Annotated in this window: 52 protein-coding genes (1 of these 52 running past the window's edge); 18 read left to right on the plus strand and 34 right to left on the minus strand. The window is 63.5% G+C overall.

Annotated features, from left to right (window positions below):
- Window positions 1-146 precede the first annotated feature (146 nt).
- Both PG887_RS07485 and malZ read left to right on the plus strand, forming a co-directional pair.
- Entirely contained in the window at window positions 147-995 is an 849-nt protein-coding gene (locus PG887_RS07485) for an HDOD domain-containing protein (protein WP_270821417.1), read from the plus strand.
- A gap of 245 nt (window positions 996-1,240) precedes the next feature.
- Window positions 1,241-3,070 (plus strand): maltodextrin glucosidase, encoded by a 1,830-nt coding sequence (gene malZ / locus PG887_RS07490; protein ID WP_270821418.1) that lies wholly within the window; start codon window positions 1,241-1,243, stop codon window positions 3,068-3,070.
- 124 nt (window positions 3,071-3,194) lie between these two features.
- On the opposite strand, the gene PG887_RS07495 is transcribed toward malZ, so the two are convergent.
- The 8 genes from PG887_RS07495 to PG887_RS07530 form a co-directional block, all read right to left on the minus strand.
- A complete protein-coding gene (locus PG887_RS07495) occupies window positions 3,195-4,256 on the minus strand; it encodes a class I SAM-dependent methyltransferase (protein WP_270821419.1) in 1,062 nt (353 codons plus the stop codon).
- Window positions 4,257-4,412: 156 nt separating this feature from the next.
- Window positions 4,413-5,753 carry a DUF4910 domain-containing protein gene (locus tag PG887_RS07500; RefSeq protein WP_270821420.1) on the minus strand — a complete coding sequence of 447 codons (1,341 nt, stop codon included), beginning with the start codon at window positions 5,751-5,753 and terminating at the stop codon, window positions 4,413-4,415.
- Window positions 5,750-6,151 (minus strand): VOC family protein, encoded by a 402-nt coding sequence (locus tag PG887_RS07505; protein ID WP_104454964.1) that lies wholly within the window; start codon window positions 6,149-6,151, stop codon window positions 5,750-5,752. The genes PG887_RS07500 and PG887_RS07505 overlap by 4 nt, the downstream gene beginning before the upstream one ends.
- Complete coding sequence (locus PG887_RS07510) at window positions 6,141-6,905, minus strand: AAC(3) family N-acetyltransferase (protein ID WP_104454965.1); 765 nt, start codon at window positions 6,903-6,905, stop codon at window positions 6,141-6,143. The genes PG887_RS07505 and PG887_RS07510 overlap by 11 nt, the downstream gene beginning before the upstream one ends.
- Entirely contained in the window at window positions 6,902-7,126 is a 225-nt protein-coding gene (locus PG887_RS07515) for an acyl carrier protein (RefSeq protein WP_024945539.1), read from the minus strand. The genes PG887_RS07510 and PG887_RS07515 overlap by 4 nt, the downstream gene beginning before the upstream one ends.
- Window positions 7,119-8,801, minus strand: a complete 1,683-nt coding sequence (locus tag PG887_RS07520; RefSeq protein ID WP_104454966.1) for an HAD-IIIC family phosphatase — start codon at window positions 8,799-8,801, stop codon at window positions 7,119-7,121. Before PG887_RS07520 ends, PG887_RS07515 begins: the two co-directional genes overlap by 8 nt.
- Before the next feature lie 100 nt (window positions 8,802-8,901).
- Entirely contained in the window at window positions 8,902-9,435 is a 534-nt protein-coding gene (locus tag PG887_RS07525) for an ATP--cob(I)alamin adenosyltransferase (protein WP_042016441.1), read from the minus strand.
- A gap of 94 nt (window positions 9,436-9,529) precedes the next feature.
- A complete protein-coding gene (locus PG887_RS07530) occupies window positions 9,530-10,651 on the minus strand; it encodes a DUF5610 domain-containing protein (protein WP_270821434.1) in 1,122 nt (373 codons plus the stop codon).
- A gap of 169 nt (window positions 10,652-10,820) precedes the next feature.
- Here PG887_RS07530 and trmA point away from each other — a divergent pair, with 169 nt between their 5' ends.
- From trmA to PG887_RS07555, 4 genes are all read left to right on the plus strand, one after another.
- The gene (gene trmA / locus PG887_RS07535; RefSeq protein ID WP_042882517.1) at window positions 10,821-11,954 is read left to right on the plus strand and encodes a tRNA (uridine(54)-C5)-methyltransferase TrmA; all 1,134 of its coding nucleotides are present in this window, start codon (window positions 10,821-10,823) and stop codon (window positions 11,952-11,954) included.
- A gap of 264 nt (window positions 11,955-12,218) precedes the next feature.
- A complete protein-coding gene (gene rstA / locus PG887_RS07540; RefSeq protein WP_010676073.1) occupies window positions 12,219-12,926 on the plus strand; it encodes a two-component system response regulator RstA in 708 nt (235 codons plus the stop codon).
- Between the two features lie 231 nt (window positions 12,927-13,157).
- Window positions 13,158-14,483, plus strand: a complete 1,326-nt coding sequence (gene rstB, locus PG887_RS07550) for a two-component system sensor histidine kinase RstB (protein WP_270821421.1) — start codon at window positions 13,158-13,160, stop codon at window positions 14,481-14,483.
- Window positions 14,484-14,537: 54 nt separating this feature from the next.
- A complete protein-coding gene (locus PG887_RS07555) occupies window positions 14,538-14,720 on the plus strand; it encodes a hypothetical protein (protein WP_010676075.1) in 183 nt (60 codons plus the stop codon).
- Window positions 14,721-14,793: 73 nt separating this feature from the next.
- Here the strand turns inward: PG887_RS07555 and PG887_RS07560 are convergent, their stop codons facing one another.
- The 3 genes from PG887_RS07560 to rpmE all read right to left on the minus strand — a co-directional run bounded on the left by PG887_RS07560 (window position 14,794) and on the right by rpmE (window position 17,995).
- On the minus strand, window positions 14,794-16,050 hold the full coding sequence (locus PG887_RS07560) for a malic enzyme-like NAD(P)-binding protein (RefSeq protein ID WP_052815781.1): 1,257 nt from the start codon (window positions 16,048-16,050) through the stop codon (window positions 14,794-14,796).
- A 179-nt stretch (window positions 16,051-16,229) separates the two neighbouring features.
- Window positions 16,230-17,663, minus strand: a complete 1,434-nt coding sequence (locus PG887_RS07565; RefSeq protein WP_010676077.1) for a DUF2867 domain-containing protein — start codon at window positions 17,661-17,663, stop codon at window positions 16,230-16,232.
- A 116-nt stretch (window positions 17,664-17,779) separates the two neighbouring features.
- Window positions 17,780-17,995, minus strand: a complete 216-nt coding sequence (gene rpmE, locus PG887_RS07570; RefSeq protein ID WP_010676078.1) for a 50S ribosomal protein L31 — start codon at window positions 17,993-17,995, stop codon at window positions 17,780-17,782.
- A gap of 147 nt (window positions 17,996-18,142) precedes the next feature.
- Here rpmE and priA point away from each other — a divergent pair, with 147 nt between their 5' ends.
- Window positions 18,143-20,350, plus strand: a complete 2,208-nt coding sequence (priA, locus tag PG887_RS07575; RefSeq protein WP_270821422.1) for a primosomal protein N' — start codon at window positions 18,143-18,145, stop codon at window positions 20,348-20,350.
- Here the strand turns inward: priA and PG887_RS07580 are convergent.
- A complete protein-coding gene (locus PG887_RS07580) occupies window positions 20,347-20,886 on the minus strand; it encodes a TetR/AcrR family transcriptional regulator (protein ID WP_270821423.1) in 540 nt (179 codons plus the stop codon). The genes priA and PG887_RS07580 overlap by 4 nt on opposite strands.
- An 87-nt stretch (window positions 20,887-20,973) precedes the next feature.
- Here PG887_RS07580 and PG887_RS07585 point away from each other — a divergent pair, with 87 nt between their 5' ends.
- Window positions 20,974-21,432: an HPP family protein gene (locus tag PG887_RS07585; protein WP_420703384.1), complete on the plus strand. Its 459-nt coding sequence runs from the start codon at window positions 20,974-20,976 to the stop codon at window positions 21,430-21,432.
- A gap of 52 nt (window positions 21,433-21,484) precedes the next feature.
- Here PG887_RS07585 and ompA read toward each other — a convergent pair whose 3' ends face one another.
- The 6 genes from ompA to ilvG form a co-directional block, all read right to left on the minus strand.
- A complete protein-coding gene (gene ompA, locus PG887_RS07590) occupies window positions 21,485-22,615 on the minus strand; it encodes a porin OmpA (protein ID WP_029314878.1) in 1,131 nt (376 codons plus the stop codon).
- A 248-nt stretch (window positions 22,616-22,863) separates the two neighbouring features.
- On the minus strand, window positions 22,864-24,396 hold the full coding sequence (gene ilvA / locus PG887_RS07595) for a threonine ammonia-lyase, biosynthetic (RefSeq protein WP_010676083.1): 1,533 nt from the start codon (window positions 24,394-24,396) through the stop codon (window positions 22,864-22,866).
- 64 nt (window positions 24,397-24,460) lie between these two features.
- Window positions 24,461-26,302, minus strand: a complete 1,842-nt coding sequence (gene ilvD, locus PG887_RS07600; protein ID WP_160836760.1) for a dihydroxy-acid dehydratase — start codon at window positions 26,300-26,302, stop codon at window positions 24,461-24,463.
- Window positions 26,303-26,448: 146 nt separating this feature from the next.
- Complete coding sequence (locus PG887_RS07605; RefSeq protein WP_052815778.1) at window positions 26,449-27,393, minus strand: branched-chain amino acid transaminase; 945 nt, start codon at window positions 27,391-27,393, stop codon at window positions 26,449-26,451.
- A gap of 12 nt (window positions 27,394-27,405) precedes the next feature.
- A complete protein-coding gene (gene ilvM, locus PG887_RS07610; RefSeq protein WP_010676086.1) occupies window positions 27,406-27,663 on the minus strand; it encodes an acetolactate synthase 2 small subunit in 258 nt (85 codons plus the stop codon).
- Window positions 27,660-29,306, minus strand: coding sequence for an acetolactate synthase 2 catalytic subunit (gene ilvG / locus PG887_RS07615; RefSeq protein WP_039039681.1), 1,647 nt, complete (start codon window positions 29,304-29,306; stop codon window positions 27,660-27,662). The genes ilvM and ilvG overlap by 4 nt, the downstream gene beginning before the upstream one ends.
- Before the next feature lie 384 nt (window positions 29,307-29,690).
- Here ilvG and PG887_RS07620 point away from each other — a divergent pair, with 384 nt between their 5' ends.
- From PG887_RS07620 to PG887_RS07630, 3 genes are all read left to right on the plus strand, one after another.
- On the plus strand, window positions 29,691-31,208 hold the full coding sequence (locus PG887_RS07620; protein ID WP_270821424.1) for a YifB family Mg chelatase-like AAA ATPase: 1,518 nt from the start codon (window positions 29,691-29,693) through the stop codon (window positions 31,206-31,208).
- 132 nt (window positions 31,209-31,340) lie between these two features.
- Window positions 31,341-32,240, plus strand: coding sequence for an acyltransferase (locus PG887_RS07625; RefSeq protein WP_104454974.1), 900 nt, complete (start codon window positions 31,341-31,343; stop codon window positions 32,238-32,240).
- Between the two features lie 7 nt (window positions 32,241-32,247).
- The gene (locus PG887_RS07630; RefSeq protein ID WP_052815773.1) at window positions 32,248-33,195 is read left to right on the plus strand and encodes an acyltransferase; all 948 of its coding nucleotides are present in this window, start codon (window positions 32,248-32,250) and stop codon (window positions 33,193-33,195) included.
- On the opposite strand, the gene PG887_RS07635 is transcribed toward PG887_RS07630, so the two are convergent.
- The 3 genes from PG887_RS07635 to PG887_RS07645 are packed head-to-tail and all read right to left on the minus strand — an operon-like array spanning window position 33,138 to window position 34,583.
- The gene (locus PG887_RS07635) at window positions 33,138-33,614 is read right to left on the minus strand and encodes a DUF523 domain-containing protein (protein ID WP_104454975.1); all 477 of its coding nucleotides are present in this window, start codon (window positions 33,612-33,614) and stop codon (window positions 33,138-33,140) included. The two genes, PG887_RS07630 and PG887_RS07635, sit on opposite strands and share 58 nt — an antisense overlap.
- Window positions 33,611-33,916: a hypothetical protein gene (locus PG887_RS07640; protein WP_143236902.1), complete on the minus strand. Its 306-nt coding sequence runs from the start codon at window positions 33,914-33,916 to the stop codon at window positions 33,611-33,613. Before PG887_RS07640 ends, PG887_RS07635 begins: the two co-directional genes overlap by 4 nt.
- 16 nt (window positions 33,917-33,932) lie before the next feature.
- Window positions 33,933-34,583, minus strand: a complete 651-nt coding sequence (locus PG887_RS07645; protein WP_104454977.1) for an NUDIX hydrolase — start codon at window positions 34,581-34,583, stop codon at window positions 33,933-33,935.
- Between the two features lie 74 nt (window positions 34,584-34,657).
- On the opposite strand from PG887_RS07645, the gene PG887_RS07650 reads away from it, so the two are divergent.
- The 5 genes from PG887_RS07650 (at window position 34,658) to phnE (ending at window position 39,736) form a co-directional block, all read left to right on the plus strand.
- A complete protein-coding gene (locus tag PG887_RS07650) occupies window positions 34,658-35,293 on the plus strand; it encodes a nicotinamidase (RefSeq protein ID WP_043153394.1) in 636 nt (211 codons plus the stop codon).
- 1 nt (window position 35,294) lies between these two features.
- Complete coding sequence (pncB, locus tag PG887_RS07655) at window positions 35,295-36,473, plus strand: nicotinate phosphoribosyltransferase (RefSeq protein ID WP_104452104.1); 1,179 nt, start codon at window positions 35,295-35,297, stop codon at window positions 36,471-36,473.
- A gap of 124 nt (window positions 36,474-36,597) precedes the next feature.
- On the plus strand, window positions 36,598-37,443 hold the full coding sequence (locus PG887_RS07660) for a putative selenate ABC transporter substrate-binding protein (protein WP_043153390.1): 846 nt from the start codon (window positions 36,598-36,600) through the stop codon (window positions 37,441-37,443).
- On the plus strand, window positions 37,440-38,201 hold the full coding sequence (locus tag PG887_RS07665; RefSeq protein ID WP_043153387.1) for a phosphonate ABC transporter ATP-binding protein: 762 nt from the start codon (window positions 37,440-37,442) through the stop codon (window positions 38,199-38,201). Before PG887_RS07660 ends, PG887_RS07665 begins: the two co-directional genes overlap by 4 nt.
- Window positions 38,189-39,736: a phosphonate ABC transporter, permease protein PhnE gene (phnE, locus tag PG887_RS07670; protein WP_109112443.1), complete on the plus strand. Its 1,548-nt coding sequence runs from the start codon at window positions 38,189-38,191 to the stop codon at window positions 39,734-39,736. Before PG887_RS07665 ends, phnE begins: the two co-directional genes overlap by 13 nt.
- Before the next feature lie 80 nt (window positions 39,737-39,816).
- On the opposite strand, the gene PG887_RS07675 is transcribed toward phnE, so the two are convergent.
- The 9 genes from PG887_RS07675 to rph form a co-directional block, all read right to left on the minus strand.
- On the minus strand, window positions 39,817-40,425 hold the full coding sequence (locus PG887_RS07675; RefSeq protein ID WP_053287991.1) for a thiol:disulfide interchange protein DsbA/DsbL: 609 nt from the start codon (window positions 40,423-40,425) through the stop codon (window positions 39,817-39,819).
- A gap of 209 nt (window positions 40,426-40,634) precedes the next feature.
- Window positions 40,635-41,624 carry a serine/threonine protein kinase gene (locus PG887_RS07680; protein ID WP_039039688.1) on the minus strand — a complete coding sequence of 330 codons (990 nt, stop codon included), beginning with the start codon at window positions 41,622-41,624 and terminating at the stop codon, window positions 40,635-40,637.
- 74 nt (window positions 41,625-41,698) lie between these two features.
- Entirely contained in the window at window positions 41,699-43,147 is a 1,449-nt protein-coding gene (gene ccoG, locus PG887_RS07685; protein WP_010676097.1) for a cytochrome c oxidase accessory protein CcoG, read from the minus strand.
- Window positions 43,148-43,344: 197 nt separating this feature from the next.
- Window positions 43,345-43,608 (minus strand): YihD family protein, encoded by a 264-nt coding sequence (locus PG887_RS07690; RefSeq protein WP_010676098.1) that lies wholly within the window; start codon window positions 43,606-43,608, stop codon window positions 43,345-43,347.
- 30 nt (window positions 43,609-43,638) lie between these two features.
- Window positions 43,639-44,793, minus strand: coding sequence for a GGDEF domain-containing protein (locus PG887_RS07695; RefSeq protein ID WP_043153375.1), 1,155 nt, complete (start codon window positions 44,791-44,793; stop codon window positions 43,639-43,641).
- Window positions 44,794-44,946: 153 nt separating this feature from the next.
- Window positions 44,947-45,336 carry a Cu(I)-responsive transcriptional regulator gene (cueR, locus tag PG887_RS07700; protein WP_010676100.1) on the minus strand — a complete coding sequence of 130 codons (390 nt, stop codon included), beginning with the start codon at window positions 45,334-45,336 and terminating at the stop codon, window positions 44,947-44,949.
- Window positions 45,333-47,762 carry a heavy metal translocating P-type ATPase gene (locus PG887_RS07705; RefSeq protein WP_270821425.1) on the minus strand — a complete coding sequence of 810 codons (2,430 nt, stop codon included), beginning with the start codon at window positions 47,760-47,762 and terminating at the stop codon, window positions 45,333-45,335. Before PG887_RS07705 ends, cueR begins: the two co-directional genes overlap by 4 nt.
- 211 nt (window positions 47,763-47,973) lie before the next feature.
- Entirely contained in the window at window positions 47,974-48,627 is a 654-nt protein-coding gene (gene pyrE, locus PG887_RS07710; protein WP_010676102.1) for an orotate phosphoribosyltransferase, read from the minus strand.
- 340 nt (window positions 48,628-48,967) lie between these two features.
- Window positions 48,968-49,684 (minus strand): ribonuclease PH, encoded by a 717-nt coding sequence (rph, locus tag PG887_RS07715; RefSeq protein ID WP_270821426.1) that lies wholly within the window; start codon window positions 49,682-49,684, stop codon window positions 48,968-48,970.
- A gap of 146 nt (window positions 49,685-49,830) precedes the next feature.
- On the opposite strand from rph, the gene PG887_RS07720 reads away from it, so the two are divergent.
- Window positions 49,831-50,694, plus strand: coding sequence for a YicC/YloC family endoribonuclease (locus PG887_RS07720; RefSeq protein ID WP_160836786.1), 864 nt, complete (start codon window positions 49,831-49,833; stop codon window positions 50,692-50,694).
- Between the two features lie 183 nt (window positions 50,695-50,877).
- Here the strand turns inward: PG887_RS07720 and PG887_RS07725 are convergent, their stop codons facing one another.
- The 3 genes from PG887_RS07725 to waaF all read right to left on the minus strand — a co-directional run bounded on the left by PG887_RS07725 (window position 50,878) and on the right by waaF (window position 54,241).
- Window positions 50,878-51,756: a DMT family transporter gene (locus PG887_RS07725; RefSeq protein ID WP_049636086.1), complete on the minus strand. Its 879-nt coding sequence runs from the start codon at window positions 51,754-51,756 to the stop codon at window positions 50,878-50,880.
- A gap of 111 nt (window positions 51,757-51,867) precedes the next feature.
- Window positions 51,868-53,142, minus strand: a complete 1,275-nt coding sequence (gene waaA / locus PG887_RS07730; RefSeq protein WP_270821427.1) for a lipid IV(A) 3-deoxy-D-manno-octulosonic acid transferase — start codon at window positions 53,140-53,142, stop codon at window positions 51,868-51,870.
- Between the two features lies 1 nt (window position 53,143).
- Window positions 53,144-54,241: a lipopolysaccharide heptosyltransferase II gene (waaF, locus tag PG887_RS07735; protein ID WP_270821429.1), complete on the minus strand. Its 1,098-nt coding sequence runs from the start codon at window positions 54,239-54,241 to the stop codon at window positions 53,144-53,146.
- 339 nt (window positions 54,242-54,580) lie between these two features.
- Here waaF and PG887_RS07740 point away from each other — a divergent pair, with 339 nt between their 5' ends.
- Window positions 54,581-55,357: a glycosyltransferase family 2 protein gene (locus PG887_RS07740; protein WP_010676108.1), complete on the plus strand. Its 777-nt coding sequence runs from the start codon at window positions 54,581-54,583 to the stop codon at window positions 55,355-55,357.
- A gap of 339 nt (window positions 55,358-55,696) precedes the next feature.
- Here PG887_RS07740 and PG887_RS07745 read toward each other — a convergent pair whose 3' ends face one another.
- A protein-coding gene (locus PG887_RS07745) for a glycosyltransferase family 9 protein (RefSeq protein WP_010676109.1) crosses the window boundary here: on the minus strand, window positions 55,697-56,474 show its 3' portion. The gene runs 266 nt beyond the window's last position; 778 of the gene's 1,044 nt are visible here — the last part of the coding sequence; the start codon falls outside the window, past its right edge — the gene reads right to left on this strand; the stop codon is at window positions 55,697-55,699.

A 56,474-nucleotide genomic window follows, 5' to 3' on the forward strand; every position in this document is an offset into this window, starting at 1 on the left:
GGCGGGACACGGAATGGATCTTAAGCTGTTGAGAAGATGTGAGATTATATCTTCATCACTTTAAGAACACAGCCTAGGGCTCACAAAACCGCTCGCCAGCAGGAACAACTGGCCAGGCTGTGGCACAATATGAGGCATTGTTAGCAATGGAGGCTGCCTCAGCCATGTCGATGGATCGCCTGTTTGGCAAGATCAAGCAACTGCCCACAATTCCGAAACTGCTGCACGAGCTGATGCAGAGTTTCAACGACGAGAATGCCCGCATCGACGAGATCGCGGCCAAGATCGCCATGGACCAGGTGATTAGCGTCAAGGTACTGCGGATGGCCAACTCCGCTGCCCTGCGCCGTGGCAATGAAATCACCTCCATCGAACAGGCGGTGATCCGCCTCGGTTTCAACCGCCTGCGCTCCGTGGTAGTCGCCTCCGGCATCATCAGCAGCTTCAAGGCCCCTCCCGGCTTTGACAAGCTCCACTTCTGGACCCAGACCTTCCAGGTCGCCACCATTGCCCGCACCCTGGCACAGCAGACCACCTCGGTGGATCCCGAGACCGCCTTCACCTGCGCCCTCATTCACAACATCGGCGAGCTGCTGATCCAGAGCACCCTGCCGGAAGAGGCGGGGCTCATCAATCTGGCCATCGAGAAAGGCAGCAGACGGGTCGATGCCCAGCGGGAGATGCTGGGTTACGACTATGCCCAGCTCGGCGCAGAGCTGGCGCGGCGCTGGAACCTGTCGCCCGCCTTCGTGGATGCCATCGCCCAGCAGCTCGACCCCCTCTCCCACGATCCGGTCAGCAAGGAGGCCGTGCTCATCCGGCTCGCCGTCTTCGTCTCCTTCGCCTGGCAGGCCGGCGTACCGGCCCAGGCCATCATCGCCCGTTTCCCCAGAACCCTGGCTGACCAGCTGGGGCTGGATCCCGCCAGCCTGGCGGATCAGCTGGAGCAGCTGCACGAACAGGGCAACGCCCTGGCCGATTTGCTGACCCAGTAGATGTACAACGGCCGATCAGCAGGAGCCGGATCCCCGTCTCATTCTGGCGGAACAGCTCGAACACCTGCACGAGCAGGGCAACGCCCTTGCCGATTTGCTGACCCAATAGCGTCACGGCAGACCGCCCAGCCAAGCCGGAAGCACCGTCTCATTCTGGCCGGTCGTCACATACACACGCCCATGGACGGGATAAGATGGCCTGCGCCCATCCCCCACTCCTGAGCCTCTCTGACACAGTAGATACCATGACCCATCCCTTCCTGTTTCACCCCCAGGCGGCACCCTGGTTCAAAGAGAGTGCCGACACCCTGCAGCTCACCCTGTTCAGCGAGCTGGACGCCCCCATCCGCGAGGTGTGGCTGCGCCACGAGCCGGACAACGAGGAGTATCTGGTCGCCATGACGCCGGTCGCCACCCGGGACAGGCTTCAGGTCTGGCAGGTCGAACTGCCGCTGGCCAGGGGGCAGGAGATCCACCTCTACTGCTTCAAGTGCCTCACCGACGAGGAGCAGTGGTGGCTGCACGGGGCGGGCGTTAGCGCCGCCATGCCGCCGCGGGAGCAGCATTTCCGCTTCAACAGCCATCACCAGCCCCCGGCCTGGGTGCAGGATCAGGTGTTCTACCAGATCTTCCCCGACCGCTTCTGCAACGGCGACCCGTCGCTGAGCGTCAAGCATCACGAGTACGAGTACAGGGGCAAGGCGGTCATCAGCAAGGCCTGGGGCGAGCCGGTCAGCCGCCACGAAGAGGGGCACGGCGCCTGTGAATTCTACGGCGGGGATCTGGCGGGCATCGACGCCAAGCTGCACTACCTGCAATCCCTGGGGGTGACGGCGCTCTACCTCAACCCCATCTTCGATTCGCCGAGCAACCACAAGTACGACACTCAGGACTACTTCAAGGTGGATGCGCACCTCGGTACCAATGCCCAGTTTGCCGAGCTGACCCGCAACCTGCACCAGCGCGGCATGAGGATCATCCTGGATGCGGTGGTCAACCACACCTCCACCGAGCACCCCTGGTTCTGCCCGCCGCTGGGCGCCCAGAGCAACCCGGATTCCCCCTGGCGCAGCTTCTACACCTTCGATCAGGAAGGGGATTATGTTAGCTGGAAAGGGATCCGCAGCCTGCCCAAGCTGGATTTCTCAAGTGAACAGGTGCAGGACGCCGTTTATCGGGCAGACAACGCCATTCTGCGCTACTGGATGCGCACCCCCTACCAGATCGATGGCTGGCGCTTTGACGTCATCCACATGCTGGGGGAGCGGGGCACTGCCGAGGGCAATCGCGGCCATGTACGCGCCATTCGCGGCGCGGTGAAGCAGGAGAATCCGGACGCCTACGTGCTGGGCGAGCACTTCTTCGAGGCGAGCCAGTGGCTGCAAGGGGATCAAGAGGACGGCGCCATGAACTACTACGGCTTCGCCCACCCCATCCGCGCCTTCCTGGCGGGGCAGGACATCGCCTATCACCCCATCAAGATCAGCGCCACCGAGCTGGATCACTGGCTCAAGCTGGCGCGGGCCCATATTCCGTTCAAGAACCAGCTGGCCCAGTTCAACCTGCTGGACAGCCACGACACCGCCCGCTTCCTGCACCTGCTGGGAGAAGACAAGCAGCGGATGCGACTCGCCGCCACCCTGCTCATCACCTACATCGGCGTGCCCTCCATCTACTACGGCGACGAGGTGGGGCTCTCCGGCGGCAACGACCCGGACTGCCGCCGCTGCTTCCCCTGGGATACCACCGACTGGGATCACGTGCTGCACGACCACTATCGCCGCCTGATCCAGCTGCGCCGCCAGCGCCCGGCCCTGCGTCGGGGAGACATCCAGACCCTCTACGCCGGCCCTCACAGCTATGTGTTCGCCCGTACCCTGCAAAGCGATCAGGTGGTGGTCGCCTGCAACCGCCACCCCACGGAGCCGCGCACCATCAGCCTGCCCCTGTGGCAGACCGCCAGCCCCGCCAGCCGCTTCACCGACGCCTTCAACGGCGACAAGTTCGAGGTGGTGCTGGGGGAGGTGCAGCTCACCATCCCGGCCAACTCGGCCAGGGTACTGCTGTCGAGCTGACCTGAGAGAGGATCAAGTAGATGGCGGGCTCTGTCCCGCCATTACTCCCGGTCATTATCAATTTCCGACCAGTAAAATTATTTACTACACGTCATTCTGACGTTCCTCCTCCTTATGCCTTTAATCAGGCATCACTAAATACCTCGACATGTTCATAGGTGACACCATGAACTTTCATTGTTTCAAATATTTCCTTATAGAAACTTGAAGCAATTACCAGATTGCTGACATGCTGATTACGGATCTTCTCAAAATAACTCACTTTGAGATTCACACCAGGCAATATGCGATCGGCTTTATTCTTGTCACCATCAACGACAATGATATTCGTACTGTCCAAAATTTCTTTCTCAATCCCATTCAGAAGAATCACTGATGCAGAACCAGCCCCCCACCAGACAACGCTGTCTGCCTTTCTAAGAAAATCATTTACTCTGTCGCGAGATGCATCGCACCGCTGCTTGAATATTGAGAGATTATTGATATAAAAGGCTTTATCAAAGGCCACTTCAATTTCGTTGTAACGGGTATTTTCAGTCTTGACAAAAACGACCCTTAAACTGCCATTCTCAACACGGTGATATATTATTTTAAGTTTGTTGTCACGGGCCAAAACTTGCATGAAGTAGATATTATAGTAGAAGAGGTGCTGTACATGAAAACCACCAAAATCAGGAACTTCAATGACGATTCTTCCGGCATCATTCAACGTTTCCGTCATCAATTTAAAGATTGAGAAGGGGTCTTCAAAATGCTCAAATACATGCATAAGATAGTAACCATCTACCTTGTCCGGAACATGGCCAGCATTAAAATAACCCTTTATAACGTTAAGCCCCAAGCCCTTCGCAATATCGGCTTGGGGGCCGGGCTCAATTCCTGTTACATTGGAGAATCCGCTCTCGTTCAGTTTTTTCAGCAAATATCCTTCTGAACAGCCAATCTCCAGTATATTTTCATCTTTGCCAAAATGACTTGTTATGGTATCAATCATACCGTCATATTTAGAGGCGCCGATATTATTCAGCGGAGAAATATATAGATAGTTGTCATATATTTCCGTTAGTTCTTCCGATGATAATTTCTTGGATGCAAACCCCACCAGACAATCTTTGCAGGCACTGACCTGCAATTCCGACACCTTTACCGGAAAATCACCTGAGTATGCAGATAAAACGGCTGGCATCTTGCGTTCAAGGAAAACCAATGTGTTATCACTGTGACAATATGGACATCTCATGATCCTCTCCTAACGATGTGATCAGGATTGATGAAACAAAGTTGAACGATCGCAATATCTATGGATTCTCATCCATCACATCATGCAACGAAATACCTATTCTCAAAGACGACTACGCCTGCGCAGAACCCCTGCATCCATAAGCTTTCTAGCCAAGGGCTCGACTCGCCAAAACGGTACTTCGATGATCTCGGCAATCTCAAAAAGGCTCAGATGACCATCGCTGTAAGCCAGCAGGTTCATCATGTCCTTTACCTGTGCACCGGACTCACGTGTTGATAGATTCGGATAGAGGCCACGACGCCCCAATTGGGGCTCACCCAATACGGTAGCCTCACAGTATTCATCCAACTCCAGACACTCGATCGCCCGCCGCAACGCTAGGAAACTATCCGCCAGCCCCCGCGGCGTGACCAGAGTAAGATCGTCCAAAGAGGTGTGGTATTCGGAATAACAACCGTACTTGCTGCGCATCATGGTGGTGACTGGCAAGTCTATGCCAGGAGCACATAGCTGACGTTCGTTGGAACCCCGATCAAGATAGCTATACGCCATATAATCAGGTGCGATATGGCCCAACACATGGCGTCCTATGCGATCAGCTATAGAATTCCCCTGTCTGGATGGTAAGAATGAGTAACACCTTTCATCCCCCATACATGTCAGATTAAAACCAGCCAACGTATGAGACTTGAGGTGCTCCAGATGGCGAGAGAGATAAACGATAGCCCCGATTGTCTCAGGAACAAGCATCAATCGATAGCTGTAGCGTCGCTTAGGCAAGGAGGCCAGCCAGGCCATCAAAAACACTCCGACACCTGGGCCGGACAACTCGTTGTTGGCCATGGAGGGGTGGCAAACATAGCTGGATAACAAGATTTCCTGCTCACTCTCCCCCGGTAGCACCCACTCGGCATAAGTCAGTGAGCCCGGTTGCAAGCTGGTATCGATCACAACCTCATAATTTCCTTCGGGTAACGCTTCCCGCACATTGTGGGGTAAACAAAAGCCCCAACGGCGCTGATAATAAGACGTGACATAGGGGATGGCATCCGGTAACTCAGGCAAGGAGTGCAAGTGAGGTTGTAATTCTGCTAAAGGGAGAGTACAGCGTACCGGTTCTGAGTAACCCACCAAATGCAAGCTACTATCATTGAAATCAACCACCTTGTGCCCATCAGGTCCCAAGATGTAAGCCTCTCTGACATTCCACTCATCCGGCACTGTCCAATCAAAAAATGTGCTTCCGCTGGCAACTTCATGGATCTGCAATTCAGGTAAACAATGTTCGCGAAACAGGGCCAATGTTTTTCTTACACCATCGCCTGTCAAGCTGCGATTGAGCGGAAACAGCAAGGAAAGCAAACGATGCAGCTGTTCGCCAAGCTGATCCTGGTCAGCCCAGTCTGTAGGCAAATAACAACTGTCATGATTCGGCATCATTCAACCCCCTCAATTAGCTCAACAATATGTCCCAAGGGACTGAGAAAAAACTGGACATGAGAGCCCCCAAAAGCGATCGCTGGCTGGCTGGGCCCAAGGGGCAGGTGGCGCTGTGTGCGTAGCCGTTCGGCGCTCGCCTGCAGGTTGCTCACCCGATAGGCAAGGTGGTTGATGACGTTGCGCCGGGTCTTGAGCACCTGGGCGACCGGGCTCTCCTCGCTGGCCGGGGAGACCAGCTCGTAGCAGAGGCCATGGTCGTCATGTACGAACTGCACCCAGACCCGTTGCAGCGGATCTTCCACCGCAACCGAGAAGCGGCTCAACCCCAGCACGTCGCGGCAATAGGCCACACCGCTCGCCAGGTCCGGCACCACCAGTCCGATGTGATCAAACTGCATGGGGTTCTCCTCCCGCCCGGATCAGGGCGTATGGGGCTGCCGCCAGCAACTCGCTGGCAGCCAGGATGAAGTCGCGGCACGACACCGCCCAGACCGGCACCCGCTGGCACAGCGTCTGGCGCCAGGCACCCCGCTCCTGCAGCAGGGCCACCAGCCGGGAGAGGTCGATTTCGCTGGCCAGCGACAGGTCGCGCACATAGTAATCCGCCTGCCACTCCCGCACGCGGCTATCGACGCGCACCTGACCCGCAAACATCTTGTGATAGCGGTAGGAGACGACCAGCCGCTGCTCCACGTAGTGGGTGAAGGTGATGCGGTCGGGGTGGCAACCCAGCCCCAGCAGCCAGCCGTCCTGTTCCGCCAGCCAGCCGAACGGGCTCTCCTGACCGAAGCAGTCGTGACACTCCCGCGCCACCAGCGCAGGACCCTGCGGGCCGCTGATCGCCATACTGAAGACGGGATCACGCGTGCGGACCACCCCTTCTCGCTGGCGGAACAGCTCCGTCATCAAGCCCACCTTGCTCGGGGTCTGCACAGGGTCGAAGCACTCGTCCGCCATCGGGCTGTAGCTGAAGGTCGGCACCAGCAGGTGTCCGCCCAGCCACTGCTCCAGGCATGTCCAGAAGGCCGCGATGCCTGCGGCGTTGCCCATGCCGGCAAACTGGGCCACCACCATGGCATCCGAGTGCACCATCAGGGCGCCGCCTCTGGGGATCCCCAGCTCGGTCAGCGCCTGCTCGAGTGCCTGTTTCACACGGCAACCCCTTTGCGCAGCAGGGCTTGCTGGATGTCGGCCAGACTCTTCAACTCGGCCAGTTCGTGCGGCTCGAACCGCACGGCATAGTGCTGCTCGACCAGCAGCAGCAGGTTGAAGTGACCCAGAGAATCCCACTCGGGAAAGCTGCCGAGGGCAGACTGTGCATTGACACTGGCCTGGGGGAACTGCTGGTGTGCCAGCGCGATAAGGTCATTCATTGGCATAGAACTCCAAAAACGGGAGAGAAAGAGAACAGAGATCAAGCGTGAGGAACAGCTCGTCCGCCAGCGGCAGCAACCCCGCTGGAGTGGTTATCGGCCGGGTTGGCAGGCTCGCCAGAAAATCCCGCGCCGGCTGGTTGCGGGTGGTGGCAACCAGGCTGATGACCAGCTCGGTCACGCCTTGCGCCCGCAGATGGTTTGCCAGTTGCGCCAGCAGCCAGTATTCAAAGCCGCGACCCAGCACCCGGCAGCTGATGGCCAAGGTATCCAGCAGCGCCCTGCCCTCCTCGAGCGGGCGCACCACCAGCAGGGCCGTCATGCCGTGATCGGCGAATCGGTCTCGCAGACTGGCCAGCCAGACGTCGCCTCCCTCGCTGGCCAGCCGGGCCAGCTCCGCCGCCTGATAGCGGCGGCCGGAGAGGTTGAACTGATTGGTCTTCTGGCTGAGCTGTTCGGCTCGCAACTGGTTGCCCGGGGAGAGCATCTGCCAGTCGGCCTGCAGCGCCAATTGCCGCAGAAAGGCGTGCTCGTCGCCCAATTGCCGGCGCACAGCCTCGGCCTCGGCCTGGGCCTGATAGGAGTGCTGCCGCAGGCCGTCATCCCGGCTCTGGTGGCGACTGCACAGGGCCGGCAGCGTCAGCAGGGCATCCGGCCAGCTCCAGAGATCGGCCGGCGGGGTCATCACCATCACCTCGGGGCAGTTGGCTTGCACCTCGGCCCGCTCCAGCTCGCTGTCATCCCAGAAGACCAGGCTGTCCAGCCCGACATTGAGGCGCGTGGCCAGCCGCCGCAACCCCTGGGACTTTGGCTCCCAACCGATCTCGGCGGCGGCGATCTGCGCCCGTGTCAGCACCATGCCGGGATGCTCGTCAAACAGCCGCCACACATCGTCCGCCAGATTCTTGGAGCAGAGCGCCAGCACTATGCCCTGCCCGTGCCAGTGGCTGGCCGCCTGCTGGAAGGCTTGGTAGAGCCGGCCCATCCCGTCCTGCCCCAGCAGGACGCCGCCGACACCGTCTTCGCCGACCACGCCGCCCCACAGGGTATTGTCGCAGTCGAGCACCAGCACCTTGTGGGCGGGTTGCTGCAACCGCTGCAGCAAGGGAAGAATCCACTGCGCCAGGCTGGCCAGACCGGCCATGGAGAAGGGGCAGGACATCAGATAGAGGTTGCGCCGATCGAAGCAGTGCTGGCGGCCATGCTGTTGCAGCCAGAGCGGCAGGTGCAGGTCGTCCAAGCCGGGTTGCTGCAGGCGCAGGCGGGCCATCTGCTGCTCGAACGCACCGGCCAGCACAGCGAGCACTGCAGGGGCCGGGCCATAGACACAGAGCGGGGCATGGCTGCAGGCCCCCACCAGCAGGTGATCCTGCGGGCGGCGCTGCAGATGCTGCAACAGAGGCTGGCAGAGCGCGTCGACGAAGGCGGCAACCGCCAGTTGCTGCTTGTCCAGTGCCAGACGACCCCACTCCTGCAGGGTCCGGGCGGGCACCAGATCTTCCCACAACCAGATGATGATGTGGGTCCCGGCCGCGGCATCGGCACTCTGGTGCATCAGGGTCTGCAACCACTGGCCATGGGGGGTCACCTGCACTTCGCCGTATTCAGCCAGGGGTCGCCAGGCGATGTTGCCCGGCATCAAGAACGAACTGCCACTGAGATGAATCGATGTCATGGCTTCTCCCACTCCGCTGTCGGCACCATCCAAGTTTTAATAACTTTGCTTGATCGTCTTTGATCTTCTAGAAAAATAAAAGCCTTTTCAGTCATTTATATCAGTAGTTGATGCTGACATAGGGGACTTCGGTCACATCCCACGCCTGCTTGAGGTAGACGGTGAGCACGAAGAAGAAGTTGGCCAGCAGGTTGGCGAAGCGATAGAGGATAGGATCGAAGCGCACGCCGCTCTCTTCCAGGCGTACCAGCAGACGCACCACCTTCTTGCTGCCACAGCGGCACAGGTGCAGGGTGGGAATGGGCTGGGGCCCCTGGGGCAGCACGAAGCCGGTCACCCGGCCGCGACTCGCCTCGTTGTAGTGATCGTACCGTCCCTTCAGCCAGTCCAGATCCTCCTCGAAGATGCCGAGCCGTCCCCGCACCGAGCCGTTGAGGTTGTAGATGAGCCGCTGCAGGGTCGCCAGATCCGCCATCACGGGCCGGGTATCCTCATCCGGCATCAGATGAGAGAGCACGGCCCCCACCTGGCAGCAGAGCTCGTCGGTGGCGATCTCGTAGTCGCACTGGAACTGGGTTTCGAAGATGAAGGGGTAGCAGAGCTCGCGCTTGTCTCTTGGCTTCTTGGGGTTCATGGCATCGCCGGGCTGGGGAAAAGGGCAGTGTGCCAGCCCGGGGACGGGCTGGCAAACACCCCGCCCCCGCCAGCATCACGGGGGCGTCGCCAGACTAGCCGGTCGCCATCTGCTGGCCAAGCAGCCGCATGGCCTCCAGCATCCGCTGGTTGAAGCCCATGAAGCCTGCCCCCTGGGTCGCCCCGTCCTGACCCCGCGCCGCCAGCACGGTGGGCGTCAGCGCCTCCTGCTGGGAAGGGGGCAGCAGGGCGTCGGCCTGCTGCTGCAACCGGCTGAGCCTCGGCAGGTAGTCCGCCAGGGGCTTGAGGCTCTCCTGCAGGGAACTGGCCCCCTGGTAGGTCTGACTCAACTTGGCCGATTGCTTGAGCTTGAGGGAGTAGGAGACCAGCTGGCTGTCATCCAGTTGCAGCCCGTTCAGCCCGTCCGCCAGGGTCTTGCCGTCGCCCCCCTTGAAGAACTGCCCGGCCAGCTCGTCCAGCCCCTTGACCAGGGTGCCGATGGCATCCATCTCGGCACTGTCGAGATCCCCCTCCAGGGAGAAGTCGAAGCTCTGGCTCGACTTGAGGCTGAACTGGCTGCCGCCCCCATCGCTCTGGGACTTGAACTGCCAGCTGTCGCTGAAGCGCAACATCACCTTGTCCCCGTCCCGTGTCTCGATCTCGAGGAGGGCCTGCTGGCGGCTGGCCATCCTGGCATCCCCCAGATCCGTCGTCGACACCTTGCCGAAGAACTCCTTCTCGAACTCGTCGAGCCCCTTCTGGATCAGCTTGTAGCTCTGATCCATGCCGGTCTTGATATCTTTGTTGTCCGCCCAGTCACCGAGCTGCTTCCTGGCGTCACCGAAGCCCTTGTCCACCCCCTTGCGGGCCTGCTCCATCATCTTGGTCAGGTCGTCGTCGGACTTGCCGTCGGCACGGGCCGCGCCTATCCGCCCGGTGACGAACTGCAACACGTTGTCCGCCACCGACTGGAAATCGAACAGGGTCTCCGGGGTGATCTCCTGGGGTTCCTGCACCTTGGGTGCCTTGTAGCCCTGGCCGTTGATCTCCAGCGCAAATTGCAGCGCCTGCTGGATCAACACCTGGGCCCATTTCGGGGGCTTGTTCAGGGAGACCTCATCCCCCTTGTCCGCCGTCTTCGACTCCGTCTGTTGAGGCGATTTGGGAGCAATGCCCACTCCCTTGGGTTGGGCTGCGCCCATGCCATCAATTTGCATCATTACTCTCCCGCCTATAGTGGTGGATCGGTTATCGGCCCGACTGGCCACTTCTTGACCACAAAAAACTTGGACAATCCGCAACGGCCTTTTAAAATCCCCACCCTTTGGTTGGCTGCGGCCTTCCCCCGGTCTTTCCCCGGCTCAGCCCGGTGCATGCGAGGTATCCATGACTCAATCCCAGCCCTCTTCCGCCGACGCCCAGGGCAGACGGACTCCTGCCGACTACCAGGCCCAGCTCGACGAGAAGCGCGATCGCCTCACCCAGCTGTTCGCCCCCTTCAATCCGCCCGCGCTGGAGTTGCACGCCTCTCCCGCCGAGCACTACCGGATGCGCGCCGAGTTCCGCATCTGGCACGAGGGGGACGACCTCTTCCACTGCATGTATGCACCGGCCACCAAGGAGATCATCCGGGTCGACAGCTTCCCCACCGCCAGCCTGCTCATCAACCGGCTGATGCCGGTGCTGCTGGCCGGGCTTCGCCCGCACCCCGTGCTGCGCAAGAAGCTGTTCCAGATCGACTACCTCTCCACCCAGTCCGGCCAGATCTGCGTCAGCCTGCTCTACCACCGCAAGCTGGAAGCCGAGTGGCAGCAGGCCGCCGAGGCGCTGCAGGCCGACCTGCGGGCCAAGGGGTTCGAACTGCAACTGATTGGCCGCGCCCACAAGCAGAAGATCTGTCTCGGGGATGACTTCGTCATCGAACGCCTGACCGTGCAGGGGCGCGAGCTGGTCTACAAGCAGGTGGAAAACAGCTTCACCCAGCCCAACGCCGCCATCAACGAGCAGATGCTGGGCTGGGCCCTGGACGTGACCAAAGAGAGCGAGGGGGACCTGCTGGAGCTCTACTGCGGCAACGGCAACTTCTCCATCGCCCTGGCGCAGAACTTTCGCAAGGTGCTGGCCACCGAGATCGCCAAGCCGAGCGTGGACTCCGCCCAGTTCAACATCGCCGCCAACGGTGTCGACAACCTGATCATCCTGCGCATGTCGGCGGAGGAGTTTACCATGGCGATGCGCGGTGAGCGGGAGTTCAACCGCCTCAAGGGGGTCGATCTTCGCGCCTACCAGTGCAACACCATCTTCGTCGACCCGCCCCGGGCCGGTCTGGACGACGCCACCGTCAAGCTGGTGCAGGATTACGACAATATCCTCTACATCTCCTGCAACCCCGAGACCCTGCAGGCCAACATGGCCGTGCTCGGTGAAACCCACGAGATCGCCCGCTTCGCCCTGTTCGACCAGTTCCCCTGGACCCACCACATGGAAGCCGGGGTGTACCTGAAGCGCAAGGGCGGCTGATCCGGGCGGTTCCCCGGCTGCTCCATGGCAGCCGGAGCCGCTTTGGCCACTAAAGGGCGCGGATCCTGCCTCATCGCGCTGCCCCGACCCACCACGGGGCAAGTGGGGCGGCCCGATGCCAACCGGTTCATCCTGTCCCCCCTTCTCCCCCGGGAGAAGGGGCAAAAACCCCCGCATTGATTAGTTATCCCGGTGCAGAGCGCGGACGCAGCCGTTATGCTGGCGACACGCCCACTCACGCCATGACCGGGGAACCACGCCACCATGCCACGCGTTCTGTTTGTTGAAGACGATCCCGAGATAGGCCAGCTCATCAGCAGCTGGCTCGGTCGCCACGACATCGAGGTGCTGCTGGAGACCCGGGGTGACCGGGCACTCGACAGGGCCCTGGCCGAGCAGCCGGATCTGGTGCTGCTCGACATCATGCTGCCGGGGCAGGATGGCCTCTCCCTGTGCCGGGATCTGCGCCCGCGCTTTGCCGGCCCCATCGTCATGCTCACCTCGCTCGACAGCGACATGAACCAGATCCTGAGCCTGGAGCTGGGGGCCAACGACTACATCCTCAAGACCACGCCCCCCCCGGTGCTGCTGGCCCGGCTACGAGTCCAATTCCGCCAGCAGGGGCAGAGCCAGCAGGCCGTGGTCCCCGCCGCCCCGCCCCAGCGCCTGCAGTTCGGCCGCCTCCAGATAGACGGCCCGGGTCGGGACGTGCGCCTCGATGGGGAGAGCATTCCCCTCTCCACCGCCGATTTCGACCTCCTGTGGGAGCTGGCCTGCCACGCGGGCCAGATCCTGGGGCGGGAGGCGCTGTTTCGCAGCCTGCGGGGGCGCGACTACGACGGCCAGGATCGCAGCATGGACGTGGCCATCTCCCGTCTGCGCCGCCGGCTCGGGGATGACAGCAACAACCCGACCCGCATCAAGACGGTGCGCCAAAAGGGTTATCTACTCGTACCCCAGGCCTGGGAATGAGCTGGTGTCTCACACGCCTGCACACCAGAAGCCAGGGAATGACAGCAACAACTCGCTCTGGATCAAGACGGTGCGCCAGAAAGGTTACCTGCTGGTGCCCCAGGCCTGGGAATAAGCCCCGCCGAATGACCTTGATGCACTCAGCGCCCTTCTCCCCTTGCGGGAGAAGGGTTGGGGATGAGGGGCAACAAGGCAATGTCCAGACGCAATCCAGGCAAGAGGAGAGCCCCGATGCGACGCCTGTTTATCCAGTTCTATCTGCTGCTGATAGGCTGCTTCACCCTCGCCATTCTGCTCATCGGGCTGGTCTATCAGGTCAGCGCCGAGCGGGCGGGGGACCGTTATCTGGAGCGGATGATGCAGGGCTCCCTCGGCCTGCTCACTGGCGAGCTGGCCCGGCTGCCGCCGGAACACTGGGCCACCCGCACCGGCGAGCAGAGCCGCCAGCTCAATCTGCCGCTGCAGATCGGCGTCCTCGCCAACCAGCCCCTGGCCAGCGAGGATCAGGCCTTCCTCGAGGCGGGCAACATCGTCATCGTCGAAGAGGATGACACCTTCCTGCAGCGCATCCCGAACACCGACAAGGTGCTGATCGTCGGCCCCGTCCCCTACCTCTCCTACCTGCACGAGCTGCACTGGGTGGACGTGGGGCTGCTGCTGCTCATCGGCCTTTCCCTCGGCCTGCCCATCCTGCTCTGGCTGCGCCCCCACTGGCGCGGCCTGCAACAGCTCGAACAGACCGCCCGCCGGGTCGGCGACGGGGATCTCTCCTGTCGCACCGGTTTGCCGCCCGGCAGCAGCCTGGGCCGGGTCGGCCGCACCTTCGACCAGATGGCGGAGCAGTTGCAGGCCATGCTGGCCAGTCGCAAGCAGTTGACCGACGCCATCGCCCACGAGCTGCGCTCCCCCCTGGTGCGGCTGCGCTATCGCCTCGCCATGCTGGCCGAGCCTACCTCACCCGAGGAGCAGCAGGGACTGGAGCGGGACCTCGGCTCCCTCGATGCCCTCATCGAGGAGATGCTCACCTATGCCAGGCTCGATCGCCCCGAACTGCCGCTGCAATGCAGCGATCTGGAGCTCGGCAGCTGGGCCGGCAGCCGCCTGGCCGACTGGCAGGCCCTGCGACCGGACAAGCGGCTCGACTTCGTGCGCCCGGCCATGGCTCTGCCCTGGCGCGGCGACACCCGATTGCTGGACCGGGCGCTGGAGAACCTCATCGGCAACGCCCTGCGCCATGCCACCAGCCAGGCAAGCCTCTGCATAGCGCGACAGGGGGACGACTATCTGCTGGAGGTCGCCGACGATGGCCCCGGCATCGATCCCGCGCTGGCCCCGCAAATCTTCGAGCCCTTCGTGCGCCTGGATCAGAGCCGGGACAGACGCACCGGCGGCGCCGGGCTGGGGTTGGCCATCGTGCGCAGCATCGCCCACCACCACGGCGGCGAGGTGCAACTGCTGCCAAGCAGCAGCGGTGCCCGTTTCTGCCTGACCCTGCCCGTACATTTGGATACAAACCGTCACCAGTCGCTCACTGAACCGCAGGTCGAACAGCCCTAGGATGAAGTCATGGAGAAACGCTCCATGTCATCAAACCGAATGAGGAACTGGAATATGAACAAGCTGATCCCCCTGACTCTGGCCGCTGTCTTCGCCCTGACCTCCGGCTTCACCATGGCTGCCACCCCGACCAAGGCCGCCGCTCCCCACGCCACCCAGACCAAGGTCGTGAAAAAGCATCACAAGGCTGCCCACGCCAAGGCGCCGGCCGTCAAGGTTGCCCCCAAGACCAAGTAAGCCGCCCGCTTCCGCCATGAAAAAGGGGCCCCCGACAGGGGGCCCCTTCTGTTTTTTACGCGCTTGCCGTGACTCAACCCAGCATGTAATCCCCTGGCAGTTCGATGCGGGCCACCCCGGAGGCAACCGCCGCCAGCGCCACGGCACGGGCAACCCGCGGCAGCAGGCGGGCATCCATGGGCTTGGGAATGACGTAATCCTTGCCGAAGGCGAGTTCACTCACGCCAGCGGCGGTCAGCACCTCGGCGGGCACCGGCTCCTTGGCCAGGGCGCGGATCGCCTCCACTGCCGCGATCTTCATGGCATCGTTGATGCGGCTGGCACGGGCGTCGAGGGCGCCGCGGAAGATGAAGGGGAAGCAGAGCACGTTGTTGATCTGGTTCGGGTAGTCCGAGCGGCCGGTTCCCATGATGAGATCCCCGCGTACTCCGTGAGCCAGGGCAGGCTTGATCTCGGGGTCCGGATTGGAGCAGGCGAAGATCACCGGGTTGGGGGCCATCAGGGCCACCGCCTCGGCGGGCAGTACGTCCGGGCCGGAGACGCCGACGAAGACGTCAGCCCCGTCGATCACCTCCATCAGGGTGCGCAGGGGGGTGTCGTTGGCGAAACGCTGCTTGTACTGGTTGAGATCGGTGCGGCCGCTGTGGATCACACCCTGGCGGTCCAGCATGAAGATGTTGTGCGGCGCAGCCCCGCACTTGATCAGCAGATCCATGCAGGCGGTGGCGGCGGCGCCGGCGCCCATGCAGACGATGCGGCTGGTGCCAATCTCCTTGCCCTGCACTTCCAGCGCGTTGAGCAGCCCGGCGGCGGTGACGATGGCGGTACCGTGCTGGTCATCGTGGAACACCGGGATGTCGCAGCGGGCGATCAGCGCCTCTTCAATCTCGAAGCACTCGGGGGCCTTGATGTCTTCCAGGTTGATGCCGCCGAAGGTGTCGGCGATGGCGGCCACCGTGTCGATGAACTGGGCGCTGGTCTCGTGCTTCACCTCGATGTCGATGGCGTCGATGCCGGCAAAGCGCTTGAACAGCAGGGCCTTGCCCTCCATCACCGGCTTGGAGGCCAGCGGGCCCAGATTGCCCAGCCCCAGGATGGCGGTGCCGTTGGAGATGACGGCCACCAGGTTGCCCTTGCCGGTGTAACGGTAGGCATCGGCCGGATTGGCGGCGATCTCGCGTACCGGTTCGGCTACGCCCGGGCTGTAGGCCAGCGCCAGATCGCGAGCGGTCTCGGCGGGCTTGGTGAGGGCGATGGCGATTTTGCCCGGAACGGGTTGGGCGTGGTAGTCGAGTGCCTGTTGGCGGAGATCGTGCTGCTGATCGGACATGGGGGACCCCGATACGGAAATGAATGAGTGATGCGTTGGCTCGCCAGCGGGCGAGGGCTGAGGATCATAAAGAAATCCCCCGCCCTTTCACAGCATAAAATATCGCTGGATAGCAATGACACGCTAGTCAGTAGCATGTCATGCCACCCATAATTACCCAATTAGTTATAGATTCGATTTCAATCCATGACTGGAATGCCGGCTTTTGCCTCTGCCTGCCGGGCGATGGCCTCCGTCATCCCCTGGAAGATGAAGAGGTGAAACGGCAGCATGGCAAGCCAGTAGGCCAGCCCCCAGGCCCCCTGCGGATGCCAGTGGGCCGTCACCCGCAGCCGGGTCAGGCCGGACTCCAGGGGCTGGATGTTGAACTCCAGCCGACCGACGCCGGGGGCCTTCATGTTGAACAACAGATCCAGCCTGCGTCCTTCATCCACCCCGAGGATCTGCCAGGAGTCCAGCATGTCCCCCTTCACGAAGCGATCCGGGTTGGTGCGCCCCCGGGTCCGGGCCGGGCCGCCGATCAGATGATCCATCCATTCGCGCACCACCCACAGCTCGTTCATGTAGAAGTAGCGCTGCTCACCCCCCAGTTGCTGCAACACCTGCCACACCACCTCGGGGGCGGCGAGGCAATCCGCCTCCCCGCTGGCGGTGCGGTCGTAGAAGCCATATTCGGGATGGCGCCAGCGCAGACCAAGGGGCGTCTCCTCCCCGTGCTGCTCGGCACCGAGCCTCTGCTCCAGCGCCAGGCTCTCCGCCAGCGCCTCGTCGAAGCTGAGCAGATGCTGGGGCAACAGGGCGCGCAAGGGGCCGTCATCCGCCGGGATGTCGTGCTTGAGCCCCCCCACCAGCGCCTTGGCGATGGGTTGGGGAACCGAGGTGGCGAACTGCAGCCACCAGGCGGAGAGCCGGGGGCTCAAAAAGGGGATCGGAATGATGGGGCAGCGTTTGCCGATATGGGCGGCGAATTTTTGGAGCTGCTGCTGGTAGCTGAGCAGCTCGGGGCCGGCCGCATTGAAGATCTGGCCATCCACCCCGTCGGCTTCCACCAGCCCGCCCAGATAGTGCAAGAGGTTGGAGAGGGCGATGGGGGGCGTGCGGGAACGCACCCACTTGGGCGTCACCATCATGGGCAGGTTGTACACCAGATCCCGCATCACCTCGAACGCCGCCGAGCCGGGGCCTATGATGATGCCGGCACGCAGCTCTACCGTGGGCACCCCTGCGCTGCGAAACAGCTCCCCACAGTAGCGCCGGGAGTTGAGGTGGCGACTGTTGCAGGGCTCGGGCTGGATGGCCCCGAGATAGACGATGCGGCGCACCCCGGCGGCACGGGCGGCGGCGGCGAAGTTTTTCACTCCCTGCTGCTCCAGCCGGTGAAAACCGGCCCCCGCCCCCATGGCGTGTACCAGATAGAAGACGGTGTCGACCCCCGCCAGCGCAGGGGGCAGGGTGGCAGGCTTGAGGCTGTCGGCGAGGCGAAACGCCACCCCCTCCGGCAGACGGCAGGGACGACGGGCCCCGGCGATGACCCTGTACCCCAGACCCTGCAGATGAGGCACCAGGTAGGATCCTATGTACCCGGCAGCTCCCATCACCAGACATGTGCGCATCGGCTCTTCTCCCTTGGTTGAGCCAACACCATAGGGCAAAGCGGGGAATTACAGAATGGCGGCCAATAAAAAAGGCACCCGATGGGCGCCTTTTTCAGAATTCTTCAGAAGCAAGATTACTTCTTGGAGGTCAAGCCACCGAAACGCTTGTTGAACTTGTCTACGCGGCCGCCGCTAGAAACTTCTTTCTGCTTGCCGGTGTAGAACGGGTGGCACTCGGAGCACACGTCCAGGTTCAGATCTTTACCGATGGTAGAGAAGGTGTTGATGACGTTACCGCAAGAGCACTTGGCGGTGATGGCTACATAGTCAGGATGGATACCAGCTTTCATGGACAACCTCAATTATCAGGCCGTGTCGCCATCCGATCTCTTGTCGGACACCACACGATTGTTGAACACAGTTTCAAAGGCTGCGAATAATATAGGAAACGCCTGAGATCAGGCAAGTGGCTTCGCAGAAAAAATAGGCAACCCCTGGTGAATTCTTCCCAAACGCTGGATCTGGTTCGTGTGGCTGTGCCGGTGCCGTTACGCCGTCATTTCGACTATCTCTCTCCCCTGCCCTTGCCTGCCCCCGGTTGCCGGGTCGAGATCCCGTTCGGCCCGCAGACCCTGGTTGGTCTGGTGGTGGATCACCCGACCGAGAGCCAGGTCCCCCGCAACAAATTAAAACCCTTGAAGAGGGTGCTCGACAGCTCCCCCGTGCTGGGGCCCGACATTCTGGCGCTGATGGCCTGGAGCGCCGGTTACTACCAGCACCCGCTGGGGGAGGTGCTGCCCCACGCCCTGCCGGTGCTGGTGCGCAAGGGGGAGCCCGCCGCCTATCGGGAGCTGGAGTTCTGGTTTGCCACCGAGGCCGGCATGGCCATCGACCTCAACGAGCTCAAGCGGGCGGCCAAGCAGCAGCAGGCCCTCGCCCTGCTGCGCAAGGGGCCGCAGACCCCCTCCACCCTCAAACAGGAGGAGATCCAGAGCGCAGCCCTCACCGCGCTGGAGAAGAAGGGACTGCTGGAGAAGCGCTCGCTGGAGCCGAGCCATGATGGCGATTGGGCCACTCGCTTCGAGCCGGGTGAGGGGCTGCGCCTCAACGGCGAGCAGGCGCTGGCGGTGGCCGCCGTCACCAGCCAGAGCAACAAGTTCGGAGCCTTCCTGCTGGACGGCATCACGGGCTCCGGCAAGACCGAGGTTTACCTCAGCATCCTCGAGCCCCTGCTCAAGGCGGGCAAGCAGGCGCTGGTGATGGTGCCGGAAATCGGCCTCACCCCCCAGACCATCAACCGCTTTCGCCGCCGCTTCAACGTGCCCGTGGTGGCGATGAACTCCGCCATGAACGACCGGGAGCGGCTCGATGCCTGGCTCGCCTGCCGCGACGGTGGTGCCGCCATTCTGATCGGCACCCGATCCGCGGTGTTCACGCCGTTCAAGGACCTCGGCATCATCATCATCGACGAGGAGCACGACGGCTCCTTCAAGCAACAGGACGGCTTTCGCTACCACGCGCGGGATCTGGCGGTGATGCGGGCCCATCGCGCCGGCATTCCCATCCTGCTTGGATCTGCCACCCCGTCGCTGGAGACGCTGCACAACGCCCGTAGCGGCAAGTATCACCACCTCACGCTCACTCGCCGCGCCGGCAACGCCCAGACTGCTCGTCAGGTGATCCTGGACATCAAGAACGTGCGGCTGCAGGCCGGGCTCTCCCCCCAGCTGGAGCAGCTGATGGCAGAGCATCTGGCGGCGGGCAACCAGGTGATGCTGTTTCTCAACCGCCGGGGCTATGCGCCGGCACTCATCTGCCACCAGTGCGGCTGGAGTGCCGCCTGCGAGCGCTGTGACGCCTGGTACACCTGGCACCAGGCCGGGCGGCGGCTGCACTGCCATCACTGCGACAGCGTGCGCCCGCTGCCCCATCACTGCCCTGAGTGTGGCAGCAGCGAGCTCATCGGCTCCGGGGTCGGCACCGAACAGCTGGAGCAACTGCTCGGCACCGTGTTCCCGCAATATCCGGTGGTGCGCATCGACCGGGACAACACCCGCCGCAAGGGGGAGCTGGAGACGCACCTCGGCGACATCAAGGCGGGCAAGTACAAGATCCTGATCGGCACCCAGATGCTGGCCAAGGGCCACCACTTCCCGGACGTGACCCTGGTAGGGCTGCTGGATGTGGATGGCGCCCTGTTCAGCGCCGATTTTCGCGCTGCCGAGAAGCTGGCCCAGCTCTACACCCAGGTGGCGGGCCGGGCTGGTCGCGCCAGCAAACCGGGGCTGGTGGTGCTGCAGAGCCACCATCCCGAACACGCCCTGCTGCAGGATCTGACCCAGAACGGCTATGGCCACTTCGCCGACACGGCGCTGAAAGAGCGCCGCCTGCTGGGGCTGCCACCGTTCAGCCATCAGGGACTGTTCCGGGCCGAGGCCAACGGCCGCGACGAGGTACAGCTGTTCCTCAGTCGCCTCGCCGATACCCTGCGCAGCGCCCGCTATCCCCAGGTGCAGGTGCTGGGGCCCATCAGCGGCTTCATGGAGCGCAAGGCGGGCAAGTTTCGCATGCAGCTACTGGTGCAGGGGCCCAGCCGGGCACCGCTGGCCCAGTTGCTCGACTGGGCGGTGAAGGAGCTGGAGGGGTGGCCCGAGACCAAGCGGGTGCGCTGGAGTCTGGATATCGACCCCACGGAACTGAGCTAGCGCGGCTCTGCCAGCACGGCCTCCGCCAACACCCTGGCCTGTTCCAGAGCCAGAGGCTGCTGATAGCTGTGGGCCATCACTACGGCCCCTTCCAGCAGCAGGCATAATCCGGTGGCCTGCACCTCGGTGCATTCGAGGGCCTCCCTGACCCAGTTCAGCAACGCCCGCTTGTGGGCCACCACCAGCTTGCGCACCGGGTGGCGAGGATCGGAGAACTCGGCGCTCGCGTTGATGAAGTTGCAGCCGTAGAAATCGCTGCGGCCAAACCAGTCGGCAAAACCCTCGAACAGAGCCTGCAATCTGGTCTCCCGGCCCGATACCCCCGCCATCCTGGCGTCCAGCAGGGCAAAAAACTCCGCATCCCGCGCCATCAAGACGGCTTCGATCAAGGCATCCTTGGTGGGGAAGTGGCGATAGAGGGTGCGTTTGGTACTGCCCGCCTCGGCCCAGATGCGATCGATGCCGGTGGCGTGAAAGCCGTGACGATTGAACAGCCGATAGGCTGTCGTCATCAGCTGTTGCCGTTTTTCGCTCATGGTGACTTTCCTCTTGAAGTACACCGATCTGTCTACCTAATGTCGCAGGCTGGATCAAGTGATCCGGCACAGACAAGGAGACAGGAGATGGAAACAAGACGATGGCGAAGTGCCTGGCTGGCAGGGCTCGGTGCCTGCCTGGCCATAATGTTGCTCGGCTGGCTGGACATGAGCTGGCAGTCGACCCTGTTGATGGCACCGTTCGGGGCAAGCTGTGTGCTGCTCTTTTCCCTGCCGGACAGTCCGCTGGCCCGTCCGCAGAACGTGCTGGGAGGCCATCTGCTATCGGCCACCGTGGGGTTGGTGGTGCAATTGCTCCCGCTACCGATGGAGCTCAAGCTGGCGCTGGGTGTGGGCCTGTCCATTGCACTCATGCAGGGACTGGGGCTGATCCACCCACCCGCCGGAGCCAATCCACTGTTGATCCTGCTCACCACCCAGTCCTGGCCTTTCCTCTGGCAAACAGTGCTGCCCGGCGCCTTGCTGCTGATCATGGTGAGCCATTGCGCCAGGCGGCTGCAAACGTCACGGCTCACAACCACATAAACAACGAGGGGGCCAAGGCCCCCTCGTTGTTTAATAGCAAGGCAAAGATGGCTTATTCGGCGATCTGGGAGACCCCGGTCAGGCGCACCTCGACCCGGCGATCCGGGGCCAGACAGGCGATCATCTGCGCCTTGGCGCCATCCGGGCAGCTGCCCCCGGTCACGGGCGAAGACTCTCCCCGCCCTTCGGCACGCACCTTGTCGGCAAACAATCCCTTGGCGATGAGATAATCCGCCACCGTGCGGGCACGCTGTTCGGAGAGGGACTGGTTGTAGGCCTCCGAGCCGATGCGGTCGGTATGACCGATCACCGTCGCCACCCCGTCTTTCGGATTGGCCGCCAGGATCTGGGCAAACAGGTTGTCGAGGGCCTGGCTGGCGGCTGGCTTCAGGGTCGCCTTGTTGAACTCGAACAGCACATCGGAATCCAGGCTGAACTGTTTCTCCACCAGCACGGGGGCCGGGGCGGGCGCAGGTTCGGGCGCAGGCGTTGGTGCCACCGGCTCGTCGCCGATCTGGCCGAAGCGATAAAGCATGCCGACCGACAGCAGGCCGTTGTCCATCTCGATGCCTGACTCGTCGAGGGAAGTCTTGCCCAGGGGCGTGGTGTACTGGTATTCGAGGCGGGCGGCCCAATCCTTGTCGATGGCGTATTCGACCCCCAGCGCCCCGACAAAGGCGGCACCATGATATTTGTTGCCCTCATGGGATTCGGAGAGGCTGCTGGTGCCATCGCTGGCCCTGACGTTGAGTGAGCTCTCGGTCCAGGCATAGGCCCCCCCGAGACGGCCGTAGATATCCAGTGCCGAGGTTGCAGGCAGGATGATCTTCATGGTGGCCTGCACCATCTGGGCCTTGGCCTCGCCATCGAGTGCGAAATCAACCCCGTTGCCCGAGTAATGCTTGTCCACCTGATACTTGCCGAGCCAGTCATAGCCGAGCTCAATCGCCACGTTTCTGTTCACCTGATAACCGGCAAACAGCCCCAGACCGAGATCATCGCTGTTCTCGTTCACCTTGGTCGCATCGAACAGCTCTTCGACCTGAGCGTTGTAATCCACCCCGTAATAATTTGACCAGCCGGCCTTGCCGCCGACATACCAGGTGTTGTCCTGGGCGGCAGCCTGCACCGTCCCTGTTGCCATCAAAGCGCCGATCAGGACGGCGAGCATAGATCTGTTCATGGATGAGCCCCTGCAATGAATTGTTATGACGCGGCTGCGTCTCTCTTCCCTGACGGGGCCCTGAACCCAAGCCCCGCATTCAGATTATCCCATCTGCAACCAGCCTCAAACGACCAGGGACTCAGGAGTGTGATATTGGCGACATTATCAGCCACCGTGATCCCAATCATGGGGGCCGACGCGTTGCCCATAAAAAAACGAAGAGCCGGGCTCTTCGTTTTTCATCTGGCAAGGGGATGGCTCCCTGCTCACTGGCTGCCCTGGCTCGCCAGGAACAGGCGGTAGGCGGGATCCTCGCTCACCTCTTTCCAGCCGTAGCCAATCTCGTGCAGGTAGTCGTGGAAGGCGGCCACGTCCTCGTCCGGCAGCTCGAAGGCGCAGAGCACCCGTCCGTAGTCGGCGCCGTGGTTGCGGTAGTGGAACAGGCTGATGTTCCAGCGGCAGCCCAGGGTCTCGAGGAAGCGCATCAGGGCCCCCGGCTGCTCCGGAAACTTGAAGCTGTAGAGGCGTTCACCGAGGGGCCGGGCCGGGCGGCCGCCAATCATGTAGCGCACGTGGTTCTTGGCCAGCTCGCTCTCGGTCATGTTGACCACCGGATAACCGTTGCCGCCGAGTTGATCGATGATCTGGCCCAGCTCCTCGTCACCGCCGGTGAGGCGCACCGAGACGAACAGCGACGCCTGCTCGGCATCGGCGTAGCGGTAGTTGAACTCGGTCACCATGCGGGGCCCCAGCTGACGGCAGAAGTCGAGGAAGGCCCCCTTGCGCTCGGGGATGGTCACCGCCAGCATGCCCTCGCGCTTCTCGCCGATCTCGCAGCGCTCGGAAACGTAGCGCAGGCTGTGGAAGTTGACGTTGGCGCCGGACAGAATGGCCGCCATCCGCCCCCCTTTCACCTGCTCTCGCTCGCTGTAGGCTTTGAGGCCCGCCAGGGACAGGGCCCCCGACGGCTCGGCGATGGCGCGGCAGTCATCGAAGATGTCTTTGAGCGCGGCGCAGATCTGGTCGTTGGAGACGGTCACCACCTCGTCCAGATACTGGTTGCACAGGCGGAAGGTCTCCTCGCCGATGCGCTTGACCGCCACCCCGTCCGCAAACAGGGAGACCCGGTCCAGATTGACCGGCTCGCCGGCCGCCAGCGCCGCCTTGAGGCAGGCAGAGCCTTCAGCCTCCACCCCGATCACCTTCACATCCGGCAGCAGCTGCTTGATGTAGACCGCCACCCCGGCGGCCAGGCCGCCGCCGCCCACCGGCACGAAGACGTGGGTGAGGTGGGTATCCTGCTCCAGCAGCTCCTTGCCGATGGTGCCCTGGCCGGCGATCACCTCGACGTCGTCGAACGGCGGGATCAGGGTGTAGCCCTCCAACTCGGCGAGGCGGCGGCTCTCGCCGTAGGCCTCATCGAAGCTGTTGCCAAACAGCATGACGTTGCCGCCCTGACGGCGCACCGCGTCGATCTTGATGTCCGGCGTGGTCTTGGGCATCACGATGATCGCCTTGATGCCGAGCTTGGCGGCCGACAGGGCGACCCCCTGGGCGTGGTTGCCGGCGGAGGCGGCGATGACGCCGCGCTCTTTCTGCTCCTGGGTCAGGGTGGCGATCTTGTGGTAGGCGCCGCGCAGCTTGAAGGAGTGAACCGGTTGCAGATCCTCCCGCTTCAGGCTGACGTGATTGCCGAGCCGCTCGGAGAGTTTCTTCAGGGTTTGCAAGGGGGTGACCCGCGCCGCCTCGTAGACGGGGGAGAGCAGCACCTTGCGTAGATAATCCGCCGCAGAGACCATGGTTTATACCCCCGTCTCGTGGCGAAGGGCGCGCAATGCGCCCATATCATGACAGTTCATCCTCTCACTCCCCCAGCAGGGTGCGATCGCGCACCGCGCCCTTGTCGGCGCTGGTGGCGAACATGGCGTAGGCGCGCAGGGCAAAGGAGACCTCGCGCTGACGATCGACCGGTTTCCAGCCACGGGCAGAGACGGCGGCGCGACGGGTGGCCAGCACGCTGTCGGCCACCTCCAGCACCATGCTGCGGGCCGGGATGTCGATGTTGATGATGTCGCCATCCTCCACCAGACCGATAGTGCCGCCAGAGGCCGCCTCCGGGGAGACATGACCGATGGAGAGACCCGAGGTACCGCCGGAGAAGCGACCGTCGGTGATGAGGGCACACGCCTTGCCCAATCCCATGGATTTCAGATAGGTGGTGGGATAGAGCATCTCCTGCATGCCGGGGCCCCCTTTCGGGCCCTCGTAGCGGATCACCACCACTTCACCGGCTTTCACCGTGCCGTCCAGAATGCCGCTCACCGCGCTCTCCTGGCTCTCGAATACCCGGGCCGGGCCGCGGAAGGTGAGGTTCTCCTCGTCCACCCCGGCGGTCTTGACGATGGCCCCGTTGAGGGCGAGGTTGCCAGCGAGGACCGCCAGGCCACCTTCCTGGCTGTAGGCGTGATCGAAGGAGCGGATGCACCCCTCGGCGCGGTCCAGATCCAGCTCGGGCCAGCGGCAATCCTGACTGAACGCCTTGGTGGTACGGATGCCGGCAGGGCCTGCACGGTAGAAGTCGTGAACCCCCTTGTCATTGCTGCGGCTGACGTCATATTCGGCCAGCAGCTCCACCAGGGAGGTGCCCAGCACGTTGCGGGCATCGCCGTGCACCAGGCCCGCTTTTTCCAGCTGACCCAGGATGGCGACCACGCCGCCGGCGCGGTGCACGTCTTCCATGTGGTACTTCTGGGTGGAAGGCGCCACCTTGCAGAGCTGGGGCACCTTGCGGGACATGCGGTCGATGTCGGCCATGGTGAAGTCGACGCCCGCCTCCTGGGCTGCCGCCAGCAGGTGCAGCACGGTGTTGGTGGAGCCGCCCATGGCGATGTCGAGCGCCATGGCGTTCTCGAACGCCGCCTTGGTGGCGATGTTGCGCGGCAGTGCCGAGGCATCGTCCTGCTCATACCAGCGCTTGGCCAGAGTGACGATACGCTGGCCCGCCAGCTTGAACAGCTGCTCGCGGTCGCTGTGGGTTGCCAGCAGGGAGCCGTTGCCCGGCTGGGAGAGACCCAGTGCCTCGGTCAGGCAGTTCATGGAGTTGGCGGTGAACATGCCGGAGCAGGAGCCGCAGGTGGGGCAGGCGCTGCGCTCGATCTGATCGCTCTGTGCATCGGAGACCTTGGGGTCGGCGCCCTGGATCATGGCGTCCACCAGATCCAGCTTGATGATCTGGTCGGAGAGCTTGGTCTTGCCCGCTTCCATGGGACCGCCGGAGACAAAAATGACCGGGATGTTGATGCGCAGGGCGGCCATCAGCATCCCCGGGGTGATCTTGTCGCAGTTGGAGATGCAGACCATGGCGTCGGCGCAGTGGGCGTTGACCATGTACTCCACGGAATCGGCGATGAGCTCCCGGGACGGCAGGGAATAGAGCATGCCGCCGTGGCCCATGGCGATGCCGTCATCCACGGCGATGGTGTTGAACTCCTTGGCGACGCCGCCGGCGGCCTCGATCTCCCGGGCCACCAGCTGGCCCAGATCCTTGAGGTGGACGTGGCCCGGCACGAACTGGGTGAAAGAGTTGACCACGGCGATGATGGGCTTGCCGAAATCCTGATCGGTCATGCCGGTGGCACGCCAGAGGGCGCGGGCCCCGGCCATGTTACGTCCGTGGGTGGTGGTGGCGGATCTCAACTTCGGCATTGTCTCTACTCCCTGAATGCCCCTGGGGCGCATTGTCTTTCAACATGAATGTGTGATTCGCGGATCGGGAATCGATCCTGGTGAAGGCACCTCGGGGAGCCTTCACCGGAAGCGACTCGGGGAGGCGTGACGCCTCCCCGCTCTCATCAGTCGTTGACCGGCGTCAGCCAGCCCCACTTGTCTTCGGTCTTGCCGTTGAACAGGCCGAAGAAGGCGTTCTGCAGCTGCTCGGTCACCGGGCCACGGCAACCGGCGCCCACCTTCATCCGATCCACCGAGCGTACCGGGGTCACCTCGGCCGCCGTGCCGGTCATGAAGATTTCGTCTGCGACGTACAGCGCCTCACGGGGCAGCGCCTGCTCGCGTACCTCGTAACCCAAGTCGCGCGCCAGCGTCATGATGGTGTCGCGGGTGATGCCGGGCAGGATGGCGGCGGTGGCGGGCGGGGTGAACAGCACGCCGTTCTTCACCAGAAACAGGTTCTCCCCCGCCCCTTCGCTCAGATAGCCGTTCACATCCAGCGCCAACCCCTCGGCGAAGCCGTTGCGCTTGGCCTCGCGGCTGATGAGCTGGGAAGAGAGATAGTTGCCCCCCGCCTTGGCACCGGTCGGGATGGTGTTGGGAGCGAGCCGGTTCCAGGAGGTGACGCACACATCCACTCCGTTTTTCAGCCCCTCTTCTCCGAGGTAGGCGCCCCAGGGCAGGGCCGCGACCATGAGGTCGGCCTTGGCATCCAGCGGCGGATGCAGCCCCAGCCCCACGTTGCCGACAAAGGCCAGCGGGCGCAGGTAGCCGCTCTTCAGGCCGTTCTCGCGCACCACGGTGCGGCAGGCTTCATTCACTTCGGTCTCGCTGTAGGGGACGTCCATCCAGTAGATCTTGGCGGAGTCGAACAAGCGGCGGGTGTGCTCCTGCAGGCGGAAGATGCAGGTCCCCTTGGGAGTGTCATAGGCCCGCACCCCCTCGAACACCGAGGAGCCGTAGTGCAGGGCATGGCTCATGACATGCACCTGGGCATCCTGCCAGGGGACCAGCTTGCCGTTGAACCAGATGTATTGGGGGTGGGCGGCGGATTGGGAAGGCTGTGACATTGGCTTGGCTCCTTAAGCTCTGATCCGGGGTTGCTGTTCCAGTGCATCGACCCGGGAGACATCCACCAGCTTCACCAGCTGGCTCCACAACTGCTGGATGGGACGTACCGATTCGACAGTAACCGTGATCCGCAGCTGTTGGCAATCCTGCTCCATGTTGAGGGCGCAGAGATTGAAACCGCGGTGACGGACCACCCGCAGCACCCGTTCCATCACTTCGGGTCTGGGTTGGGCATGGATTTCCAGGGTGCTGGTATTGAGCTGGTTCATGGGCGTTGCTCCATCATCTTGTGGTTGGCGACTCCTGGCGGAACCAGGGGCCAGACATTTTCTTCCTCTGAAATAGCCACATGCAGCAGATAGGCACTCTCGCTCGCCAGCAGGCGATCCAGTGCCGGACCTATCTCTTCCTTGCATGTGATGGTCTCGCCGGGAATGCCGAAGGCGGCAGCCAGGGCGACGAAATCGGGGTTGTCGGACAGATTGGTCTCGCTGTAGCGACCGTCGAAGAACAGCTCCTGCCATTGGCGCACCATGCCGAGGCGCTGGTTGTCCAGCAGCACCATCTTCACCTTGAGCCGGGCACGGCGGATGGTGCCGAGCTCCTGCACGTTCATCATGAAGGAGCCGTCCCCGCTCACCAGTACCACCTCGTCATCGGGGCGCGACATCTTGGCGCCGATGGCGGCGGGCAGGCCGAAGCCCATGGTGCCGAGGCCGGCACTGGACAGGTGGTTGCGCGGGCTGGTGAAACGCATGTGCTGGGCCACCCACATCTGGTGCTGACCCACGTCGCAGGCCACCACGCTGGTGTCAGGCAGCTGGCTTGAAAGCTCTTTGAGCAGGGCCGGGGCGTAGATGGCCTGACCCGGATGGTCGTAGCGGAAGGCGTATTCCCGAGCCATGGTGGCGCAGTGCTCGCGCCAGGGGTCGAGGGTCAGCGTCATCGCCAGGGCGGGCAGCACACGCTTGAGATCCGTGGTGATCCCCACATCGGCGGCGCGACGCTTGCCGAACTCGGCGGCGTCCACATCCAGGTGGATCACCTTCGCCTCGGGGGCAAACTCTTCCAGCTTGCCGGTCACCCGATCATCGAAACGGGCGCCCACCACCACCAGCAGATCGCACTGCTGTACCGCCAGGTTGGCGGCCTTGGTACCGTGCATGCCGAGCATGCCCAGATAGACGGGGCTGTCGGGGTCGAGGGCACCTATCCCCTTGAGGGTGGTGACCGCCGGCATCCCCGTGGTGGCGGCAAAGTCGCGCAGCTGCTGCTCGGCATTGGCCATGCCCACCCCACCACCGACGTAGAGTACCGGACGCTCGGCACCGGCCAGCAGGGTGCGGGCGACCGTCAGCTCGGCCGGATTCAGGGGCTCGGGTTCCTCCACGGCAAACAGCGGGCTTTGAGAGGGAACGGCGGCCAGCTGCACATCCTTGGGCAGGTCGATGAGCACGGGACCCGGACGCCCTTCGGTGGCGATGGCGAAGGCTTCGGCAATGACCCGTCCCAGATCCGCCGGGTCCGTCACCATGAAGGAGTGCTTGGTGCAGGAGAGGGACATGCCGAGCACGTCCACTTCCTGAAAGGCATCGGTACCGACGGCGGCGCAGGGCACCTGGCCGCTGATGGCCACCAGCGGTACCGAATCGAGCAGTGCCTCCGCGAGGCCGGTGACCAGGTTGGTGGCGCCGGGGCCAGAGGTGGCGATGCAGACCCCCACCTGACCGGAAGCGCGGGCATAACCCACCGCAGCCATGGCGGCACCCTGCTCGTGGCGGCAGAGCTGATGGGCCAGGCCACCGTCATACAGGGCGTCATAGACCGGCATGATGGCCCCGCCCGGGTAACCAAACACCTGGGTCACACCCTGTTTCTTGAGAGCCTGTACCAAAAACTGCGCGCCGTTCATGTGGAAAATCCTGTCCTTTGGTCGAAAAAAAACCCCCGGGCCGTGAGGCTCGGGGGTCGCTTGTTTCGTTCTGTCCGGTGGTGGGTCTATCCCTTGTTCCGTGCAGCCAAACGAGCCCCGAGCGGTGAGATAATAATCACCACTAGGACCACAATAATGCTGACGAAACGGGAGGCCATGTTCATAGTTACAACCGGAAATCCTGTGAAATGGGAGCGGAGCTTGCCGCGAATGGCTATTAGAACTAGCACGGTGATTTTTATTGGGCAAGCACTTTTTACCTGACAAGACTCTGATTTTAACTGCTCTGAAACCTGACAACTGGAACAAAAAACTAATAAAAAACGGTTAACCAGCATATACATCAAACCAAGGACGGTATTTATGTCATTAGCTGTTGTTTATAGCCGTGCCAGCCTGGGGATAGCGGCGCCGCAAGTCACGGTGGAGGTGCACCTCTCCAACGGCCTGCCCGCCTTCAACATGGTGGGGTTGCCGGAAACCTCGGTGAAGGAGTCGCGGGATCGGGTGCGCAGCGCCCTGCTCAACGGCAATTTCGAGTTCCCGAGTAAACACATCACGGTCAACCTGGCCCCTGCGGATCTGCCCAAAGAGGGGGGCCGCTTCGACCTGGCCATCGCCATCGGCATTCTCGCCGCATCCAAGCAGATACCCGCAGAATACCTGCTCGATCACGAATTTTTAGGGGAGTTGGCCCTGACGGGCGAGATCCGCCCCGTGCTTGGGGTGCTCCCCTCGGTGCTCGCCTGCCGCGACGCAGGGCGCACCCTACTGGTCCCACGGGAGAACGGTCCGGAGGCTTCCCTCATACAGGATGCCGAGGTGCGCACCGCCCACCAGCTGCTGGCGGTCACCGCCTGGCTGGCGGGCCAGTACGAACTACCGCTGCCGGAACCCCAGAGCGCGGAGACCCTGCCCGACGTGCCGGATCTGCAGGACGTGATCGGTCAGTCCCAAGCGAAGCGGGCGCTGGAGATCGCCGCAGCCGGCAGCCACAACCTGCTGTTCATCGGCCCCCCCGGCACCGGCAAGAGCATGTTGGCCAGCCGCTTGCCCGGCATTCTGCCGCCGCTCAGCGAACAAGAAGCGCAGCAGACCGCCGCCATCCACTCCATCGGCGGCCTAACCCCCCGCGCCGGCCACTGGCACCACAGGCCGTATCGCACGCCCCATCACAGCGCCTCGGCGGTGGCGCTGGTGGGCGGGGGTACCCATCCCAGGCCTGGAGAAATTTCCCTCGCCCACAACGGGGTACTGTTTCTGGATGAACTGCCGGAGTTCGAGCGCAAGGTGCTCGACTCCCTTCGCGAGCCGCTGGAGACCGGGCACATCACCATCAGTCGTGCCGCCCGCCAGGTGGATTTTCCCGCCCGCTTCCAGCTGGTGGGTGCCATGAATCCCAGCCCCTGCGGCCATTATGGCGACGGCCAGACCCGCTCCAGCCCGGATCAGACCTTGCGCTATCTGGGCAAGCTCTCCGGCCCCTTTCTCGATCGGTTCGATCTGACGGTAGAGGTCCCGCTCTTGCCCAGGGGGAGCCTGACCGGCAAGGCGGAGCGGGGGGAATCGAGCCAGCAGATACGCGAACGGGTGCTGGGGGCGCGAGAGCGCATGCTGAGTCGCAGCGGAAAACTCAACAATCTGCTGGATAGTCGTGAAATCGAAGATGTTTGCAGATTATCGCCACAGGATGCCGAGTTTCTGGAGGGTGCAATCCAGAAGCTGGGGCTCAGCATCCGGGCCTGGCACCGCATCCTGCGGGTATCGCGCACCATCGCCGATCTGGCGGGACACGCCACCATCGAGAGAGCGCATCTGATCGAAGCCCTGGGCTATCGTGCCATGGACAGGCTGTTGTCACGGCTGCGCGGGGGCCAGTGAGAGGGGGAACGGCAGCAGCCACCTCCCGACCCGGAAAGGGCGCCACCATGGTCTAGTCGTGGGCCGGCTGATATTATGGCAACAGATCTGACCACTTGGTTGCCATCCACCGATACGAAGACGGATTCCACCATGCCCAACAAGCTGATAGAGCGACTGCGCGGCAGCCTCTCGACCCTGCTCTATTTCATCAACACCCTGTTCTGGTTTGTCCCCGTCCTGCTGCTTGGCCTCATCAAGCTGCTGCTGCCCTTCAAGGGGGCGCGACGTCTCTGCAACACCCTCCTGGACGGCTGCGCCACCCACTGGATAGGTTTTAACAATCTGATCCAGAAAACCATCATCAACACCCCTTTCGATGTGGTCGGAGTGGACAAAGGGCGCCGGAATGAGTGGTATATGGTGATTGCCAACCATCAATCCTGGGTCGACATACTGATACTGCAGCGGATTTTTAATCAAAAAATCCCCTTCCTGAAGTTTTTCCTCAAGAAAGAACTGATTTGGGTACCTTTTCTCGGTCTGGCATGGTGGGCACTCGACTTCCCCTTCATGCGACGTTATTCCCGCAAGTTCCTGGAAAAACACCCGCATCTGAAGGGAAAAGACATAGAGACCACGCGAAAGGCCTGTGCCAAATTCCGCCACATTCCGGTGAGCGTGATGAATTTCGTCGAGGGCACCCGCTTCACCGCCAGCAAGCACGACAAACAGGGCGCTCCCTATCGTCACCTGCTGCACCCGAGGGCGGGTGGCGTCGCCTTCACCCTGGCGGCCATGGGGGATCAGCTGCACAAACTGGTGGATGTCACCATCGCCTATCCAGGCGGCATCCCCAGCTACTGGGACTTCATGTGCGGTCGAGTCAGGGAGATCAAGGTTCGGGTCCGCTTTCTGCCGATCGAACGCAATCTGGTGGGGGATTACTTCAATGACCCCGAGTTCCAACAAGAGTTTCAGCAGTGGCTGAACGGGATCTGGTGCGAGAAAGACCAGACCCTGGGCCAGCTACTGGCGGACAAGACGCAGTAAGACACTCATGCTAAGCCTGCTCCCCGGCCCCCTGGTGCTGCTCATCAGCACCGGCCTGGCCATATTGTTTACCGCCCTGTGCGCCAGCCTGATCCTGCTGGTGTCCCTGGCCAAGCTGCTGCTCCCCGTGCCGGCCTTCGGTCGTGCCTGCAGTCGCCTCAACAACCGTTTCATGCGCCTGTGGCTCGGCTGCAACGCCCTGGTGATCCGCCTCACCACCCGCATCGACTGGCAGGTGGAGGACGACACCCGGCTACGCAAGGATGGCTGGTATCTCATCATCAGCAACCACCTGAGCTGGACCGACATCGTCGTGCTGGGCCATCTCTTCCGCGACCGGCTGCCGGTGCCCAAGTTCTTCATGAAGCACGAGCTCATCTACATCCCGCTGCTGGGGCTCGCCTGCTGGGGGCTGGACATGCCCTTTATGCGCCGCTATTCGAGAGAGTTTCTGCTGCGCAATCCGCACCTGCGGGGCAAGGACATCGAGACCACCCGCAACGCCTGCGAGAAGTTTCGCCACATCCCCACCACCGTCATCAACTTCGTGGAGGGGACCCGCTTCACCGAACAGAAGCGTGACGCCTCCCGCTCCCGCTTTCGCCACCTGATGCCGCCCAAGGCGGCCGGGCTCGCCTTCACCCTGGCGGCCATGGGCGATCAGTTCGACAGCCTGATCAACGTCACCATCAGCTACCCGGACAACACCGAGACCCCCTTCAAGGACTTCCTGATGGGGCGGATGAAGCGCATCCGGGTGCGGATCGAGGAGCTGCCGGTGGACGAGCAACTGGTAGGGGATTACTTCAACGACAAGCAGTTCAAGCGCGGCTTCCAGGAGTGGCTGAACCAGCGCTGGCAGGAGAAGGACGAAATACTGGAAGGCTGGCAGCGGGCTCAGGCGCCCATCCCATTGACCGCCAAGGAGAGCGCCGACGCCAGTTCGGGCAGCTGATCCTCGCTGAACACGGCGATGCCGTGGCGGCGCAGCAGGGCGGTGGTCTTGCCCTCGCCCGCCACCGAGACCCCTTCGAAGCGGCCGTTGTAGATACGGCCGCTGCCGCAGGAGGGGCTCCCCTCTTTCAGCAGGGCGAAGCGAATGCCCTGCTGCTGGCAGAGCGCCAGCGCCAGGGCGGCGCCGCGATCGAACTCGGTCGTCACATCCAGCCCGCTTTCGGTGACTACAGACTCACCCTGCCGCTCGGCGGGTGGTCGCGGGGTCGGCAGCCCCCCCGCCACCTCGGGACAGAAGGCCAGCACCCGCCCCTCGGCGCCCAACTCGGCCAGCCAGTCGCTGATGATGCCCTTGCTGCGGCCGTCGTAGCGCACCGGCTGGCCCAGTAGACAGGAGCTGACTAAGATTTTTTCCTTCACACCTGTGCCTTATGAATTTTATTAAAGCCAACCCACCCGGTACTTTTTGCTGTTTCAACAATGAAATCCATATCTATTAGATCGCCATCGGGCAGTAGCTCTTCACTAATTTCTATAGAGCCATAAAAGCACTGTTCATGGTCTGCCCATCCGACAGCAGCAAGAGTGTAAACTTGCATTCCTTCATGCAAACGAAGCCCTGAAAATGGTGCGAAAGGCAAGTTAAGCTCTTTGGAACCACTGCAAAAACAGGTCTTATCTACATCCCGCACAATTAATGAAAGCTTCACTTTGTAATTCATAGCAATAGCGCTCTCTTCATGCCTCAGCCCCGTTCATCACCTGATCGAACATCACGCAGCAGGGGCTCTCCAGCCGGTAGAGAATGGCGGGCCGCTGCTTGCCGGTACGCTTGCGGCCGGTGTCCGTCAGGATGTCGGCCCGGTGGATCCGCTTGCGAAACGCCGCCGTGTTCATGGGGGTCTGCAGGATGATCTCGAAGGCGCGCTGCACCTCGGAGAGGGTGAACTCCGACCCCAGCAGGTGCAGCGGCAAGGTGCTGTAACGGCTCTTGATGCGCAGCCGCTCCAGCCCCATGGCGATGAGCTGGGGATGGTCGAAGGCGAGTTGCAGGTTGGGCAGGTCATCCAGAGGGTGCCAGCAGCCGCGCACGGCGCCGGCCTCGGGCTCCGCCAGGCACAGGTAGACGAGGGTGGTGGACCAACCCCGGGGATCCCGCTCCAGGTTGCCGAGGGTGCAGACCTGCTCGCTGTAGCACTGCGCCAGCCCCCACTGCGCCAGCAGGCGGTGGCGGGCGGCATCCAGATCCCGATCCCGGGTCTCGTCGATGCGCAGGGCCGGCAGCTGCCAGCAGTGGGCAAAGGGGGGGCGATCCCGGGTTTCGAGGAGCAGTTCGAGCCGCTCCTCGCGCAACCGCAGCACCACCATATCCAGACTCATTCTCGGCATCCTGGTCGACATGCTCGCCTTCTAATAATGTTTGGTAGATAATATCACAAGAATATTATGTGCAGGAGTCACCCATGGGAACCATCGCCAGCCTGGATATTGATGCGCAGAAGGGGTTTACTCCGCTCTGTCCGAACGAGCTGCCCGTCGCAGGCGGGGATGATATTGTGGCGGCGCTCAACGCCCAGGCCGCCCTCGCCACCCTGCGAGTCGGCAGCAAGGACGCCCACCCCGCGAACGCTGCCTGGGTCGTGAGCGAGCCGGCCGCCATGCTGCAACCGCTGGATCTGCCCAACGCCGACCTCACCTGGCCGGCCCATTGCGTGCCGGGCACCCCTGGCTTCGAGCTGCTCGACGGCCTGCCCGCCCCCATCGACTACGACTTCTTCGTCTGGAAGGGGGTCGAGCCGGATCTGCACCCCTATGGCGCCTGCTACCACGACCTCGCCGAGCGTCGCAGCACCGGGCTCATCGAGTTCCTGCAGGCCCGCGGCGTCGCGACCGTGCTGGTCGGCGGCCTCGCCACCGACTACTGCGTCAAGACCAGCGTGCTGCAACTGCTCCGCGCCGGCTTCCGGGTCATCGTCCACCTCGATGCCTGCCGCGGTATCGCCCCCGAGACGATCGCCCAGGCCCGTGCCCAGATGATCGAGGCCGGCGCCGAGCTGGCCCAGACCCTGGCCGATGTACAACGCCTGCTGGACGCCTGATATGCCCCCGATCCTCAACAGCCTGCTCGACACCGATGCCTACAAGCTGCACATGCAGCAGGCTGTGTTCCATCGCTACCCGGATGCCGAGGTGGTGGCCGAATTCCACAGCCGCAACGAAGAGGATCTGCTGCCCATGATGGGCGAGATCGAGGAGCAGCTGCGCCTCGCCGGCTCCCTGCGGCTGACCCGACCCGAGCTCGATTTTCTGGCCGAGCGCCCCTTCTTCACCCCGGATTATCTGGATCACCTGCGCCGCAAGCCGCTGGATGCCTCCCTGCTCAAGGTGTTCGAGCAGGATGGCCGCATCAATGTGCGGGTCGAAGGGCCCTGGCAGGACGTCATCCTGTGGGAGATCCCGGTGCTCGCCATCATCAGCGAGATGCGCAACCGCTTCCGCTACCCCCAGTTCGGCGTCAGCCAGGCACTGGAGCGGCTCGACCAGAAGATCGACAAGCTGGAACGGGAGCTGAGCCGGGAGGAGATGACCGAGTTCAACCTCATCGACTTCGGCACCCGCCGCCGCTTCTCCCATGCGGTGCAGGATGCCGTGGTGGGCCGCCTCCAGGATCGGCTGCCGGCGTTTCGCGGCACCAGCAACTACCAGCTGGCCCAGAAATACCGGCTGCCGGCGGTGGGCACCCAGGCCCACGAGTGGTTCCAGGCTCACCAGCAACTCGGCTTCCCGCTGGAACTCAGCCAGCGCGCGGCCCTCACCAGCTGGCTGGACGAGTTCACCAACCACCTCGGCATCGCCCTGACCGACTGCATCACCATGGATGCCTTCCTGCGCGACTTCGACTTCGAGCTGGCGAGCCGATATCAGGGGTTGCGCCACGACTCCGGTGACCCCGTGGTCTGGGGCGAGAAGGCCATCAGCCACTACCAGCGCCTCGGTATCGATCCCGCCACCAAGACGCTGGTCTTCTCCGACGGCCTCGACCTCGACAAGGCAGTCCGGCTGTTCCGCCACTTCAGTGGTCGCATCAACACCAGCTTCGGCATCGGCACCAAGCTCACCTGCGATCTGCCAGGCGTCACCCCGATGAACATCGTCTTCAAGCTGATGGAGTGCAACGGCGGCCCGGTCGCCAAGATCTCCGACAGCCCGGGCAAGACCCTGTGCCGGGACGCGGACTTCATCCGCAACCTCAAGCAGGCCTTCCACGTCGGGGTATAAGACGCCTTTTTGAGTGTCCCATCTTGCGCACTGCGCCGATGGCCCCCTACCATGACTCACCTGAAAGGTCCGGCCCCCGTCGGACCTTTCGCTTGTTCGAACGCCAGACCACAAGGAACCACTCATGACCTCCAGATGGATATTCGCCCTCACCACCCTGCTCGCCAGCCTGAGCGCCGTCGCCGCCGAACCGCTGCGGGTCTCCGCCATCCCGGACGAAGCCCCCACCGAGCTGCAGCGCAAGTTTGCCCCCCTGGGTGACTACCTGGCCGAGAAAACAGGCCGCGAGGTGGTGTTCGTGCCGGTCAACGACTACGCCGCCGTGGTCGAGGCGCTGGCCGCCGGCAAGCTGGACATGGCCTGGCTCGGGGGCTTCACCTATGTGCAGGCACACCGCCGTGCCGACAAGGTGGTACCCCTGGTGCAGCGTCAGGAAGATGCCCAGTTCACCTCCAAGTTCATCGCCAATGCCGACAGCGGCATCAAGACCCTGGCCGACACCAAGGGCAAGGACTTCGCGTTCGGCTCCCCCTCCTCCACCTCCGGTCACCTGATGCCACGCCACTTCCTGGCCGAGCAGGGCATCAACCCGGAACGTGACTTCGCCCACGTCGCCTTCTCCGGCGCCCACGACGCCACCGTCGCCTGGGTCGCCTCCGGCAAGGTGCCGGCCGGTGCGCTCAACGCCTCCGTGTGGGAGAAACTGGTGGAAGAGGGCAAGGTCGACACCACCAAGGTCAAGGTGATCTGGACCACCCCGACCTACTTTGACTACAACTGGACAGTACGCGGTGATATGGATCCGGCCCTGCAAGAGAAGATCAAGCAAGCCTTCCTCAGCCTGGATCCGGCGGTGCCCGCCCAGGCCGAGATCCTCAAGCTGCAACGCGCTACCCGCTTCATCGAGACCAAGCCCGAGAATTACCTGGGCATCGAAGCCGCCGCCACCCAGGCCGGCCTGCTGAAGTGATCGCCGTCGCGCTGGACGGGGAAGGATTGCGGCTCGGCCAGAGCCGCATCCTGCAGCCGTTCAACCTGCAGATAACGGCAGGCGAGTGCGTGGCCATCATAGGGCCGAGCGGCGCGGGCAAGACCAGCCTGCTGCGGCTGCTCGGCACCGAGCTGCGCGGCGAAGGCAGGCTCACCCTCTGGGACCAGGATCCCTGGACCCTCTCCACCCGGGACCGCCAGCGGCTGCGCAGCCGGATCGGCATGGTCTGGCAGCAACCGCCGCTGCCCGCCTCCCAGCAGGTGGTGACCGCCGTGCTGGCCGGCCGGCTCGGTCAGTGGTCCCTCGGCCGTTCCTTACTCTCCCTGCTGCGCCCCTGCGACCCCGAAGGCGCGCTAGCCGAGCTGGCGCGCCTCGGCCTCGCCGACAAGTGGCAACAGCGCTGCGGCGAGCTCTCCGGTGGCCAGTTGCAGCGGGTCGGCATCGCACGGGTGCTCTATCAGCAGCCGGATCTGATCCTGGCGGACGAGCCCGTCTCCGCCCTCGATCCCGTGCTCGCCCAAGGCAGCCTGGATGCCCTGCTGGCACAGGCCCGCGCCCGGGGCAGCACACTCATCGCCAACCTGCATGCGGTCGAGCTGGCGCTCGGCCGTTTCCCCCGCATCATCGGCCTGCGGGAGGGGCGAGTGCTGTTCGACTGTCCGGCGGCGGCCGTCACCCCGGCCATGCTGGCCGAGCTCTACGCCGGTGATGACGAGGCGGCGGCGTGTTCAATTTGACTAGCCGCTGGCGCCATCCCCTGCCCTGGTTGCTGCTGCTCATCGGCTACAGCCTGTGGCAACAGGCCGACGGCTGGCTCGGCCTGTTCGACGGCCAGAGCTGGCGGCAGATGGGCAACTTCCTCGCCACCAGCTGGCCGCCCCGCATGGATCGGGACTTCCTCGTCCTGACCCTGACCGCGACCCTGGAGAGTCTGGCGGTGGCGACATTGGGACTGGCGGGCGCCCTGCTGCTCGGCGTGCCGTTCGCCCTGCTCGGCTCCCGCGCCCTGTCGCTGGCCGAACTGGGGCCGGTGCCCAGCCCGCTGCGCGGCGCCTTGCGGGCCCTCTCGCGCCTCGTCGCCATCGTGCTGCGCAGCCTGCCCGAGCTCATCTGGGCGCTGCTGTTCGTGCGTCTGTCGGGGCTCGGGCCGCTCGCCGCCATCCTGGCCATCGCCGTCAGCTACGGCGGCATGCTGGCCAAGGTCTACAACGAGATCATGGAGAGCGGTGCCCTGCAACCGGCCCGCGCCCTGCTGCTGGGCGGTAGCGGCCGGCTGCAGGCGCTCTGGTACGGCGTGCTGCCTGCGGTGCGTCAGGAACTGCTCTCCTACACCGTCTACCGCTGGGAGTGCGCCCTGCGCGCCTCCGTCATCATGGGCTTCGTCGGCGCCGGCGGGCTCGGTCAGCAGCTCGAACTCTCCCTGCGCATGTTTGCCGGTGGCGAGGTGGTGACCCTGCTGCTGGCCTTCATCCTGCTGGTGACGCTCGCGGATGGCCTCAGCGCCTGGCTGCGCCACAGCCGCTCCCCCGGCCTGCTGTTGCTGATCTGCCTGGGGCTGGCCGCTGTCCTCGCGCTGTATCAGCTCGACTGGCGCATGCTGAGCTTCTCACTGGGGGGCCTGGGCACCTTCCTGGGGGAGTTTTTGCGACCGGACTGGTCATGGCCCTTCCTCAAGACAGTGGCTATGGGCCTGCTCGATACGGTGCAGATGGCGCTGCTAAGCACCCTCTTCAGCGCCCTGCTGGCCCTGCCGCTGGCCTGCCTCGCGCGCCACTGCTGGCCGCTGCGGCTGCTGTTCAACCTGCTGCGCTCCGTGCCCGAACTCATCTTCGCCAGCCTGCTGGTGATCGCGGTCGGACTGGGGCCGGTGGCGGGCATACTGGCGCTGACCCTGCACACCACCGGGGTGCTGGCGCGGTTGTTCGTGGAGACCCTGGAGAACGCGGATCCCGCCCCTCGCCTCGCCTTGCAGCTGAGCGGGGCCGGCCCTACGGCCTGCTTCTGGTACGGGGTGTTCCCCCTGGTGGCGCGCCAGTGGCTGGCCTACAGCCTCTATCGCGGCGAGATGAACCTGAGGGCCGCCACCATACTCGGCGTGGTTGGCGCCGGCGGCCTGGGACAGCAGCTCTATGTCTCGCTCAGCCTGTTCCGCTACGACCAGACCGCCACCCTGCTGCTGGCCATACTGCTGCTGGTCTGGCTGGCGGAGGCCCTCAGCCGCCGCACCCGTTTGCCTCGCCCGGCCCCCAGCCAGCGGGATTGCCAGATCTGAGGCCCGCCTTACATGGCCCTGATAAACAAAAAGCCCGCCGGTTTGCACCGGCGGGCCTTTTTTCACGAGGTCAGTCTGGATCAGTCTTTCTTCGCCAGCAGGAATTGCACCAGCTGGTTGAACTGTTCCTGGGAGGTGATGGATTCGATTTTCACCATGTACTTGCCGTTCACCAGGAAGGCCGGCACGCCGCGCACGTTGTAGCTCTCGGTGTTGCGGTCGAACTGGGAGACCATGCCGGAGACGGCGAAGCTGTCGACAGCACCGTCGAACTCCTCGGCCGGCACGCCGTTGTCCACGAAGATCTGCTTCACGTCACCACGGCTCTGGGGGATCTGGCGCTGGGTGTGGATCTTGTCGAAGATGGCCGGGGTCAGCTTGCCTTCCACGTTCAGCAGATTGGCGACGGCGTAGGCACGCTGCATCTCGGGACCCATTTCACGGCCCAGGAAGGCCACCGGGTTCTTCTTCATCGGCACGCCTTCCGGCAGGCTCTTCTTCAGATCCTCGGCAATCGGCTCGAACTTGGCGCAGTGCGGGCAGAAATAGGAGAAGAACTCCATCACTTCCGGCTGGGCGCTGCCGGTCTGGCTGACCACGTCATAGTTGACACCTTCCTTGAATTGCGGGGCGGCGTGAACCATGGGGATCATCAGCATGGCAGCGAGGAAAAATAGTACTTTTTTCATGACGTTTCCTGTTAAGGGATCACTGTGAGGCACGCCCGGCGAACCGAAGCAGTCCAAGCCTATTGCCTCACCCTCGTGCCGTCAATGGCAAAGGCAGACAGGCGGGACCGCCATCCCGCCTCCCACGGGCACCTTGCCGCTGTGGCAATGGTGCGGGCGACACCACCAGCGGACGCCCCGTGGCGTGGCGATCTGCCGGGTTCACGCCCCTACCACTGCGGCATCAGGCTGAGCGGCGGGGCCTTCAATGCCTCGAGCTGATCATGCAGGGTCGCAATCTGCTGGCGCCAGTAGTGTTCGGTGTTGAACCAGGAGAAGTGGCGGGGGAAGGCGGGATCTTCCCAGCGTCTTGCCAGCCAGGCCATGTAGTGGACGATGCGCATGGCACGCAGCGGCTCGATGAGCGCCAGCTCCCGCGGGTCGAACTCCATGAACTCCTCATACCCCGCCAGCAGGGTATCGAGCTGGATCTGCTGCTCATGACGCTCCCCGTTCAGCATCATCCAGAGATCCTGGATGGCGGGGCCGGTGCGGCAATCGTCGAGGTCGACAAACAGGGGGCCGTCACGCCACAGGATGTTGCCCGGGTGGCAGTCCCCATGCAGGGAGATGCGCGCCACGTCCAGGGTCATGGCGTCGCATACGTGCCGGATCAGCTCGTCCAGCACCCCGAAGAAGGACTTGGCCAGCCCGCTCGGCAACCACTCGCCTGCCGCCAGCAACTGACGCGGCTCGTGCAGCATGCTCTCCACATCCAGCGGAACCCGGTGATGAAAGGCATGGCTGGCACCGACGCTGTGAATGCGACCGAGGTAACGCCCCACCCACTCCAGCTGGTCCAGGTTGTCCACCTCGAACTGACGCCCCCCGACGCTCTGCCAGATGGCAAACGGGTAGCCCTGATGCTCCAGCAGGGTCTCGCCGGCAAAGGCAATGGGAGCGGCGACCGGGATCTCAGCTTCACAGAGGCGAGCGGCAAACGCGTGCTCTTCTAGGATCTGTGCCCGGCTCCAGCGACCGGGGCGGTAGAACTTCACCACGTAGCGACGGCGATCCTCATCCTGGAACTGATAGACGCGGTTCTCGTAACTGTTGAGCTCGATAAGGCCGGAGTCGATGCGCAAGCCGCTGAGATCGATGGCATCCATGATGAGATCGGGATTGAGGTCGGAATAGTTGAAACGCATGTCATCCACCATAGAAAAGGGGCGCTGTTGCGCCCCATTCTATCACCACTGTCTGCCGTTTCCGTGCATGGCGGTGCGCCTTGCCGTCACAACCTGCTGATAAACTTGCTCGGTTGGCGCAAGGTCCCCTTGCTGTCATCCGGCGCCGCGCCTTCCCGCTTGAGCACGAACTGGACGTCCAGAGTGGGGCGCTTCAGGTTGAAGGGATCCACCGCCAGGCTCACCGGCAGGGTATAGATCTCGCCCGCCTTCAGTGTCACCTCGCGGGGTCCGAACCACTGGTACTCCGGCAGCCCTTCCACGTCCAGCCGGTAGGTCTGGGAGTTCAGGGTCTTGTTGAGGATCTTCAGGGTATAGGTGTTCTCGATGAGCCCCTCGCTGTTTTCCCGGAACAGCTGGTTGCGATCCCGCAGGATGTCGAGCCCCATGGGCATGATGGACATGGCGTTATAGACGAAAACCCCCAGCATGACGACCATCACCAGGCCATAGCCAATCAGCTTGGGCCGCGCCACCTGGGTTTCACTGTGGGCCAGCTTGTGCTCGGTGGTGTAACTGATGAGCCCTTTCGGATACCCCATCCGCTCCATGGTCTGGTCGCAGGCGTCGACACAGGCGCCGCAGTTGATGCACTCGTACTGCAGACCGTCACGGATGTCGATGCCGGTCGGGCAGACCTGCACGCAGAGGTCGCAGTCGATGCAGTCCCCCAGCCCCAGAGCCTTGGGATCGGCCTTGCGACCACGGGCACCGCGGGTCTCGCCACGCTGGCTGTCATAGCCGACGATGTAGGTGTCCTTGTCGAACATGGCGGACTGGAAGCGGGCATAGGGGCACATGTGGATACACATGATGGCGCGCATCCAGCCGGCGTTGCCATAGGTGCAGGCGGCAAAGAACAGCACCCAGAAGATGACCCAGCCTCCCGCCTGCAGGGTGAAGAAATCGGGCACCAGGTGGAAGACATCCTGGAAGTAGGCGACGAAGGTCAGCCCCGTGCCCAGCGACAGCAGGATCCAGGCCAGGTGCTTGGCGCCCTTCCGGGCCAGCTTCTCGCCGCTCCAGGGCGCCGCATCCAGCTTGCGACGCTTGTTGGCGGCCCCTTCCAGCTTCTCCTCGAACCAGATGAACAGGAAGGTCCACACCGTCTGGGGACAGAGGTAGCCGCACCAGACCCGGCCCAGGAAGGTGGTCACAAAGAAGAGGGCGAAGGCCGCGATCATGAAGACCCAGGCCAGCAGGGTGAGATCCTGCGGCCAGATGGTGGCACCGAAGATATGGAACTGCTGGTGCTCCAGATCGAACAGCACCGCCTGACGGCCGTCATAACGCAGCCAGGGCAGGAGGACAAAGAGCGCGACGAAGAACCAGCCCATGGCCTTGCGCACCCGCTGCCAGTAGCCGGTCTGGGAGCGGACATAGATGCGGTTGCCGGGGTTGAACCTGTCATCTCCCGCCTTGAAGGTGTTGGGATTGAAAGTCCCGGTGACGTCACCGGTCACATCCTTGATGTCGATCTTGTCCTTGTCGGCCATTGCAACACATCGCTCCACTCATATTGTTATGAAAGCGATTATATCTTAAACAACCTGCTAATTGTGTGGGTTAAATGTATCTATAGTTCGAGTCCCGTCGCAATTTCAGGCAACAAAAAAGGCCCATAGCCAGTTGACTATGCGCCTTTTCACAGATTCTCTTGAAACCTTTCTCTGATGGCGATGTGACGGCCGGATTACTTGATGCCGCGGGCCTTGAGCAGGGCCTCCTTGAAGTCGGGCACGTGATCCTTGGCCAGCCCCGGGATCATCGCCTGCTTGTCGGATTCCCGCATCTTGAGGTGGTAGATCAGCATGTCGTCGGTCAGTGCGGACAGGGGACCGTCAAATCCCGCCTCCTCGGCCAGTTTGGCAACAAACTGCACCAGGCTGAGATCCTGCTCCTTGATCCAGGCAGGCTGCAGCAGTTCCAGCAGCTCTTCGATACGATGACATTGCATAGACGACCTCTTTAATCTGTCTTGTGAAACTCAGGCAACCTTACCCATCAAGGCTACTTCGATACGATCCCGGCCATTATGCTTGGCCTGATAGAGCGCCGCATCCGCTTTCTGGATAAGCTCGGCAATGGAGTGATGCTGATCCGGCACCAGGGTCGCCACCCCGAAGCTGCAACTGACCCGCCCCGAGACCCGGGATTTGTGGTGGGGAATGCCGAGGGCTCGCAACGAGGTACGCACCTGCTCGGCGATCTGCATGGCCCCCTGCAAGGTGGTGCAGGGCAGCAGCAGGGCGAACTCCTCTCCGCCGTAACGGGCAGCGAGATCGTCTTCCCGCCGCAGCACTTCGGCCAGCAGGCTCGCCACCTGTTGCAGGCACTGGTCCCCCACCTGGTGACCATAGTGATCATTGAACTGCTTGAAGTAGTCCACATCCACCAGCACCAGAGAGAGAGGCGCCCTGGCCCGGTGACAGCGACGCCAGGCGCGCGCCAGGGAGTCGTCGAGATGGGCCCGGTTGGCGATGCCGGTCAGACCGTCGAGGCGGGACGTGAGCTTGAGGTGCTCGGAGACCGCCTTCAGCTCGGCCACCAGATCCGCATTGGAAAAACTGTGGTAGAGAGAGGCCACCTGATCCCGCCGCAGGCGCCGCAGCAGGGTCGGCAGAAAGACGAACAGATATCCCGCCAGCATGCAGGAGACGATACGCTCCTGGGTGTTGCCGCCACTGAGCTCGAACAACATGGCAAACCCGAGGGGCAGCACGGCCCCATAGAGGGTACGACGGCTGCCGAACAGCATGATGGCGCTGCCGGTCAGGATCAGGCTGGAGAGCATCATCATGGCGGCACGATAGGTGTCGGGCAGCTTGTCCATGTAGAGAAGCACGCCCAGTGCCCAGATGATGGAGGTGATGGTCACCCCGACAAAGAGCTCGCGCTCGAGCACCGGCAGCGGAAGCTCCGCCAGCCTGGGCTGGCGCCAGCGCAAATGCCACCAGCGCCCCAGCAACAGCAGCAGGACCAGACCGAGCCAGCCCAGCGACTCGCTGGCCGGCAGGTAATCGTGGAACAGCAGGCTCCAGCTGATCGCCAGCAGCCCCAGGCAAGGCAGGCTGAAGGAGGCGTGGGTATAGAGCTGGACCATGATGGCCCGCCGCACCTGATATTTCACACTCTGTGTCAACTGGGTACTCCCTGTACAAGAGCCGCACAGTTTAACACTCCCCTTTCCTGCTCAACAATCAATCGACCGCTATTAAGCTGCCACTCAGCGCGTCCTCTCCCGTACAGGCCCCGACAGACCCTTTTCTGCAGGGTCGAAAGGCGCAGCCCTCCCTCACCCTTTCTCCAGCTCGTCGAGGATGGGGCACTGGGGATTCGCATCTCCGTGACAGCAGCTCACCACCTCCTCGAGGGCGCTGAGCATGGCTTGCAAACCGGCGATGCGGGAGCGCAGATCGACGATTTTCTCCTGGGCCAGCTTCTTCACCTGGGCACTGGTTCTGTGCTCGTCCCGATAGAGCGCCAGCAGCTCCTGACACTCCTCCAGATTGAAGCCGGTCTCCCGCGCCCGCTTGACGAAGCGCAGCTCCCGTAGGGAGGCATCCGTATAACTGCGATACCCGTTGTCGCTGCGCACTGGCGACGAGATGAGGCCGATGCTCTCGTAGTAGCGGATGGTCTTGGCGGTCAGGCCGGTGGCCTTGGCGACCTTGCTGATGTTCATGAATGACTCCTTTGGGATTCAGATGCACGCAGGCTGCCCGCCCGGGGCTGCCAGCGCTTCAATAACAGGGAATTGCTCAAGACGGTGATGCTGCTCAGGGCCATGGCCGCCCCCGCCAGTTCCGGGCTGAGGTAACCCAGTGCCGCCAGCGGAATGCCGATGATGTTGAACACGAAGGCCCAGAACAGGTTCTGCTGGATGGTGCGCCAGGTGGCCGCCGAGATGTCGATGGCATCGGCCACCAGCCGCGGGTCGGATCGCATGAGGGTGATGGAGGCGGTCTCCATCGCCACGTCGGAGCCGGAGCCCATGGCGATACCCACATCCGCCGCCGCCAGCGCCGGGGCGTCGTTTACCCCGTCTCCCACCATGGCGACCAGCCCGCTGGTTTGCGCCCGCAGCGCCTCCACTTTCTCCACCTTGCCGGCTGGCAGCACGGAGTCAAAGGCCCCGTCCAGCCCCAGCTTGGCGGCGATATGGGCCACCGGCGCCGGCGCATCACCGCTCACCAGCCAGCTGGCGATGCCGCGCTGGCGCAGGGTGGCGATGGCATCCGGACTCTCCGGGCGCAGGGTATCGGCCAGCGCCGCAATGCCAGCCACCACGCCGTCGATGGCCACCCAGACCCGGGTCGCGCCGTCGGCAGGCTGTTTATCCTGCGCGGGCACCTCAATGCCGAGCTGGGCCAGCAAAGAGCCATTGCCGATGGTGACCGTATGACCGGCGACCTGACCGACAATACCGGCACCGACCCGCACCTCCACCGCCTCCGGCTGGGGCAGCGTAGTCTCCTTGTCGACCGCCTCGCGCATGGCCAGTGCCAGCGGGTGTTCACTCGCCTGCTGCAGGGCGGCAGCGAGGCACAGTTGCTCGTCGTTGCCGCTCCAGCTGGCCAGCACGGGCCTGCCCTGAGTGAGCGTACCTGTCTTGTCGAAGATCAACGCCTTGATGGCGTGGGCCTTCTGCAGGGTATCCACGTCTTTTATCAGAATGCCGTGGCGCGCCGCCACCCCGGTACCGGTGACGATGGCCGCCGGTGTCGCCAGCCCCAGCGCACAGGGGCAGGCGATCACCAGCACGGCCACCGCCGCCAGCAGCGCCTGACCGAAGTCGTTACTGATGGCGTACCACACCAGCAGGGTGAACAGGGCGATGGCCATCACCACCGGCACGAACACGGCGGAGACCTTGTCCACCAGCTGTTGCAACGGGGCCTTGCCCATCTGGGCGTTCTCTACCAGCGCGATGATCTTGCTGAGACTGGAGTCCTCCCCCACCGTAGTGGCTTCAATTTCCAGCACGCCGGAGCGGTTGATGGCACCGCCCAGCACCTTGTCGCCCTCACCGCGGGGCACCGGCAGGCTCTCACCGGTGAGGATCGACTCGTCCAGCTCGCTCTCGCCGCTCACGATTCTGCCGTCCACCGGCACCCGTTCCCCCACCAGCACCCGCAGCCTGTCGCCGCGCAGCACCTCGTCGATGGCGACGCTCTGCCAGCGCTCGCCGCGCCAGACGGTGGCGGTTTCCGGCCGCAGCGCCATCAACTCGCGAATGGCGGACTGGGTGCTGCGTCTGGCTCGCGCTTCCAGCAGTTTTCCGAGGGAGATCAGGGTAATGATGATGGCACTCGCCTCGAAGTAGAGTTGGCCACTGGCGGCCACCCCCAGATTAAGCAGCAGATAGAGGCTGTAGAAGTAGGCCGCACTGGTACCGGTCGCCACCAGCACATCCATGTTGGCGGAGCGGTTCTTGATGGCGAGCCAGGCGCCGCGATAGAAGCGGGCCCCAATCCAGAACTGCACCGGGGTGGCGAGCAGCAGCTCCAGCCAGGCGGGCAGATGCCAGGGGAACAACCCGGCCATGGCCAGCATCCCCGCCAGCAGCGGCAGGGTAAGCAAAGCCGAGACGATAACCCGGGTTTGCGCCTGACGGGCGCTGGCGGCCTCCTGCGCTTCCCGCTCCAGCAACTGCTGGCGGCGGCCGCTGGCCGAGCCCTGCGCCAGTTGGGCGCCAAAGCCGAGGGCCTCGATCTGCTCGCGCAGGGCCGCGGGCGTCTGCACCCCGGGTACCAGCACGATACGAGCCTGCTCGATGGAAAAGTTGACGTCGGCGGAGATGACGCCGGGCAGCGCCGCCAGCATCTTGTTCAGGCGGGCCGAGCAACCGGCACAGGTCATGCCGGTGATTTGAAACAGGATGGTCTCACTGCCGTAGTCGTAACCCTGCGCCTTGATGCTCTCCAGCACCGCCGGCAAACGGTCAGAGCTGGCCAGCTCGATGGCGGCTTGCTCCAGTGCGAAGTTGACGGTGGCCGATACCCCATCGAGCTTGTTTAGGGCGGTCGTGATGCGGCCGGCGCAATTGGCGCAGCTCATGCCGCTGAGCGGCAACTGCAGATGAATGGGTGATTGAAGATGAGTGGTCATTTTGTTCCTCCCCGGAACCCGTCGGCCGAAACCCGCGCCGATGAACAAACCTTAACCTTTACTGTAAGGGCAAGCTCAAGTGAGCACACCGACTTTTTGTGATAATAAAAAACGGCGCCGTTGGGCGCCGTTGACGGGATCGGCTGCATGCCGATCTGTTCCCTTCTCCCCTCGCGGGAGAAGGGCCGAGGATGAGGGGGAAACCGGGTCGTCAGATACCGTACTGGGCGCGGTAAGCCTTCATGGCGGCCAGTTGCGCCGCCAGCTCCGGCTGTTCGGCCTGCTTCTCTTCCAGATACTGGATCAGATCGCTCATCTGGATGATGGCGATGATGTGGGCACCGTAGTCACGCTCCACTTCCTGAATGGCGGAGAGCTCGCCCTTGCCCTTCTCCTGACGGTCCAGCGCGATCAGCACGCCAGCCAGGGAGGCGCCGTTGGCCTGGATCAGATCCATGGATTCGCGGATGGCGGTGCCGGCAGTGATGACATCGTCCACCAGCATGATGCGCCCCTTGAGCGGGCTGCCCACCAGATTGCCACCCTCGCCGTGATCCTTGGCCTCCTTGCGGTTGAAGCACCAGGGCACGTCCACGTCGTGCTGCTCCACCAGCTGCACCGCGGTGGCGGAGGCGATGGGGATCCCCTTGTAGGCCGGGCCAAACAGCACGTCGAATTCGATGCCGGCATCCATCAGGGCGGCGGCATAGAAGCGGCCGAGACGGGCCAGATCGCGGCCGCTGTTGAACAGACCGGCGTTGAAGAAGTAGGGGCTTTTACGACCGGATTTCAGGGTAAATTCACCGAATTTGAGGACCTGTTTCTCCAGGGCGAACTCGATAAATTGACGCTGGTAGGCTTTCATTCTGGCTCCTTGCTTGGCTTGTCATTTACTTGTGTGGGGTATAAAAAAACGCGGTCAATGCCGCGTTTGCAGGATCTGTTGACGCTTCGTCACAGCCGCGACGGAGTCGGTTTTTGCGCAGAACTAGGCATGAGATGCGAAGTTTGGTAATCCAAACGAGGCATCGAATAACGACGTTATGCACAAAAACAGACCCGTCCCTACGGGTTGCGTGGCAAAGGATGCCATGCGTTGTTGCAGGACTTGCCAAGGGAATAACCATTGGCGGCATCCTGCGCCTAGCCTGGCATCCTTTGACACTGCAACGCGACTTGTGCCGAAACATCAACAGGTCCTGGTATCAGGAAAGTGACTGCTTCTGCAGCGCAATGATGTCGGCAATACCGCCCTTGGCCAGCGCCAGCATCGCCAGCAGCTCCTCGTGGGTGAAGGGCTCGGCCTCGGCGGTGCCCTGCACCTCGATGATGCGACCATCTTCGGTCATCACCACGTTCATGTCGGTCTCGGCGGCGGAGTCTTCGATGTACTCCAGATCGCAGATGGCCTCCCCTTCGAACATACCGACGGAGACGGCCGCGATCATCTGCTTGAGCGGGCTCTGTTTGATCAGCCCCTTCTCCACCATCCAGTTCAGCGCATCCACCAGCGCCACGCAGGCCCCGGTGATGGCGGCGGTACGGGTACCGCCGTCGGCTTGCAACACGTCGCAGTCAACGGTAATGGTGTGCTCGCCCAGGGCACTCAAGTCTACCGCCGCGCGCAGGGAGCGGGCGATCAGCCGGGAGATCTCCAGAGTGCGGCCACTCTGCTTGCCGGAGGCCGCTTCACGGTTCATCCGGGAGTGGGTGGAGCGCGGCAGCATGCCGTATTCGGCGGTTACCCAGCCCTGCCCCTTGCCTTTCAGGAAGCGCGGCACGCTGGTGTCGACGCTGGCGGTGCAGAGCACCCGGGTGTGGCCGAACTCCACCAGCACGGACCCTTCCGCATGCTTGGTGAAGTTGCGGGTGATGGTAACCGGACGCACCTGGGCGGCGCTGCGATCGCTGGGACGGGACATGGGACTGACCTCTGGGCTGGCTGAATTGGCGCAGGAGTATAAGCGATTGCTACTCAAATATCAGCCGCTAAAACCACCACGTCGGCTGACGGAGCAGGCCTGGCTGAGTATACTGGCCGCACACTTCATCAAGCCCGGAACAATCAATGATTCACAGCATGACCGCCTACGCCCGCAAGGAACTCAAGGGCGACTGGGGCACAGCCGTTTGGGAAATTCGTTCGGTCAACCAGCGCTATCTGGAGACCTACATTCGCCTGCCGGAACAACTGCGCAGCCTGGAGCCAGTCCTGCGCGAGCGTTTCCGTGCCAAGCTGCAGCGCGGCAAGGTGGAGTGCAACCTGCGCTTTGAGGCCGCCCAGGCCGCCGCCAGCCAGCTCCACATCAATGAAGAGCTGGCCAGGCTCATCATCGACAGCGCCAATTGGGTGATGAAAGAGGCGGGTCAGGGCCAGCTCAACCCGGTGGACGTGCTGCGCTGGCCGGGGGTCATGGCCGCCGCCGAGCAGGACATGGACGTGGTCGCCACCGAGCTGATGGCCGGCTTCGACCTGACCATGGACGACTTCCTCGCCTCCCGCGCCAGCGAAGGGGCCAACCTCAAGGCGCTGATCGAACAGCGTCTGGCCGGCATCCAGGTGGAAGTGAAGAAGGTGCGCGAACACCTGCCGCAGATCATCGAGTGGCAGCGCCAGAAGCTCACAGACCGTCTGGCCGAGGCCAAGGTGGAGCTGGATCCCGCCCGCATCGAGCAGGAGATAGTGCTGCTGGCCCAGAAGATCGACGTGGCCGAAGAGCTGGACCGTCTGGAGATGCACATTGGCGAGACCACCAAGATCATGAAGAAGGGAGGCGCCTGCGGCCGCCGCCTCGACTTCATGATGCAGGAGTTCAACCGCGAGTCGAACACGCTGGGCTCCAAGTCCATCAACGCCGAGGTGACCCAGTCCGCCGTCGAGCTGAAAGTGCTCATCGAGCAGATGCGCGAGCAGATCCAGAACATCGAGTGATCTCCCTCATCGATGCACCAGCCCCCGCCACCCGGGGGCTTTTTTATGCTCGTTTCCCGCAGCGCTCAGCCGCTTGACTGATGGCAGCCCCTAGCAAAGGGAGCCCGACCTGTACCATCACGCAAAGAGGGTCTGCCATGCAGACCCTCTCCTTCTTTTCTATGCATCCCCCACCCGCGCAGGCTAGACCGGTGACTTCAGCCTTCGGCTGCGCAGCAACAGGGGGAGCTGGTAGAGCACCAGGGCGCCCAGCACCAGGCCGGCGCCTGCCAGCTTGGCGGGGCCCAGCGGTTCGTCATAGAAGAGAGTGCTTAAGATCAGGGTCCAGACCGGTTCCAGCAGCATCAGCAGGGCGGCGTGGGCCGTGGTCATCCGGCTCAGGGCGTGGGTGAGCAGCCAGTAACGCAATGTGGTGGCGATCAGGACGCTGGCCGCAAACCAGCCCCAGATACCAGTGCCGATACTGGCGGGCCACTGCTCGGTCAGCAGGGAGAGCAGGGTGCCGAGCAGTCCGGTCACCGCCAACTGGATGCAGGTGAGCCAGGTAGGAGGGATGGACTGGGCGAAGTGGCGGTGCACCGCGAGCTGGACCCCCAGGGTTGCGGCCGCCGCCAGAAACCAGAACAGGGAGAGCGACACACCCCAGTGGGTGCTGCTGGAGAGCAGCAGCAGGCCAGCCACGGCGACGGGCAGGGTGAGCCAGTAGTGGCGGCCGGGTCTGGCCTTGAAGGCGGCCCAGGCGGCGAGCGGCGCCATCAGGGTGGCCACGCTCATGATGAAGGCGCCACTGCCGAGCGCATCGCTCTGGCTGATGGCGGTAACCCAGAACAGCAGGCTGGCCCCGAGCAAGGTGCCGCACCCGGCGGCGCGCAGCAGTTGTGAGCCACTGGGGGGCGGCTCGCGCAACCAGGCGAGCGGCAACAGCAGCAGGGCGGCCAGCAGGAAGCGGCTGCCGATAAAGGCGGCGGTGGGCAGTTCGCGAATCGCCTCTTTCGAGAAGAGCCAGCCAGCGGCGGCCAGCAGGGTGACCAGTATCATCAACAGCAGGGGAGCGCGGTTCATCGGAGCATCACAGGGTCAGGGGCAAAGGGCAGAGCATAAAGGAAAGAGGCGCGGATTGTCTCCCGGGGTTTGGCAGACATGCTGGCGGGGCGGCCACCACGCCGCCCCGCCTCAGCCGTCACTTTCCAGGCTGGCGAGGCAATGGGAGAGGGTGCGCGCCAGCGCCCCCTGGTTGCGCAGCACCACGGCGCGGGCCTGCTCCCCCATCTGGCGGCGAGTGCCCGCATCGGCGAGCAAGGCGTTCACCTTGTCGCCGAGCGCCTCGGCATCCGCCACCACGGCGGCGCCCCCCTGAGCCACCAGCTGGCGGGTGATGTCGCTGAAGTTGAAGTAGGCGGGGCCGGTCAGACAGGGCTTGCCGAGCGCCGCCGGCTCCAGCAGGTTGTGGCCACCAATCTTCACCAGGCTGCCGCCGACGAAGGCGAGATCCGCCGCCGCCAGCATCAGTGGCAGCTCTCCCATGGTGTCGCCGAGATAGACCTTGTCCATCTCGCTCACCGGCTTGCCCTGGCAGTGAGAGCGCCGCACGCAGCCGTAGGGGGTGCACAGCTCGGCCACCCGATCGAACCGCTCTGGATGGCGCGGCACCAGGATCAGCAGGGCGGAGGGATGTGCCTTGAGCACCCGATCGAAGGCGGCCAGCACCTGCTCGTCTTCCCCCTGATGGGTGCTGGCGGCGATCCAGACAGGTCGTGCCTCCCCCAGCTGCTGGCGCAGGGCACGGCCCCGGGCCTGCACCTCGTCGCCAAACTGGATGTCGAACTTGATGGAGCCGGTCACAGCCAGCCGCTCGCGGCCGATGCCCAGCCGATGGAAGCGGTCCGCATCGTCCTGATGCTGACACAGCAGGTGGGTCAGCGGGCGGCTCAGGGCATCGAAGGCGCCCTGAAAACGGGCATAACGCCGGCAGGATCGCTCCGAGAGCCGGGCATTGAGGATGGTCACCGGCAAATGGCGCGCCTCGCAGGCCGCCAGCCAGTTCGGCCACAGCTCTGTCTCCATCACCCAGAGGGCGCGGGGCTTGAAGGTGGCCAGAAATGCCGAGACGGCCCAGGGGTAGTCCAGGGGCGCATAGCGATGCACCACCAGATCCCCGAGCTTGGCCGCCTGCTCGGCGCCGGTGCGGGTGGTGGTGGTGAGCAAGATGGGCAAGGCGGGCTGCTCCGCCTTGAGGGCGCGGATGAAGGGGCTGATGGCCAGCGTCTCCCCCACGCTCACCGCATGGATCCAGAGGGGCGCCTCCTGCCCGGTGGCAGGCGCCCGCCCCAGGTGCTCGGCCCAGCGCTGGCCGAAGCCGGGCTTGCCTTTTTTGGGCCTGTAGAGCGCCAGCAGTGCCAGGGGCAACCCCAGGTGGATCAGCAGGTTGTAGAGCAACCGGTAGATCATGCTAGCTATTACCGGGTTTAGCAGCGGAGGATTCCACCGGCTGCCGCACTATGGTCAGATCTGCCGTTTCCCTACGCTCCAGCCGATTTCCCGCCTCGATGACCTGTTCCGGCATCAGCTCGATCAGGCACTTGAGGTGGCCGAACTTGCAGGTGCGCTTGAAGCAGGGGCGGCATTCGATGTTGGTGTGGACTATCTCGACCCTGTCCGCCAGGGGCGGCGTGTAGAGCGGCGAGGTGGAGCCGTAGACGCCGATCAGCGGCCGGTTGAGGGCGGCGGCGACGTGCATCAGGCCAGAGTCGTTGGCGATGACCCGACCGGCCAGGGCCATGAGATCGATCGCCTCGTGCAGGCTGGTCTTGCCCGCCAGCACGTGGCAGTTGGGGCGCGACAGGGGATTGATCCGATCGCAGATGGTGTTGGCCACCTCCACATCCTTGCCGGAGCCGAAGATCCACACCTGCCAGCCTTCATCCAGATGCTTCTGGGCCACCACGGCGTAGTGCCCCTCGGGCCAGCGCTTGGCCGGGCCGAACTCGGCCCCCGGGCAGAGCACCAGCACCGGGCGGGCGCGATTCAGGCCGAGCCGCTCCAGGGCCTTGTCCTGATTGACGAGATCCACGTGCAGGGAGGGATGGGGAATGGACGGGATGTCGCTCCGGCTCTTCATCTGTGCCTTGGGGTAGGCCAGCGCCACATAGCCTTCCACCATCAGCGGGAAGGCCTGCTTGTTGCTGCGCAGGTCGTTGAGCAGGCCGAAGCGGTGCTCCCCCTTCCAGCCGGTACGCACCGGGATCCTGGCAAACCAGGGGATGAGCGCCGACTTCATGGAGTTGGGCTGGATGATGGCCTGATCGTACTGCTCGGCGGCCAACTGCTTGCCAAGGCGGCGGCGTGCCCCCAGCTTGAAGTCACCGTGGCCAAGCGGCATGGGGATGGCCTTGTCCACCTCGGGCATGCGCTCCAGCAGCGCAACGCACCAGGCCGGCGCCATCACATGGAGCTCGCTGCCCGAGTGGTTGCTCTTGAGCGCCTTGTAGAGGCTCTGGGACATCACCATGTCGCCGACCCAGGAGGGGCCGATCACCAATATCTTCATCGCGCGTCTTCTCTCGGGACTGGCCCGGCTGTTGATCGTTACTGGGCGAGATTATGCCCCAAGAAAGGCCGAAGAAATAACAGAAGATACCCGTCTGCTCCCGCAAAACGCCTACCTAGCAGGATCTGCTCCCCCGCGCATCCCTCCTGAGGCCCTCTTCGACCCGGACACGGCGTGCCCTGGGCCACCGACTGCCGGGTAGCAGAGATCCCCCTTCCCCCTCATTCAAAAGCGGGCCCACCGGGCCCTCGGGTCATGCCCCGCGCGGGGTTTTAGGCTAGAATGGGCGCCAATCTGAGCATGACCCGCCCGCCGGGTGCCAACAAGAGTCCCTTGCCTGTGAAAAAACCGACCCTGGCGGCCGTCCTGATCGTCAAGAACGAAGCCGACAACCTCCGTGCCTGCCTCGCCTCCCTCGAAGGCCTGGCGGATGAAATCGTCATTCTCGACTCCGGCAGTCAGGATGACACCCCGGCCATCGCCGCCGAATTTGGCGCCCGCTTCTTCGTCAACACCACTTGGCCCGGTTTCGGCCGTCAGCGCCGCCTCGCCCAGTCCCATGTCCAGTCGGAGTGGGTGCTGTGGCTGGACGCGGACGAGCGGCTCACCCCCGAACTCAGGGAAGCCATCCAGGGGGTCATGGCCAACCCGGCCAGCGACACCATCTACTCCATCCCGCGCCTCTCCTGGGTGTTCGGTCGCTTCATCCGCCACAGCGGCTGGTACCCGGATCGGGTGCTGCGCCTCTACCCCAAGGCGCTGACCGGCTACAACGAGGCGCTGGTACACGAGAAGGTGGAGGTGCGCGCCAACATGAAGATCGTCAACCTGCAGGGCGACCTCCTCCACTACACCTACCGGGATCTGGAACACTACCTGGTCAAATCCGCCGGCTATGCCCGCGCATGGGCCGATCAGCGCACCGCCCGCGGCAAGAAGGGATCCCTCGGCCAGGGGCTGGTCCACGCCGTCGGCTGCTTCCTCAAGATGTACCTGCTCAAGGCCGGTTTCCTCGACGGCAAGCAGGGCCTGCTGCTGGCCATCCTCTCCGCCCACTCCACCTTCGTCAAATACGCCGATCTCTGGGTTCGCCAGCAGCCCCAGCAGCCGAAATAGGGCATCGCCCCACAGATCTCATTCATGACTCACCCCTTGTTCCAGCGGGACAAGGGGCAAACCCCATGGCCAGGGATCGGGCGCAGCCCTCGCGGGGCCGCTCACGGCGCAACCCCGGGCGCCACGGACGAACACTGGCCGCTATAAGCCGAATGCATGGATATTGGTAACATGACCCGACTCCGGCTTATACCGACAGGTTTCCCCTGCCCGGGGCCCGGGCAGGCCCGTCAAGGGGGCTGTCGGGGACCACGTCCGGTAGGCTGGCCTGCCAGCAGGGCTCATCCCCATACAAGACAGGGCCCCGCGGGGCCCTGTCTGTATGTTCTGTGTGCGCTCTCAGCGCTCGGCGCGCCAGAAGGGCGGCGCCCAGCGGGCGATCTCTGCCGCCATGGCCTTGGGATCGAGCTGGCTCATGTCCTCCGGGTGGTCGCTGTCTTCCGGCGGGCTGAAGGGCAGATGGCGCCCCTCGCCGTTGAGCGGCCGCCAGCGCAGCGGCGTCGCCGAACGGTGTGCCGGGAAGAAACCGACGGTCGGCACGTCCATGGCCGCGGCGATGTGCAGGGGCCCCGTGCTGCCCGCCACGAACAGGGCGGCGTTGGCCATCACCTGGCAGAACTTCGGCAACCCCTCGTCGGAGCGATAGATCCAGCCGTTGCCCCCATGGGCCAGCAATTCGGCCGCCAACTGCTCCGCCTTCCCCTCCTCCCCCGGGCCTGCCGTCAGCACGCACTGCAACTCGGGACAGGCCTGGTTGAGCTTGATGATGAGGCGCGAGTACTGCTCGATGGAGAGGTTGTTGGCCGAGCCACCGCTGCCCGCATGCACCATCAGCCAGGGGCGGCTGGCGTCGAGCCTGAGACGGGCGGCGACCTGCTCGCGCACCTGCAGCAGGCTCTCGGGGTCGAAGCCGAGGTAGGGGCCCTGTGGCTCTACCACGGTCTGATGCTGATCGGCGAGGAAGCGGCGCACCAGATCCAGGTTGTATTCGTACTCCGGCTTCTGGGAGCGGGAGCGGCGCTGCACCAGGCGCTGGTTGTAGAGCACCTGGGCCAGCTTGGTGGCCGGGGCCAGCCGGTAGGGAATATGCGCCTTCCACACCAGCTTGGCATTGCGG

The organism is Aeromonas sp. QDB14 (genome assembly GCF_027707845.1).
Classification (GTDB): Bacteria; Pseudomonadota; Gammaproteobacteria; order Enterobacterales; family Aeromonadaceae; genus Aeromonas; species Aeromonas caviae.

What these genes read in the sequence shown, in the direction of transcription:
- pncB (WP_104452104.1), top strand. Translation starts at nt 35,295, where the DNA reads ATGCCCCCGATCCTCAACAGCCTGCTCGACACCGATGCCTACAAGCTG.
- PG887_RS07620 (WP_270821424.1), top strand. Translation starts at nt 29,691, where the DNA reads ATGTCATTAGCTGTTGTTTATAGCCGTGCCAGCCTGGGGATAGCGGCG.
- PG887_RS07605 (WP_052815778.1), bottom strand. Translation starts at nt 27,393, where the DNA reads ATGTCACAGCCTTCCCAATCCGCCGCCCACCCCCAATACATCTGGTTC.
- PG887_RS07500 (WP_270821420.1), bottom strand. Translation starts at nt 5,753, where the DNA reads ATGATGCCGAATCATGACAGTTGTTATTTGCCTACAGACTGGGCTGAC.
- ilvM (WP_010676086.1), bottom strand. Translation starts at nt 27,663, where the DNA reads ATGAACCAGCTCAATACCAGCACCCTGGAAATCCATGCCCAACCCAGA.
- PG887_RS07705 (WP_270821425.1), bottom strand. Translation starts at nt 47,762, where the DNA reads ATGACCACTCATCTTCAATCACCCATTCATCTGCAGTTGCCGCTCAGC.
- PG887_RS07625 (WP_104454974.1), top strand. Translation starts at nt 31,341, where the DNA reads ATGCCCAACAAGCTGATAGAGCGACTGCGCGGCAGCCTCTCGACCCTG.
- PG887_RS07680 (WP_039039688.1), bottom strand. Translation starts at nt 41,624, where the DNA reads ATGGTGGATGACATGCGTTTCAACTATTCCGACCTCAATCCCGATCTC.
- PG887_RS07530 (WP_270821434.1), bottom strand. Translation starts at nt 10,651, where the DNA reads ATGCAAATTGATGGCATGGGCGCAGCCCAACCCAAGGGAGTGGGCATT.
- waaA (WP_270821427.1), bottom strand. Translation starts at nt 53,142, where the DNA reads ATGATCTACCGGTTGCTCTACAACCTGCTGATCCACCTGGGGTTGCCC.
- PG887_RS07565 (WP_010676077.1), bottom strand. Translation starts at nt 17,663, where the DNA reads ATGCGCACATGTCTGGTGATGGGAGCTGCCGGGTACATAGGATCCTAC.
- PG887_RS07630 (WP_052815773.1), top strand. Translation starts at nt 32,248, where the DNA reads ATGCTAAGCCTGCTCCCCGGCCCCCTGGTGCTGCTCATCAGCACCGGC.
- PG887_RS07725 (WP_049636086.1), bottom strand. Translation starts at nt 51,756, where the DNA reads ATGAACCGCGCTCCCCTGCTGTTGATGATACTGGTCACCCTGCTGGCC.
- ilvD (WP_160836760.1), bottom strand. Translation starts at nt 26,302, where the DNA reads ATGCCGAAGTTGAGATCCGCCACCACCACCCACGGACGTAACATGGCC.
- PG887_RS07650 (WP_043153394.1), top strand. Translation starts at nt 34,658, where the DNA reads ATGGGAACCATCGCCAGCCTGGATATTGATGCGCAGAAGGGGTTTACT.
- ccoG (WP_010676097.1), bottom strand. Translation starts at nt 43,147, where the DNA reads ATGGCCGACAAGGACAAGATCGACATCAAGGATGTGACCGGTGACGTC.
- PG887_RS07645 (WP_104454977.1), bottom strand. Translation starts at nt 34,583, where the DNA reads ATGCCGAGAATGAGTCTGGATATGGTGGTGCTGCGGTTGCGCGAGGAG.
- PG887_RS07555 (WP_010676075.1), top strand. Translation starts at nt 14,538, where the DNA reads ATGAACAAGCTGATCCCCCTGACTCTGGCCGCTGTCTTCGCCCTGACC.
- PG887_RS07505 (WP_104454964.1), bottom strand. Translation starts at nt 6,151, where the DNA reads ATGCAGTTTGATCACATCGGACTGGTGGTGCCGGACCTGGCGAGCGGT.
- ilvG (WP_039039681.1), bottom strand. Translation starts at nt 29,306, where the DNA reads ATGAACGGCGCGCAGTTTTTGGTACAGGCTCTCAAGAAACAGGGTGTG.
- cueR (WP_010676100.1), bottom strand. Translation starts at nt 45,336, where the DNA reads ATGAACATCAGCAAGGTCGCCAAGGCCACCGGCCTGACCGCCAAGACC.
- PG887_RS07495 (WP_270821419.1), bottom strand. Translation starts at nt 4,256, where the DNA reads ATGCCAGCCGTTTTATCTGCATACTCAGGTGATTTTCCGGTAAAGGTG.
- rstB (WP_270821421.1), top strand. Translation starts at nt 13,158, where the DNA reads ATGCGACGCCTGTTTATCCAGTTCTATCTGCTGCTGATAGGCTGCTTC.
- PG887_RS07560 (WP_052815781.1), bottom strand. Translation starts at nt 16,050, where the DNA reads ATGTCCGATCAGCAGCACGATCTCCGCCAACAGGCACTCGACTACCAC.
- trmA (WP_042882517.1), top strand. Translation starts at nt 10,821, where the DNA reads ATGACTCAATCCCAGCCCTCTTCCGCCGACGCCCAGGGCAGACGGACT.
- PG887_RS07585 (WP_420703384.1), top strand. Translation starts at nt 20,974, where the DNA reads ATGGAAACAAGACGATGGCGAAGTGCCTGGCTGGCAGGGCTCGGTGCC.
- PG887_RS07660 (WP_043153390.1), top strand. Translation starts at nt 36,598, where the DNA reads ATGACCTCCAGATGGATATTCGCCCTCACCACCCTGCTCGCCAGCCTG.
- malZ (WP_270821418.1), top strand. Translation starts at nt 1,241, where the DNA reads ATGACCCATCCCTTCCTGTTTCACCCCCAGGCGGCACCCTGGTTCAAA.
- PG887_RS07690 (WP_010676098.1), bottom strand. Translation starts at nt 43,608, where the DNA reads ATGCAATGTCATCGTATCGAAGAGCTGCTGGAACTGCTGCAGCCTGCC.
- PG887_RS07720 (WP_160836786.1), top strand. Translation starts at nt 49,831, where the DNA reads ATGATTCACAGCATGACCGCCTACGCCCGCAAGGAACTCAAGGGCGAC.
- PG887_RS07525 (WP_042016441.1), bottom strand. Translation starts at nt 9,435, where the DNA reads ATGAACCCCAAGAAGCCAAGAGACAAGCGCGAGCTCTGCTACCCCTTC.
- PG887_RS07515 (WP_024945539.1), bottom strand. Translation starts at nt 7,126, where the DNA reads ATGAATGACCTTATCGCGCTGGCACACCAGCAGTTCCCCCAGGCCAGT.
- rpmE (WP_010676078.1), bottom strand. Translation starts at nt 17,995, where the DNA reads ATGAAAGCTGGTATCCATCCTGACTATGTAGCCATCACCGCCAAGTGC.
- pyrE (WP_010676102.1), bottom strand. Translation starts at nt 48,627, where the DNA reads ATGAAAGCCTACCAGCGTCAATTTATCGAGTTCGCCCTGGAGAAACAG.
- PG887_RS07640 (WP_143236902.1), bottom strand. Translation starts at nt 33,916, where the DNA reads ATGAATTACAAAGTGAAGCTTTCATTAATTGTGCGGGATGTAGATAAG.
- ompA (WP_029314878.1), bottom strand. Translation starts at nt 22,615, where the DNA reads ATGAACAGATCTATGCTCGCCGTCCTGATCGGCGCTTTGATGGCAACA.
- PG887_RS07485 (WP_270821417.1), top strand. Translation starts at nt 147, where the DNA reads ATGGAGGCTGCCTCAGCCATGTCGATGGATCGCCTGTTTGGCAAGATC.
- PG887_RS07675 (WP_053287991.1), bottom strand. Translation starts at nt 40,425, where the DNA reads ATGAAAAAAGTACTATTTTTCCTCGCTGCCATGCTGATGATCCCCATG.
- ilvA (WP_010676083.1), bottom strand. Translation starts at nt 24,396, where the DNA reads ATGGTCTCTGCGGCGGATTATCTACGCAAGGTGCTGCTCTCCCCCGTC.
- PG887_RS07580 (WP_270821423.1), bottom strand. Translation starts at nt 20,886, where the DNA reads ATGAGCGAAAAACGGCAACAGCTGATGACGACAGCCTATCGGCTGTTC.
- rstA (WP_010676073.1), top strand. Translation starts at nt 12,219, where the DNA reads ATGCCACGCGTTCTGTTTGTTGAAGACGATCCCGAGATAGGCCAGCTC.
- rph (WP_270821426.1), bottom strand. Translation starts at nt 49,684, where the DNA reads ATGTCCCGTCCCAGCGATCGCAGCGCCGCCCAGGTGCGTCCGGTTACC.
- waaF (WP_270821429.1), bottom strand. Translation starts at nt 54,241, where the DNA reads ATGAAGATATTGGTGATCGGCCCCTCCTGGGTCGGCGACATGGTGATG.
- PG887_RS07520 (WP_104454966.1), bottom strand. Translation starts at nt 8,801, where the DNA reads ATGACATCGATTCATCTCAGTGGCAGTTCGTTCTTGATGCCGGGCAAC.